Source organism: Paenibacillus phytohabitans (assembly GCF_013141775.1).
GTDB classification, from domain to species: domain Bacteria; phylum Bacillota; class Bacilli; order Paenibacillales; family Paenibacillaceae; genus Paenibacillus_AQ; species Paenibacillus_AQ phytohabitans.
The window spans coordinates 230687-288357 of sequence record NZ_WHOB01000020.1; the positions used below are offsets into that span (position 1 = coordinate 230687).

47 protein-coding genes, 1 pseudogene and 1 riboswitch (1 of these 49 cut by a window edge) are annotated in these 57671 nt (G+C 52.8%); of the genes and pseudogenes, 8 read left to right on the forward strand and 40 right to left on the reverse strand.

All coding sequences use genetic code 11. From position 1 onward, the window contains the following. Positions 1–336, reverse strand: partial view of a large conductance mechanosensitive channel protein MscL gene (gene mscL / locus GC101_RS07395; RefSeq protein ID WP_042141359.1) — the 5' portion only. Its footprint begins 66 nt before the window's first position; the window shows 336 of its 402 coding nt (coding positions 1–336); it begins with the start codon at positions 334–336; the stop codon falls past the left edge of the window. Positions 337–514: 178 nt separating this feature from the next. Beyond that, entirely contained in the window at positions 515–4015 is a 3501-nt protein-coding gene (locus GC101_RS07400) for a collagen binding domain-containing protein (RefSeq protein ID WP_171716712.1), read from the reverse strand. 275 nt (positions 4016–4290) lie between these two features. Between GC101_RS07400 and GC101_RS07405 the strand changes: the two genes are divergently transcribed. Continuing rightward, positions 4291–5052 carry a YwaF family protein gene (locus GC101_RS07405; protein WP_343049620.1) on the forward strand — a complete coding sequence of 254 codons (762 nt, stop codon included), beginning with the start codon at positions 4291–4293 and terminating at the stop codon, positions 5050–5052. Positions 5053–5416: 364 nt separating this feature from the next. Here GC101_RS07405 and GC101_RS07410 read toward each other — a convergent pair whose 3' ends face one another. The 5 genes and pseudogenes from GC101_RS07410 to GC101_RS07430 all read right to left on the reverse strand — a co-directional run bounded on the left by GC101_RS07410 (position 5417) and on the right by GC101_RS07430 (position 11514). Next, positions 5417–5848 (reverse strand): peptidylprolyl isomerase, encoded by a 432-nt coding sequence (locus tag GC101_RS07410; RefSeq protein WP_039301672.1) that lies wholly within the window; start codon positions 5846–5848, stop codon positions 5417–5419. A 141-nt stretch (positions 5849–5989) separates the two neighbouring features. Then, positions 5990–7324, reverse strand: coding sequence for a diaminopimelate decarboxylase (gene lysA, locus GC101_RS07415; RefSeq protein ID WP_171716713.1), 1335 nt, complete (start codon positions 7322–7324; stop codon positions 5990–5992). A 193-nt stretch (positions 7325–7517) separates the two neighbouring features. Beyond that, positions 7518–9047 (reverse strand): annotated as a pseudogene (locus GC101_RS36000) (spore germination protein); the annotation flags it as partial. A 1379-nt stretch (positions 9048–10426) separates the two neighbouring features. Next, complete coding sequence (locus GC101_RS07425) at positions 10427–10852, reverse strand: stage V sporulation protein AB (protein WP_039301666.1); 426 nt, start codon at positions 10850–10852, stop codon at positions 10427–10429. Positions 10853–10854: 2 nt separating this feature from the next. Beyond that, entirely contained in the window at positions 10855–11514 is a 660-nt protein-coding gene (locus GC101_RS07430; protein WP_076243365.1) for a stage V sporulation protein AA, read from the reverse strand. Between the two features lie 186 nt (positions 11515–11700). On the opposite strand from GC101_RS07430, the gene GC101_RS07435 reads away from it, so the two are divergent. Next, on the forward strand, positions 11701–12876 hold the full coding sequence (locus GC101_RS07435; RefSeq protein ID WP_171716714.1) for a hypothetical protein: 1176 nt from the start codon (positions 11701–11703) through the stop codon (positions 12874–12876). Between the two features lie 206 nt (positions 12877–13082). Here GC101_RS07435 and GC101_RS07440 read toward each other — a convergent pair whose 3' ends face one another. Beyond that, a complete protein-coding gene (locus GC101_RS07440) occupies positions 13083–14054 on the reverse strand; it encodes a DMT family transporter (RefSeq protein ID WP_171716835.1) in 972 nt (323 codons plus the stop codon). A 129-nt stretch (positions 14055–14183) separates the two neighbouring features. Then, positions 14184–14332, reverse strand: a riboswitch (FMN riboswitch). 227 nt (positions 14333–14559) lie between these two features. On the opposite strand from GC101_RS07440, the gene GC101_RS07445 reads away from it, so the two are divergent. Continuing rightward, on the forward strand, positions 14560–15738 hold the full coding sequence (locus tag GC101_RS07445) for a PstS family phosphate ABC transporter substrate-binding protein (RefSeq protein WP_343049621.1): 1179 nt from the start codon (positions 14560–14562) through the stop codon (positions 15736–15738). A 375-nt stretch (positions 15739–16113) separates the two neighbouring features. On the opposite strand, the gene GC101_RS07450 is transcribed toward GC101_RS07445, so the two are convergent. The 6 genes from GC101_RS07450 to GC101_RS07475 all read right to left on the reverse strand — a co-directional run bounded on the left by GC101_RS07450 (position 16114) and on the right by GC101_RS07475 (position 21215). Then, the gene (locus tag GC101_RS07450; protein ID WP_171716715.1) at positions 16114–17592 is read right to left on the reverse strand and encodes a carboxylesterase/lipase family protein; all 1479 of its coding nucleotides are present in this window, start codon (positions 17590–17592) and stop codon (positions 16114–16116) included. Positions 17593–17611: 19 nt separating this feature from the next. Continuing rightward, a complete protein-coding gene (locus GC101_RS07455) occupies positions 17612–18769 on the reverse strand; it encodes an AI-2E family transporter (RefSeq protein ID WP_039301649.1) in 1158 nt (385 codons plus the stop codon). Positions 18770–18884: 115 nt separating this feature from the next. Beyond that, positions 18885–19106, reverse strand: coding sequence for a hypothetical protein (locus GC101_RS07460; protein ID WP_171716716.1), 222 nt, complete (start codon positions 19104–19106; stop codon positions 18885–18887). Positions 19107–19156: 50 nt separating this feature from the next. Then, positions 19157–19888, reverse strand: a complete 732-nt coding sequence (locus GC101_RS07465) for an SDR family NAD(P)-dependent oxidoreductase (protein ID WP_171716837.1) — start codon at positions 19886–19888, stop codon at positions 19157–19159. Between the two features lie 45 nt (positions 19889–19933). Continuing rightward, positions 19934–20743 (reverse strand): GNAT family N-acetyltransferase, encoded by an 810-nt coding sequence (locus tag GC101_RS07470; RefSeq protein WP_171716717.1) that lies wholly within the window; start codon positions 20741–20743, stop codon positions 19934–19936. Between the two features lie 112 nt (positions 20744–20855). After that, on the reverse strand, positions 20856–21215 hold the full coding sequence (locus GC101_RS07475; protein ID WP_039301636.1) for a (2Fe-2S) ferredoxin domain-containing protein: 360 nt from the start codon (positions 21213–21215) through the stop codon (positions 20856–20858). Between the two features lie 146 nt (positions 21216–21361). On the opposite strand from GC101_RS07475, the gene GC101_RS07480 reads away from it, so the two are divergent. The 3 genes from GC101_RS07480 (at position 21362) to GC101_RS07490 (ending at position 24433) form a co-directional block, all read left to right on the forward strand. Beyond that, complete coding sequence (locus tag GC101_RS07480) at positions 21362–22951, forward strand: helix-turn-helix domain-containing protein (RefSeq protein WP_171716718.1); 1590 nt, start codon at positions 21362–21364, stop codon at positions 22949–22951. Between the two features lie 102 nt (positions 22952–23053). Further along, positions 23054–24070, forward strand: a complete 1017-nt coding sequence (locus GC101_RS07485) for an ABC transporter substrate-binding protein (RefSeq protein ID WP_246354209.1) — start codon at positions 23054–23056, stop codon at positions 24068–24070. Between the two features lie 147 nt (positions 24071–24217). Further along, entirely contained in the window at positions 24218–24433 is a 216-nt protein-coding gene (locus GC101_RS07490; RefSeq protein WP_171716720.1) for a YczF family membrane protein, read from the forward strand. Between the two features lie 13 nt (positions 24434–24446). On the opposite strand, the gene GC101_RS07495 is transcribed toward GC101_RS07490, so the two are convergent. From GC101_RS07495 to GC101_RS07540, 10 genes are all read right to left on the reverse strand, one after another. Further along, positions 24447–25544 (reverse strand): GerAB/ArcD/ProY family transporter, encoded by a 1098-nt coding sequence (locus tag GC101_RS07495; RefSeq protein ID WP_171716721.1) that lies wholly within the window; start codon positions 25542–25544, stop codon positions 24447–24449. A 35-nt stretch (positions 25545–25579) separates the two neighbouring features. Beyond that, positions 25580–26785, reverse strand: a complete 1206-nt coding sequence (locus tag GC101_RS07500) for a Ger(x)C family spore germination protein (RefSeq protein WP_171716722.1) — start codon at positions 26783–26785, stop codon at positions 25580–25582. Continuing rightward, positions 26775–28358 carry a spore germination protein gene (locus GC101_RS07505; RefSeq protein WP_171716723.1) on the reverse strand — a complete coding sequence of 528 codons (1584 nt, stop codon included), beginning with the start codon at positions 28356–28358 and terminating at the stop codon, positions 26775–26777. The genes GC101_RS07500 and GC101_RS07505 overlap by 11 nt, the downstream gene beginning before the upstream one ends. Before the next feature lie 167 nt (positions 28359–28525). Next, positions 28526–29566 carry an NAD(P)/FAD-dependent oxidoreductase gene (locus GC101_RS07510; RefSeq protein ID WP_171716724.1) on the reverse strand — a complete coding sequence of 347 codons (1041 nt, stop codon included), beginning with the start codon at positions 29564–29566 and terminating at the stop codon, positions 28526–28528. A 27-nt stretch (positions 29567–29593) separates the two neighbouring features. After that, complete coding sequence (locus GC101_RS07515) at positions 29594–30628, reverse strand: FecCD family ABC transporter permease (protein ID WP_042138674.1); 1035 nt, start codon at positions 30626–30628, stop codon at positions 29594–29596. A gap of 2 nt (positions 30629–30630) precedes the next feature. Next, entirely contained in the window at positions 30631–31689 is a 1059-nt protein-coding gene (locus tag GC101_RS07520) for a FecCD family ABC transporter permease (RefSeq protein ID WP_171716725.1), read from the reverse strand. 252 nt (positions 31690–31941) lie between these two features. Next, positions 31942–32253 carry a hypothetical protein gene (locus GC101_RS07525; protein ID WP_039300260.1) on the reverse strand — a complete coding sequence of 104 codons (312 nt, stop codon included), beginning with the start codon at positions 32251–32253 and terminating at the stop codon, positions 31942–31944. 123 nt (positions 32254–32376) lie between these two features. Then, entirely contained in the window at positions 32377–32598 is a 222-nt protein-coding gene (locus GC101_RS07530; RefSeq protein ID WP_039300264.1) for a hypothetical protein, read from the reverse strand. A gap of 150 nt (positions 32599–32748) precedes the next feature. Continuing rightward, positions 32749–34443 carry an oleate hydratase gene (locus GC101_RS07535; RefSeq protein WP_171716726.1) on the reverse strand — a complete coding sequence of 565 codons (1695 nt, stop codon included), beginning with the start codon at positions 34441–34443 and terminating at the stop codon, positions 32749–32751. Positions 34444–34579: 136 nt separating this feature from the next. Continuing rightward, positions 34580–35194, reverse strand: a complete 615-nt coding sequence (locus tag GC101_RS07540) for a TetR/AcrR family transcriptional regulator C-terminal domain-containing protein (protein ID WP_042138676.1) — start codon at positions 35192–35194, stop codon at positions 34580–34582. Between the two features lie 152 nt (positions 35195–35346). Here GC101_RS07540 and GC101_RS07545 point away from each other — a divergent pair, with 152 nt between their 5' ends. Continuing rightward, positions 35347–36282, forward strand: coding sequence for an aldo/keto reductase (locus GC101_RS07545; protein ID WP_171716727.1), 936 nt, complete (start codon positions 35347–35349; stop codon positions 36280–36282). 12 nt (positions 36283–36294) lie between these two features. On the opposite strand, the gene GC101_RS07550 is transcribed toward GC101_RS07545, so the two are convergent. Next, a complete protein-coding gene (locus GC101_RS07550; protein ID WP_343049622.1) occupies positions 36295–37023 on the reverse strand; it encodes a metallophosphoesterase family protein in 729 nt (242 codons plus the stop codon). A gap of 203 nt (positions 37024–37226) precedes the next feature. Further along, entirely contained in the window at positions 37227–38807 is a 1581-nt protein-coding gene (locus GC101_RS07555) for a sigma-70 family RNA polymerase sigma factor (RefSeq protein WP_171716728.1), read from the reverse strand. Between the two features lie 309 nt (positions 38808–39116). Here GC101_RS07555 and GC101_RS07560 point away from each other — a divergent pair, with 309 nt between their 5' ends. Further along, on the forward strand, positions 39117–41294 hold the full coding sequence (locus GC101_RS07560; protein ID WP_171716729.1) for a YDG domain-containing protein: 2178 nt from the start codon (positions 39117–39119) through the stop codon (positions 41292–41294). 330 nt (positions 41295–41624) lie between these two features. On the opposite strand, the gene GC101_RS07565 is transcribed toward GC101_RS07560, so the two are convergent. The 14 genes from GC101_RS07565 to GC101_RS07630 form a co-directional block, all read right to left on the reverse strand. Further along, positions 41625–42176: an RNA 2'-phosphotransferase gene (locus tag GC101_RS07565; RefSeq protein ID WP_171716730.1), complete on the reverse strand. Its 552-nt coding sequence runs from the start codon at positions 42174–42176 to the stop codon at positions 41625–41627. Between the two features lie 393 nt (positions 42177–42569). Continuing rightward, on the reverse strand, positions 42570–43325 hold the full coding sequence (gene sigF, locus GC101_RS07570) for an RNA polymerase sporulation sigma factor SigF (protein WP_039300284.1): 756 nt from the start codon (positions 43323–43325) through the stop codon (positions 42570–42572). Positions 43326–43336: 11 nt separating this feature from the next. Then, a complete protein-coding gene (spoIIAB, locus tag GC101_RS07575) occupies positions 43337–43792 on the reverse strand; it encodes an anti-sigma F factor (protein ID WP_171716731.1) in 456 nt (151 codons plus the stop codon). Next, on the reverse strand, positions 43789–44142 hold the full coding sequence (gene spoIIAA, locus GC101_RS07580) for an anti-sigma F factor antagonist (RefSeq protein WP_042138682.1): 354 nt from the start codon (positions 44140–44142) through the stop codon (positions 43789–43791). Before spoIIAA ends, spoIIAB begins: the two co-directional genes overlap by 4 nt. A 186-nt stretch (positions 44143–44328) precedes the next feature. Then, entirely contained in the window at positions 44329–45561 is a 1233-nt protein-coding gene (locus tag GC101_RS07585) for a D-alanyl-D-alanine carboxypeptidase family protein (RefSeq protein ID WP_216626493.1), read from the reverse strand. Positions 45562–45701: 140 nt separating this feature from the next. Beyond that, entirely contained in the window at positions 45702–46127 is a 426-nt protein-coding gene (locus tag GC101_RS07590; RefSeq protein WP_171716733.1) for a hypothetical protein, read from the reverse strand. 99 nt (positions 46128–46226) lie between these two features. Continuing rightward, positions 46227–47252 carry an acyltransferase family protein gene (locus GC101_RS07595; protein WP_171716734.1) on the reverse strand — a complete coding sequence of 342 codons (1026 nt, stop codon included), beginning with the start codon at positions 47250–47252 and terminating at the stop codon, positions 46227–46229. A 273-nt stretch (positions 47253–47525) separates the two neighbouring features. Continuing rightward, positions 47526–48488: an ABC transporter ATP-binding protein gene (locus GC101_RS07600; protein WP_171716735.1), complete on the reverse strand. Its 963-nt coding sequence runs from the start codon at positions 48486–48488 to the stop codon at positions 47526–47528. Next, positions 48485–49462: an ABC transporter ATP-binding protein gene (locus GC101_RS07605; RefSeq protein WP_042215690.1), complete on the reverse strand. Its 978-nt coding sequence runs from the start codon at positions 49460–49462 to the stop codon at positions 48485–48487. Before GC101_RS07605 ends, GC101_RS07600 begins: the two co-directional genes overlap by 4 nt. 214 nt (positions 49463–49676) lie before the next feature. After that, positions 49677–50960 (reverse strand): M20 family metallopeptidase, encoded by a 1284-nt coding sequence (locus GC101_RS07610; RefSeq protein ID WP_171716736.1) that lies wholly within the window; start codon positions 50958–50960, stop codon positions 49677–49679. Positions 50961–51079: 119 nt separating this feature from the next. After that, complete coding sequence (locus tag GC101_RS07615) at positions 51080–52684, reverse strand: ABC transporter substrate-binding protein (protein WP_171716737.1); 1605 nt, start codon at positions 52682–52684, stop codon at positions 51080–51082. Between the two features lie 146 nt (positions 52685–52830). After that, the gene (locus GC101_RS07620; protein WP_039300310.1) at positions 52831–53730 is read right to left on the reverse strand and encodes an ABC transporter permease; all 900 of its coding nucleotides are present in this window, start codon (positions 53728–53730) and stop codon (positions 52831–52833) included. Positions 53731–53760: 30 nt separating this feature from the next. Further along, positions 53761–54771 carry an ABC transporter permease gene (locus GC101_RS07625; RefSeq protein WP_171716738.1) on the reverse strand — a complete coding sequence of 337 codons (1011 nt, stop codon included), beginning with the start codon at positions 54769–54771 and terminating at the stop codon, positions 53761–53763. 254 nt (positions 54772–55025) lie between these two features. Further along, positions 55026–56552, reverse strand: coding sequence for a PucR family transcriptional regulator (locus tag GC101_RS07630; protein WP_171716839.1), 1527 nt, complete (start codon positions 56550–56552; stop codon positions 55026–55028). Positions 56553–57671 lie beyond the last annotated feature (1119 nt).

Sequence of the window (57671 nt, forward strand, 5' to 3'; positions counted from 1 at the left end):
CTCCGGTGCCGGAGCAGGGGGCTCGACAACTTCGACTTTAACAGTTTCCTTGCGTCTGAATCTGCTGGTCAGCTTCACTACCAGAAAGATAGAGAATGAAATGATGAAGAAGTCCAGTACGGACTGTAAGAACAGGCCGTAATTCACGGCGGCTTCTCCGCTGCCCAGATGAAGCTCCTTCAGATTGGTATCTCCACTTATTAAGCCGATAAGCGGCATGATGATGTCACTAACCAAAGACGTAACAATTTTGCCGAAAGCCGCCCCGATTACAACCGCCACTGCCAGATCAAGCACATTCCCCTTCATGGCGAAGCTTTTGAATTCCTTCCACATGGACATTACTATATCCCTCCGAAACTTTGAATTTTAGTAATTATAGCATTTCCGCCGCAGTTGACCAATCTATTCTAAGCCTTTCTTAAGTCACGGCAAAAAGAGCAGGCAGCTATTTTCTGCCGCCTGCTCTTGGTGAAGGCTGATCCTATGACCAGCTGTGCTGTTTAACTACCGGTTATTCCTGATTCCGGTTCCGTCTGTACACCCGGTGTAACACGAACCCGATCAGGATTAAACCGAGTCCTGCCATATAGATCGGCAGCGGGCTGTTCTCTCCAGTCTGCGGCAGTGTCCCGCCGGAGTCTGTTGCCGTGACCGTCCCTTGCGGGATGTCTTCATCTTCAATATCAACACCGCCGAGCGGAATGTCCTCATCAACCGACACTTCCGGTGCCGGCGTGACTGGTGCAGGTGTAACCACGGCTACCGGCGCAGATGGCTGCGCTGTTGCAGGTAAGCCTGGACCTGCCGGGATTTCCAGATCATCGATAATGATCCCCGGTACCACCGTGCCCGCTGGTGTGGGTACCGGCGTAATATCAGGTGTGACTGGCGGTGCTGTAGGGTTAGGCGTCGCCTCCGGTCCATTCGTTGCCGTTGGAGCAGCCGTTGGCCCAGCTGTCTCTACAGGCGGTACCGTTGGAAGCGGTGTGGCTGTCGGTGCTTCTGTCGGCGCTATGGTGGCCGTCGGTATTGGCGTTGGTGTGGCTGTCGGCTGCTCCGCAGGAGTATTCGCTAAGGTCAGATTCACTGCTGCGGATGAACCGATAGTCACCGCATGCTCACTTGTATCCAACACATAACCTGCCGGTGCTGCAGTTTCAATCAGTACATAGCTGCCCAGCCAGATATTGTTGAATACTGCATTGCCCGCTGCATCCGTAGTCCGTGTATTCACAAGCACACGATCGCTGCCATTCAGGCGGTACAAGTCAAAGGTGGCACCGGCAAGTGCTTTGGTGCTGTCACCTGCATCAATTTTGTGGACATTCAGCGTTCCTCTGACCCCGCTGCCTGTTCCCGAGCCGCTGGATACGCCGACTATAATTTCTTTGCTGGTCTCCTTGGTGACCAGTACGACATTATTACCGCTGAAGTTAACGGTATTGACCAGCTTATCCCCCGTATTCGCTACGATCAGTGATTGATATTCAAGCACATATGCGGAATGGATATCCTGGAGGAAGCTAAGCACAAATGTCTGCTTACCCTCTGCATCAGCACTGATATTCAAGGTATAATCCGTATCCTTTATAAGCTCAGGTCCGCTCTTCGTTACATCACCATTCACGGCAGTAACTGTCCGGTACAGATGGAACGTGTCCGGCAGCAGAATCTGATTGGTACTTGGCACATCTGTAATAACGGCATCCTTCACATGGGACTGTGTCCGGTTAATAGCGATCGTCCACTGCAGCTTATCACCGTTCTGAACGCCGTCTTTGAATACATATTCGTCGCCATGCGGAATATCCACCGAGGCCTTCAGATCTTTGGAGACCTTCTTGGTGCCATCCAGCAGATTGGCTGTGTTAGCAACTGTGGGACCAATCAACTGCCCTGCCAGGCTTGTTTTGAATACAACATAGTAAGGCGAATTGATCGCATTGTCAAAATCCACCTGAAGCTCATTCCCGCTTCCGACAGTGTAGCTATAAGAGCTGGCGGCAAGTTCGGAGCCGAAGCTGTGGGCCCCTCCGGGAGCAATATTCATCCGGTACACTTTCAGTGACCCCGGCAACAGTGACTGTCCCGCGTTCAGTATGTCTGTTACCCGGGGATCAGCAATAGCCTTACCGTTGTAATTAACGCCCACTGTCCAGGTGATCTCTTTGGCAGACGCATCATATACCCCGGATTTGAAACCGTTGTTCTTCACCTCAGGACCCGGAATGAACTGCCCTCTGGCTTCTGTCCATTGAACGTTATTCGCGCTGTCCTTCCAGTCAATCCGCGCTACGTTAATGAAATTATCTGTAGTACCTGTAAGCCAGTCATTACTGAATTCAGTCTGATAACTGATTGTGTATGTGCCGCTGATCGGTGAATTGAATTTCACCTTGAAGCCTGCGTTAGGCTGTGCCGGTGAACCGGCAATCAGTGTATACGCTGAAGCATTAAGCACGGTGCCGGCTTCATTGCGTACGACCAGTGAACCCTCGATAAACTTCTGGCCGCCGTACGGGAAACTATCCGTAACCACTACCTGGCTCATCGGATAATTATCGCCGTTCAGCGTAATCTTCCAATCCGTTACATGGGTGGCGTAGTTGACTCCTGACAAATTCTTATAAATGATAGCCGGCCGGATAAGCTGTGTAGCCTTATCGCTATAAGTACTGTCTGAGACAGTATTGGTAATAGTGGTGTCGCTGAATACGCGGTCTACTGCTTTGGTCTTATATTCGATCAGATATGCAGAGGTCACAGTATCTGCAAACTCCAGTTTGAATCCGGCGTTTGTGCCTTCAACAACCGGCGTTACTGTATAGTCTGCACCTGCGGTTAGAGCCGTCCCTTTCGTAGCTCCTCCTGCAGAATCCAGCGTCACCGGATAAATCCGCAGCGAGTCTGCAACCAGCTGCTGGGATTGATTGAATACATCTGTCAACACCGCATTCTCTGCAGAGATCGTGCGTTTATTGTAGTTGTATTCAATAGCCCAGCTGATAGTCTGCTTCCCCCACTCATAGCTGGCTGCCTTCTTCTTGATGCTTCCTCCGCGTTCAATAACGACTGTAGCCGAGCTGCTTACCGGATCACGTCCATCACCGGTGAAGGTAGCGGTATTCGTGAAGCTGGTCAGACTGTCGCTGACTACCTGGGTTGTATAGGCAATGCGGTACGCACCTGTAATTACAGGGTCCGTGAAGCGGAGAACAAGTTCACCGCCGGAAACGTCAGCGGTATATTTGCCGCTGTCTACAAGCTGGCCTTGAGTCACTGTACCGTCAAGCAGAACATTCAGCTGGTACACTGCAAGGGTTACTGTGCTGTCCAGCGACAACCCGGCAGGAACAGGGTCTGTCACCACCGCATTGCTGACCGGTTCCAGCTTCTTATTGACATCCACCGTCCAGAAGATATGATCAGCATTGAAGCCGCTGGACACGCCCTTCTTCTCAATCGTCGAACCCACGGATGGCTTAAATGCCACACTAATGGTCTGTATTCCGCCGTTTATGGGGAATAGAATCTGCTGAACCGTACTGCCGCTTATCACCTGTTTATCGAATTTGGTATTAATCCGCAGGGTGCCCTGTACATTGTCATGACTCTGGATGTAGTCGTTGAAAGTCATGACGACCTGATGGGTAGACTGGCTGACCGTAAACGTTCCGACATCCCCGTCATCGGATACGAGTCCGCCCTGGATATCATTGAACAGCTCAAACTGCTCAGGAAGCTGGAAGGTGAAGCTGTCGCCCTGGATATAACCGTGCCCGTTTGGAAGCGACCAGGTATAATCCAGCGTAACAGTAGAGTCCACATCATATACGCTTCCGGTTACGGTCTGTCCGTCCGGCCCATACACAGCCATCGATACACTGGTAATAATATCTCTGTCCTGCTCGATTCCCTCCGCTTTAACCTGCTGGGTGAACCCCAGTCCGTAGGCATACTGCACAAACAGCATGATTATTACAATTGCCAGACTTGTTCTTTTTTTCACCATTTCCCAGAAGCCCCCGTTCTTAAGTTTGATATGAAACGAGCATGCAGAAAAGATGGCTGCCGAACGCACCGGTAAAAACACTCCGCCTGATGGGTCGTTATGTATACGGGCATATGCGTCCATCTTATGTAAATAAACCGATACTCCTGTCTTTTCTGTCTAGCCCGAACGATATATACTTATATCACCTAAGAGTAGATCTTTAGAATCAGTTATATTCAAATTATGAACTTTTATTTTCTTTTATTTATTTCTGGATTCAAGGAGAGAGCACAGTGAACCTTAATCTTTTTTGGGACCGCCATCGTAATCATGATTTTGCAATGTTCTCAACCCCGCATCTCATTGCCCTGTCTATCGTCGTCCTATGCTGTCTGCTGCTCTACTTATCACGTTTCGCCCTGCGCACACATTCCGGTCTGAGGCGCAGTGTCCGCCTGCTGCTGGCACTGCTGCTGATCGCTTGCGAGGGCGGGCTGCATGTCTGGTATGTCTCCCAGGATATCTGGAGCCGCAGTTCCTCCCTGCCGCTTGAACTATGCGGTATTACCCTGCTCTTGTCGGTGATCATGCTTCTTACACGCAGCAGGCTGCTGTATTCTTTTCTCTATTTTGCCGGGATCGGCGGTGCATTCATCGCCCTGCTTACGCCTAATCTGGTCTACCCGTTTCCGCATTTCCGCTTCCTGCTGTTCTTCATTGCCCACGGGTCGATTATTCTGGCATCCCTGTACATGACCTGGATTGAAGGCTACAAGCCTGCCTGGCGCTCACTGTTCTTCACCATGCTCTGCCTGAATGTTATCGCCGCATGTGTCTATGCCGCCGATATGCTGCTGGATTCCAACTATATGTTTCTGGCTCACAAGCCCAGCACGTTCTCCGTACTTGATTATTTCGGCCCTTATCCGTATTATCTGCTCGTCGAAGAGGCCTTTGCCTTTGTCATCTTCCTATTGATGTTCCTGATCTTCTTCAAGCTGCCGGAGCTGTATGCCTCCCGGCGCGGCCGCAGAGGCTGGACCAGTATGAGGTAAAGGCTAATATGGGCAAAAAAAGAGGCTGTCCCAAAAGCCATGATATGGCTGCTTGGGACAGCTCTTTATTTTGGAGTAGGATTAACGTGAGCACTTGGGTGGACGTTCCGTCCTCTCCGCTGTTTAAGCGGGAATTGTATCAATCTTTTAAAAAATCAAAAAGAAACCTCTCTTTGACAAAATGGAAGTGCGACCATCCATTGTTAATCAAGGTGAGGTTTTTTTTGTACATTCAGTAGACCATGATGGACCCAGTCTGCGTACTTTCCGGGGTCTCTACAACATATAACTCTTTCATAAAAAAGGGGCTGCCCACGCAGAAGAAATTCTTCTTGTGAGACAGCCCCTTTTGACGATGCTTGTATTATACTTCTACTACTTCAACGGTAGCCATTTTGTCGCGGCCTTTGAAAGCATCGACTTGGTCCATACCCTCAACCACTTTACCGAATACAGTGTGTACTCCGTCAAGGTGAGGCTGTGGAGCATAAGCGATGTAGAACTGGCTTCCGCCTGTGTTCTTACCCGCATGGGCCATAGCCAGGGAGCCGCGCTCATGCTTGTTCGGGTTAATTTCGCAGTTGATGGTATAACCAGGGCCGCCGGAGCCTGTTCCGTTAGGACAGCCGCCTTGAGCTACGAAACCTGGAATTACACGGTGGAACAACAGTCCGTTGTAGAATCCGTCTTTAGCCAGTTTCTCAAAGTTTGCTACAGTATTAGGCGCATCCTGTTCGAACAAGTCGATCAGCACGACACCGCCGTTTTCGAGTGTGATTTTCGCTTGCTTAGCCATATGTAAATGACCCCTTTCGAAATGACAAATATAGAACACTTTTATTAGTTTACTATGAAACGGGGCACAAAGCAAAGCAAGCGGGAACGATTCCCGCCTGCCCTGTTGGACTGCCCCCGCTGCCTGCGCAGCGGTTCAGGTTTATTTCGTAACGGTCTGTTTGGCAATACGTGCCGGCACAATATCATTGGCGACGATATCCTGATGCGTCTCACGGCGGACCACCAGATCGCTCTGGCCGTTCTGTACGAAGACTACCGCCGGACGGCGGATACGGTTATAGTTGCTGGCCATGGAGTAATTGTAGGCACCGGTGCAGGCAACAGCGAGCAGATCGCCGCTCTCTACCTTCGGAAGCTCTACATCCCAGATCAGCATATCCCCGCTCTCGCAGCATTTGCCGGCGATGGATACGGTCTCCTCGTTAGGCTCAGTCGCACGGCTTGCGAGCACGGCTTCGTACTTCGATTCATACAGCGCCGGACGCGGATTGTCCGTCATCCCGCCGTCAACGGCAACATATTTGCGCACACCCGGAATTTCTTTGCTCGTTCCTACGGTGTACAAGGTCGTACCGGCATCGCCTACAATACTGCGGCCCGGCTCAACCCAGATCTGCGGCAGCCCATCGCCGATACCTGCGAAATGCGTCTTCACTGCATCCGTAATGGCTGCAACATACTCGGAAACCTGCAGCGGAGTATCTCCATCCACATAACGGATACCGAATCCGCCGCCAAGATTGACGACCGGGAAGCTGATGGCCAGCTCTTCCTTCACTTTGCGGGTGAACTCGGCGATCCGCTCGATTGCAAGCTGGAAGCCCTCTGTCTCAAAAATCTGCGAACCGATATGGGAATGAACGCCAAGCAGGTTCAGATTGGCTTTGCCGTCTGCCTGTCTTACCGCTTCCTGCGCGGAGCCGTTGCCGATATCGAACCCGAATTTGGAATCCGTCTGTCCGGTCGATGCGTAGGCATGGTGGGCATGCGCTTCTACGCCCGGAGTAACCCGGAGCAGAATATTAACCGTTACTTCCTTGCGGCCAGCAATCGCCTGTAGCAGGCTGAGTTCAACCAGGTTATCGACTACAAAGCAGCCAATGCCTGCATCGATTGCCATTTCAATCTCATCCGGAGTCTTGTTATTACCGTGGAAGTGAATGCGTTCAGCCGGGAAGCCGGCTTGCAGCGCGGTATACAGCTCTCCATCGGAAACAACATCCAGCGACAGTCCTTCCTCATCCGCCAACCGGCACATGGCCATCGTTGAGAAAGCCTTACTGGCGTAGGCAACCTGGAAACCGAGTCCGGAAGCTGTAAAAGCGTCCATGTACTCGCGGCAGCGGCGCCGGACCAATTGCTCGTCCACTATATATAGCGGGGTACCATACTCCGCTTTCAATTCTGTCACATCACATCCGCCGATTTCCAAATGCCCTGCATCGTTAATTCGGCTCGTCCCGTGTAAAAACATTGCGCAGTCCTCCAATTTCTGTGGAATATCTGTTCCACCCTGTCTAGTATATGTTACAGAACCCCGCAGCGTTACACAAAGTATGGCCTCAGGAGAGGAATTCCACTTTCTTGCGGGGCTGTTTAGTGTATTCAGTATAGCAGACAGAGGGAACTCCATAGAATGGACTAATTTGCAGTTGATTTGTATTTTCCTACGATTTGTGTTCCTTCTCCTGCTCAGGCGGCATCCGGGTATTATCCCGTGTTTTGTTGAAGGAAGGCCTTGTTTTGGAGCTGAGCACCGGCTGGCGCAGGAGGATTTCACCCATTGCTTTTGCATTAAACGGTATAAACGGCCACAAATACGAAGAATTGTAGGAACGGTGTGTAGTCAAGAGCACCACCAGCAGCGTTGTCCCGATCATGAAGCCGGGAATCTGGAACGCGGCCACCGCCAGCAGAAGCGCAAGCCTGACAATCCGGTTGGCCAGCCCCAGCTCATAGCTCGGCGTTGCGAACATCCCGATGGAGGCCACTGCCATGTAGAGCACCACCTCGTTGACAAAAAGACCGGTCTGCACGGCGATGTCACCTACCAGTATCGCAGCAATGAGACCCATCGCCGAGCCGAGCGGTGTCGGGGTATGGACGGCGGCCATCCGCAGAAGATCCACCCCTAATTCGACGATTAGGAATTGGGCGATAAGCGGGATTTTCGCCGTCTTTTGCGGACCGATAAATTCCAGCATGGCCGGCTTCAGCTCCGGATGAAGGACCAGCAGCATCCACAGCGGCAGCAGGAACATCGAGGCAAAGATACCGATGAAGCGCACCCAACGCAGGTAGCTTCCCATAAAAGGCGTCTGGCGGTTCTCTTCCGCATGCTGGCAGAGATCAAAGAATGTCGTCGGCAGAACCATGACACTCGGCGAGGTATCCACGAAGACTACCACTCTGCCCTCCAGCAGATGGGAGGCCACAATATCCGGCCGCTCCGAGTACCGCACCAGCGGATACGGGTTCCATCCGCCGCCGACAATGGCCTCCTCGAGCTGTTTGTCAGCAAGGGGAATCCCGTCGATATCGACGCTTTTCAGCTTATCGGTAACGGCCTGCACCTGAGTCTTGTCGACGATATCGTCAATATAGGCCACGCAGACATCGGTCCGGGTCCGGCGTCCGATCTGATGCATCTCGTATTTCAGCCCCGGGTCGCGTATCCGTCTTCTGACCAGAGCCACGTTGCTCAGCAGCGTCTCTGTGAAGCCGTCGCGCGCTCCGCGGACGACCCGCTCAATCGAAGGCTCATCCGGGCTGCGCGAAGGATACGAACGGGTATCCATGATAATAACCTGGCTCTCGCCCTCGATGAAGAACACGCTCATGCCTGACAAGACTTTATTGATGCTCTCGCTGAGCAGCTCGCCCTTCTCTACCTGGACATGGGGAATATATTCGCTCATGAAGCTGGCGAATACATCGGTAGATATATTGTCCGGGGTCAGATAGGTCAGACGCTTCAGAATCTCGTCAATAATGGTATCCTTGGCGAACCCGCTGATGCAGAGCAGCGCGACACGCCGGCCCCCAAAGGACATTTCCCTGAAGACGATATCAAAGGATGAACCCAGGCCCATGACTTCGGTCAGCGTTTTTTTGGTATCCTCCAGGTTGGTCGATACCTTATCATTGCCTTGCCAGTACTTAATAGACTCCTCCAGAGAGTCAGAACGTTCATTGTCGCGTTTCTGCTGCTGCAGATCTTTGGGCTTACTGGCGGAGTCCGCCCCTTGACTGGACTTGGCTTTCTTAGCCTTGCTGCCGGACTGATCCCCGGCCTTCTGAGAGGCTCCAGATTTGTCTGTGTCATTACTTGAGGAACCCCCGCTCTGTGCCTGCCTGGACGATCCCTCTTCCCCCTTATCCGCACCAGAAGCGTTCTGCTCATCTTCCTCAGGCTCTTCATCATCTCCGAATAATCTGGCAAAAAATCCTTTGTGGCTCTTCTCCAGTGTCTCCGCACCCAATTCGTCTGATGTCTCCGTATCCTGTGACTGGCTGCCCGAAGCCGGAGCTGGCGGGTTGTCTCCGCCGGATGCAGAAGCTGTGCCTGCACCATCGTCTGCAGCGGGTCCCCTGGCTTCCTGCTTGTCCTCATCGCCGCCACTTGCTCCCTGGGCGGTAATCTTCTCTGTATCTGGGCTGCCTTGATCAGGTTTGACCGGGCCCTCCTGATCCGGTGTACCGGCTCCATCGGAAGCCTGCAAATCGTGGTCCCCGTAACCGGTTGCTCCGGAATCCACTCCGATATCCGCACCGGACTCCGCTCCGCTATCCGCACCAGTTTCTGCTCCGTTTGCAGCTTTATCTCCTTGTCCAGCTGAGGCGGAATCTCCCTGCGGCTGGCCAAGCTCGTCCGCAGCTTCAGCATCCTGATTCTGTCCGTCACCGGAGTCTGCTCCGGCTCCCTGTCCCGGTCCGGCATCATCTCCAAACAAGCTGCTCAAAAACCCTTTGACGCCGCCCCCGGACTCCTGGCTATCCGAATCGTCTCCGGCTGCGCTGCTGTCCTTCGGGGTGCTGCCGGAAGCTTCGTTATCTGCTGCACCTCCTGTTTCACGGCTGTCCGCCGCTGTGCTGCCTGCAGCCGCGCTATCCGCTGCGTCTCCAGCTTCACGGCCTTCCGCTGCCTTACTACCGGCAGGATCGGCCTCAGAGGGCTTGCCTTCTGCGCCCGGACCCGCATCCATGCCGGAACGGATTTCCGCACCGCCCTCTATCGGCCGGGTAACAGCTCCCAGCTCACCTGAAACCTCCGCCTCCTGCGGTTGTCCCCCGCCTGCATCAGCCTGATGTACAGCTTGTCCTTCCTGCTGCGGCTGGGCTCTATCAGCCCCATTCTGCTGTGCAGCCTGCGCTTCACCCTGCGGTTGACCTTTGTCAGCACCATCCCGCTGTGCAGCTAACCCTTCATCCTGCCGTTGGCCCCCGTCTGCAACACTTTGCTGTGCAGCCTGTCCTTCATGCTGCGGCGGCTTTTGCTGCTCCGGCTTGCCATGCTTTTTATCCGCTTCCACCTGATCACCGCTGTGAATATACCTAACCACCCCGTAGCCTCCTTTTACTGTCGGTATACAAACCAGTCGAACAATGAACCTGCCACTTTGCCGCATACCATAGCCATCAGCAGCCCGAACAACATATGTGTCATATGCAGTCTTTTGGCCAGAATCGGCAGTACGTTCAGTACCTCCGTCAGCGCAGCGGCCAGCATACCGATGAATACTCCGTCGAACAGTCCGACCCCCAGCTCTATCAGCGGGCCTGCGGTTATTTTCCAGTTCCAGAAATCACTCATCGTGCCCAGCAGCGAACCCCCGACCATGGCCCCTTCATACCAGTGCACTTTATCGTAGGAGGAGGTCAGCTGCGCCAGCCGGGGTACCATATCAAGCACTATAAAAAGAGCGATTACCCCGCCGCCGACAGCGATTCCTCCGGCAATGCCGAGCAGCAGGTTAAGTCCGAGCGATATTTGTGCAGTCATGCTCACTCCCCCCTGCGTCCCGATGTATCATCTCCGCGGCGTTTCATTTTGCTGTATTCCTCGTTGACGACATAGTGGTCGATATTTTTCTGATACAGGAACATCTCCACTTCGAGCGGTGTCGGCTCCTCGTTCCATTTCTTTTTGAACAAATGGTTGAAAAAAATCACCATCCCCAGCCCGATGCCCAGCGAATAGGCGATCTGAAATACATACGGATGCTCATCCCTGCGGCCGGTCAGCATCTCGACAATCCGGATCTGCACCTCCTGCATGCTGACATCGGCATGGAAATTCATGATCGTCAGCGCCGAGCCGAAGAACAGCAGCAGCCATACCAGCACAAACAACGCTATGGAAGGTTTATTTGCCGTTGCCGGGCCTTCAATCTGCACAATCGTCCGCCCTTCGCCAATCGGCTGGATATCCGCATGCGGAAGCAGCTCATGAATCCGGGGAATCACCGTCAGCAGATCAATCAGAATCAGATTGCCGTCACTTTGCTCCGGCTGAAGCAGCAGCAGTGAATACAGCGGCTCCCGCCACTCCGGCTCGGTGATCAGAAAAGCTACATCGCGCAGCATCACACCTTTGCCTTTGGGCACGGTTACCCGGTTTTTGAGCTGTATATAAATGGCGGGAGCCGGGTGAGGATTGTCCATTGGCGGTGCCTCCTAAGGTTGTAGTGTGAAGCCGCTGAAGATGCAAGAATAACGGTAGTATGGGAGAAAAGGTTTATTTTTACTCTTTAACCCTGTAATTCATATTTATTGAGCCGGGCATCCGAAACCTTTCGTTACTACGGCCGTCTATATTAACAGTTATTTACATAGAGGGGATGAAAGGTTATGAAAAGAGTGCTGCATCAATCATTACATCTGGCTATAAGCGCATCTATTTTACTGGCATTCGCTGCTCCGCTTACAGCACATGCCGCAGAAGAAATTATTTATTATGATTCGTATATCAGCAAAACCAGCGGCGTCCAGCTCTATTCGGCGGGCCAAGTGGGCGGAAACCAGTTTGTCGATGCCGTCATTGCCAGACAAGCGGACGGAACCTATGCCAAATGGCAGGAGCCTTTTCATTATTTCCGGAATTATGGCGGTGATGACCTGAAGTTAACGGGAACTGATGATCCGGAGCAAAGTTATGTGTACGATACCCGGAGTCAATCCATTCTGCGCAAAACCGCTTATACTCTGTCCCCGGACGGGCTTTGGGGATATCTGGAGCGCTCACGTTACCTCTTGATGCCAAATTCTCCGATGGGCAGCGGGTATGTCGGCAAATACCATGACTATTATCTTAAAAACATGAAGACAGGTGCCGTCTCGGTATATTATTCCACTCAGAGATACTACAGCGCCTATTGGCTGAACCAGCACACGCTGCTGGAGAGCGGGTACAATGAGGCTGCTAAACAGAATGTGATCAGTACTTACGATCCGTCCACCGGGGAACGGCACGAACTGCTGAAGGGCAGCATGTATAACCGGAACTTTAGCAAAGGAATCATCTATTATGTGAAAAATGAGCCGCAGCGCTTGCCCTGGGTATATAACCTGAAGAGCGGAACGTCACGGCTGATCACTGACTATAGCGAACTCGAAACACTGTTTCCCGCTTCCCCCTCCTCCAGACCGGAAGCAGCGCTGCCGCGGGATACCGTGCTGAAAGACCTGCCGGTCATCGAGATTCCTGTCTCCATGACATACGAATACAGTGTCAGCCTTGACGGACAGAACGCCGATGTATCTACCGTATTCTCCAGGGAGGGACAAGACTGGATTCCGGTGAAGCCGCTCGCTGCCGCGTTCGGGTGGAGCATTGAATCTGAGGACCGGGGCCGTTTAAACGATCCCTCTGCCGGTTACAGCTTTGAGATTACAAGCGCCAGCAAGAGTGTAAAGCTTACACCTGCAAACAGCTTCAATTCCGGAAACAGGCTGTACATCTCGCAGGCACAGCTGAAGCAGCTGGGTTATAACACCATCGTAATAACCCCATACCTGCAGCAGTAATAACGGCAGCAGGACGAGAACACCCCTCTGGATGCCGGACAGGGGAGCCGGTCCAAACGGATTCAGTCCGGTTCACTCGCAGATTCGGGTCATCAGCCCTACAAAAAACAAAGAGGATGTCCCGGGCCATTGCGGCTCGCGGGAACATCCTCTTTTGGTGATACCGAAACCCTGGGGTCGTCCCCTCAGGCTGCGGCTATCCGATGTTAATTCTGTTTGGTAAGCTCAGCCTGATGTCCCTGACCGCTCTGCTGGCTCGAAATAAAGAACAGCGCCGTCCAGATCAGTGCGAAGCCGATAATTTGCGGCAGAGTCACTAGCTGATGATATACAATCCAGTTAATCAGAATCCCTGTCATCGGGAAGCTGAGTTCAGCCAGCGTGGCTACAGAAGCCTTGGTTGTGTTCAGGCCCTTGTAATAGAGCAGCATGCTGAGCAATCCGGGCAGCAGAGCCTGCAGCAGGAGATTAATGGCAACAGCGGCCGAACCGCTGATTCCGCCGGTAATCTGCCACGGGGCTCCCTCCATGCTGGTGATCACGAATAAAAGCGGCAAAGCCAGAATAAAGCGCAGGGAAGTTACCGTTTCATATTTCATGGAACCCAGCAGATAGCGGCCCATGACAGTCGACCCGCCCCATAATGCGGCGGCGCCCAGCGCCATAAGACTGCTTACACCCATGAAGCTGTTCACATGGCCGAATGGAATCGTCCAGCCAAAGGTAAGCAGGTAAGTGCCTAATAGTGCAACAATGATAAGCGGTGCGAAATTCTTAGGCAGGCGTTCTTTAAGGATAACAGCGGCCAGACCAATGGCGAAGAGCGGCTGCAGCTTTTGCAGCAGCAGTACAGCATTGAAATCTCCGCTGGACAATGCTTTGGTGAACAGGATTGTAGCTATGGCCGAACCCCCCCATGACACAACCAGCAGGGCCCCGGCTTGACGAAGGCGGATCCCCTTCAGTTCGGCGCGCTGGCGCCACATTACAGGTGCAGCAACCAGGAAGAGCACAACATGCTCCAGCAGGACGATCTGTGAAGAGGTCAGGGATTTCAGCAGGATAATACGGAACAGCGGGTCAACACCCCATAGAGCTGCCCCCAGAACTACCAGCCAGAATCCGCTGCGCAGCGGTGCGGTACGGACTCCTTGAGATGAAGCAGATACATTACTCATCATTCATTCTCCTTGTCGATACAAACCCTCGATAAGAGACCAAAAGCCCCCGCGTCACCTGAAAACAGGGCAAACACCGGGGGCCATTATCAATAAAGACATCAGGGAATACACCCGCTGCCTTTACCTTATGATCCTCTCCCATCCGGACTTTACCGTCGGCTCTGGATTGTCACCAGATCAGTCGCTTCCTCTTGTAAAAGAGTAACGAGTCGCGGGCTTAGTTCACTTGGAACATCACCGCCGGTCAGGAATTTCACCTTACCCCGAGAATCTTGTATTCTGTTATTTTTTTCACAATCTCAGGATAACTCCGTTTCATGAATTCGTCTAGCCTTTTTATGAAAATATACGCATTTTTTTCATCGTACGATCATTTTTATGAGAAAATGCATCATTTCGTAATTACACGAACTGCATAGTTTGGCAGAAACGGAGCCTTGTTATAGAATAAGATACGAATACACTTTTTATCCATATTATAGCAACCCTAACGGAGGACGCTGTGAAAAGATCATTTGAAACCAAGCTGTTATTCTCTATCCTTGCCTTGGCCGTCATCACAATCATAGGCTTCATTGTTTATATCATGGCTACATTTACCGGAGGTATGCTGTTCTATGCACCGCTCGTCCTCGCCGCTTCGGCCGGGCTTGCAGTATTCGCTGTAATCTCTATCTTTGAACTCTTCAGCAAACGGTTCCGCCTGACCGCGCTCGCGGCTTTTGCCGGAATCTGCCTGCTGAGCGTAGCAGGTCATGAGATCAGGCAGGCTTATGTGAACAGTCTAGCCGAAGTAAGGGAGCAGGAGGTCAATCTGTTCCAGTACGCACCTTTTGAAGTAAATACCAAAGCCGCCAGTCTGGATCAAAAGGCAGCCTATCATATTCAGGAACAAATGCCCCGGCTGGACGGCGCAACTGCGCTTTACCCGTTGTATTCCGCCTTTGCCCAAGCCGTGTATCCGCCTGATACGTATAATCCCAGCATTTACGAGGTCGGTAATGATCTCGTGTTATGTACCACCACCTCCGAAGCCTACAAACGGCTGATTAAAGGAGATGCGGATATCATCTTTGCTGCGGCCCCCTCACTTGCCCAGACCAAGCAGGCGAAGCTGGCAGGCCGTGAGCTGAAGCTTACCCCTATAGGACGTGAAGCATTCGTCTTCTTTGTCAACAAGCGCAATCCGGTTAATGGACTGACCACTGAGCAAGTGAAGGATATCTACTCCGGCACACTGACGAATTGGAAGCAGGTCGGCGGCAAGAAGGCGTCCATCCGGGCGTTTCAACGGGACGAGAACAGCGGCAGCCAGACCATGCTTGAGAAAATCATGAAGGACCGGACGCTGATGAGTCCCCCGAAGGAGAATGTTGCAGACGTCATGAGCGGCATTATCAGCCTGACCGCCAGCTACCGCAATTATAATAATGCGCTTGGCTTCAGCTTCCTGTTCTACGCCTCGGAGATGAACGCCAGCGATGAGATTAAGCTGCTGGAGATCGAGGGCGTGCCTCCCGCCAAGGAGAGCATCCGCAGCGGGGCATACCCCTTCGCAGCAGAATTCTACGCAGTAACTGCGGGAAGCACCAACCCCAATATTGAGCCATTTCTGGAGTGGATTCTGTCCCCGGAAGGACAGGAGCTGGTCGAGAAGACGGGTTATACCCCGGTGAACTAATGATTTCGGACCGCATGTTCCTGATTCGGTGGCGTGCACCGAGTATAACTTAAAAAGCAGCAGCCCTCTTGCCGGAGAATTAGACTCTCCGGTAAGGGCTGCTGCTTTTTTCATCATCAATATAGTACTTATCTTTACCGTAGTTGGGCCAATTCTGCGGAACGAGGGGCACTTCTGCACCTCATTTCCGCTTCCCGCCCAATCTCGGCGAATTCAGGGGCACTTCTGCCCCTCATTCCCGCTTCTTGCCCACTTCCGGCGAATTCAGGGGCACTTCTGCCCCTCATTTCCGCTTCACGCACACTTTCGGCGAATTCAGGGGCACTTCTGCCCCTCATTCCGGTTATCGCGCCTTCTTGAAATCAAATGCCGCGTTCACCCTGCGTAATGCTCAAAAATCCGTCTGCGCTTCTCTCCGTCCGGATCGTTCACTACACGCGAGACTTGATCGAACAGCAGCGTAGCACGCTGCTCCGGTGTGTACTGCGGCCACGCAAGTTCCGGTGCAGACGGATCACCGTAGTGGGCAAAGGCTGTCCAGGCACCCTGCATCGCTTCGGCCACCCCTGCCATCTCAGGGGTTACCGTCAGGCCGTATTGCTTCAGCAGCGGCAGGTTGTTGAACACGTAGAGAATCTCCGCTCCGTGAATGGCCTTCTCCAGCAGCGGATGGCCGGTGACGGTCCAGTCGAACCGGTACATCCAGACCGGAGCGTGATTCAGCTGCTTCTCCGCGAACGAAATGGAGCTGGCCCAGAAGAACAGATCGGTCAGCACCTCAGCCTGCCCTTCCCAGGTTTTGCTGTAATCGGAGGTCAGCTCTGAGAGGTCTTCGATGCCCATCAGCAGCTCCAGCGACTTGAGTGAACGGTCGAAGCTTTCGCCTGCCTGCCCTTCACGGAAGAACAGATTGCCTTCGTGGAGATTCGTCCCGATCAGCAGCGGGATGCCGCTTGCCTCTCCTTCGCGTACCGCCTGCGCCGGTTCCACCGGCAAGGTCAGCGGCTCAATAACCGGCTGGAAATACATGCTCAGCGAATTACCGGACAGCTTGTACGCCATCCGTCCGGCCGCTTCCATGATCTGCTGCGCGGGCAGTGTATGCAGCAGCTGCGTGTCACCGCCGGGTTGAAGACCGAGCTCCGCCAGGAAGGCCGCTGCAATCTGTTCCCCCTGCTGACCGCTCAGGCTCTGCCCTGCACCGCTCTCCATAATCGCACGCGAGAACAGCCCCTTGGCCGCCGGCATCGCCAGCAGCGCGGCAATGCTCATGCTGCCCGCCGATTCCCCGAACACCGTAACATTCCCGGGATCACCGCCAAATGCGGCGATATTCTCCTGTACCCATTCCAGTGCGGCAATCTGGTCCAGCAGTCCGAGATTGGAGCCAAGCCCCGCGCCCAGCGGGGACAGATGCATGAATCCTAGCGGACCGAGCCGGTAATTCACCGTAACAAGCACAACCCGGCCGCTTGCCGCCATGTGGGCACCGTCAAACATCGGCTGGCTGCCCGCACCGGTTACAAAGGTGCCCCCATGAATCCAGACCATGACCGGCAGGGCATCCTCCTGCGCTGCTGCCGGTGACCAGACATTCAGGTACAGGCAATCTTCAGAGTACACCGGATTGCTGCCGCCAAAGCGCGTACCGCTGGTACTTACCGGCTGAAGGCTGACCGGGCCGAATTCCTTCGCCTCCCTTACAGCATTCCAGGTTTCCGGCGGCTGCGGTGCACGAAAGCGCAGCTCTCCGACAGGAGGGGCAGCAAACGGGATTCCGCGCCAGACATTCACTCCGCCGCTCTCTTCTCCCTGCAGTTGCCCATAGGCTGTAGTCACTAGTTGTCCTGTCATTACACTCATCCTTTTCGCTTTATTCCTCAGCTTTTTCTTCAATCACTTTATAGAGTCCGGAGCGGAAACGGAACCACTGAAAGATATGGGTAACCACTACTTTGAGTACGGCGTAACCCGGTACCGCGAGAATGATGCCCAGTACCCCGAACATTTTGCCGGCAAAAATAATTACAAAAATAATCGTGATCGGATGAATCTTCAGCGTTTTACCCATGATCTGCGGAGAGATAAACTTCCCTTCGATCAGCTGGACCGCAGTCCAGACAATCACCATCTTGAGCAGCATAAACGGCGAGGTTACCATGGCTACCACCAGTGCTGGCGTAATTGCGATCGCCGGTCCCAGATAAGGGACTACCGCAGTACAAGCGGCAACAATAGCAAGTACCAGGGAATACTCCAGCCCGATGATCAGATAACCAATATAGAGCAATGCACCGATACAGCAGCTGACAATAATCTGCCCGCGGATGTAGGATGCCACCTGACTGTTCATTTCCTGCATGACCATCCGGGACTGCGGCTGCAGTGCAGTAGGAATGAACCGCATCAGGTAGTCGGGCAGTCTTTTGCCATCGCGCAGCAGATAGAACAGAATGAACGGCGTAGTCACCACTGCCAGGACAATCTCTGTCAAAGTGCCTACAAAGCTGCCTACGCCACTGGCGGCATTATTGATGAACGAGGTGCCCCAGGTAGTCACCTTGCCGGTGATATCACTGAGATCCGTACCCACACTTTCCTGAATCTTTCCGAAAAATTCACTGCCTGTCAGATGTAGGAATTCCTCCTGAATCTGCGCGCTGTATATCGGGAAATTGTCGATCAGCCCCATCAGCTGGGTACGGATAATCGGAATAACCATCAGCAGGATCAGTGTAATAATTCCGGCTATTACGAGGTACATCGTAACAATTCCGTAAGCGCGCTTCACCTTGCTTCTCCGCTCCAGGCGGTCAACCAGCGGATTCAGCAGATAATAGGCAACTCCCGAGAGAAGCAGCGGCGCTGCCACTGTATGCAGAAGCACTGACAACGGTTTGAATATAAACGGAATCTTGGAGAATACGAGCACAGTAACACCAATCAGCAACGCAATTAAAAGCCCCACCACAAACTTGTTATTCAGAAAAAACTTTTTGAATTTATCCGGCCAGACCTGACGTCTATCCATATACTGCCGCCCCCCTGCTGCAACACTTACGATATAAGTGTGATTAATTGCACTTTGTATTAGCATAGTCAACACGGAGGCTGCAAGTCAAATTTTCTGCCCCGCCAAAAAAGCTCTAGGGCAGTGAAGACTGCAGGCCAACCAGCAGACATTCCACCAAAGCCAGGGAGTTCAGCGAAACCGTCTCAACATTGCTCTCAAAAGCTTCTACGCTATCCTCATCTGCATGGTCTGAAATTGATCGGATTACAACAAAGGGATCCGGTTCACTCTCTGTCAGGATCGCTGCAGGCAGGTCGTGATGCACCACCTGAGCCGACAGATAATATCCCCGCAATTCAGGTGGTCATCCAGCCCTCCCGCAGCTCCGGTAAGAAGGCCAGCGGTTCAGCGCAAGTAACAGCCATTATTAATATCAAAAGTCGCCCCCGTGTATGCTCTCGCTTTGCGGCTTAGCATGAAAACCACCGTATCGGCAATATCCTCCGCCTGCAGCGGCTCCGGAATTAGCTGATGCTCCTGATATTCCTGCTGTCTCCAGGCGGGAATATGATCCATCATCGGAGTGCTAGTCATCGTCGGGGCAACTGCATTCACCCGGATATGAGGGGCAAAGTTCATGGCGCAGCTTTTGGTCAAACCAAGTATAGCTGCCTTGGTCAAGCCATAGATGGCATCCGAGCTTCCTTCCTGACCGGATACGGAGGACATGTTCACGATGGCCCCCTGACGCTTCCGGTTCAGCAGCAGGCGCCCGAAGCCCTGCGAGAAATAGACATATCCCTTGATGTTGATATCCATTACCCTACTTATATCTTCGGGGGTATACTCCAGCAGACTGCGCCCCAGATATATGCCTGCATTATTGACCAGACCGTTAACCTCAGCATGTTCTTGCTGTATGTATGCGAAGAATTGCTCCACCTCGCTGTATTTGCTCACATTCACCCGGAAGGAGAAGAGTTTATCCGAAGCCGCATCGGCCTTCAGTTCCTCAAGCCCCCGGCCATCCAGATCACAGGCAATCACTTCAGCCCCTTCCTGCAGAATAAGCTTGACGATCGCTTTACCGATTCCCGAAGCGGCCCCGGTCACAATTATTTTCATTCCCTGCAGCATCCCTTGACACTCCTTCATCCTATATTCGCCTAAGGCAGAATCCGCCTACTGAAACCGCAAATCAACAATACTGCCGGTCCGCTCAAAACCGATCGACTGATAGACTTTGTTGGAATCCGGGTTTGCGGCATCGGCATAGAGCATAGGCGTGATGCCCTTGCCCAGCAGCTCAGCGCACAGCTCTGCTACAGCAGCACTGGCATAGCCCTGCTTACGGCAGTCCTGCGGAGTGAACACTTCATTAATCCGGGCATGCCTGGAGGACAGATGGGCCAGATTCGCCATGGACACAGGCCTATCCTGTACCATCCACAGGCGGAGCTTGCCGGATTCGGTAATATCCCTGGCATAGCCGAGGAAATTCTCCGGTGCATTCTCGGTGCCGAACGCATCCTTCACAAAGCTGGCCAAATAGTCTGCAATGACCGGGATATAGCCAGCATCTGCCTGCAGCAGCTTACCGCTGACATTAGCGGGCTTCTTCACCTGCGGGCAATGATAGGCTTCCATGATCATATGGACATGATACAGCTTGCCTGTATTCTCACAATAAGCCTCTGCAAACAGCTTGCCTGTCTCCTTAGTCCCGTTAACCCCTGACAATCCGCGGCCCTTCAGCCGCTCCACAAGCTGGCGAACCAGGGCTCTGCGCTGATCTGCACCTACCTCCGGTGCAATCCATAACCAGGGGTTATACCCCTCCGTATGCGCAAAGATCAGATGATCTTCGGCTGTCTTAATCCGGAGCGATTCCGGGTTTCCGGTGATAAGGTGAAGGAGATTATACTCCACCTCTTCCTGCAAGAACGCTTCGCTGTCCAGCACACGGTCATCCGGCTCGAAATCCACAAACATCCCGCTTCCCCCTTACTCAATCTTTCTATCCATCATAATCCTCCGTCTGACAAAAATAAACAATCCTCCACCGAAAATTTTCCAGTGGAGGACTGCATTGTTCTTTCATGTTTTATTTCTTCTTTTTACCCTTTGCCCCTTTTTCAATTGCGGCTTTCAGGCCTTCATCATAAGTGTAGAGTACATTCTCTTCCAGCCGTTCACCTTTCAGCACCTTGCGTACCAGGCTTTTGGCTGATTTGGGGGTGATATCCCTGTACCATACGCCTTCCGGATATGAGATGACTACACACGCATCCGAACATCTTCCGTTACAGCGGGTTACTGTAGTATGAATCAGGCTGTCTGCCCCTTGCTTCCCGATTTCATCCTCTATCGCGTCAGCGACCTCTTCACCCTTATGCTTCTTGCAGTCGCTTCCGTTACAGATCAGCAGATGGCTGACCGTCCCTTGCAGATTCCAGGTCGTCATGGAATTCCCGCCCCCTCTAGTACAACAATACCCTGTTTGTCTGTCTCCCTAAACTCTACTTACCAATCAGAGGATCGTCAATAGGGGGAAAGACTGTTATACTGTATTGAGAATGATTATCACCCAAGAAAAGAGTGACTCTGAACATGCATAAACCACCTACCGGCAGTTCATTGCCTTATCCTCATAGTTTTCATGTCCCGGTGCGGATTGCTGCACTGGACAAGGCCGTTTCTAACCGGGAAATCTCCAGCCCGCCCTTCTCTTCCCTGCTGATTATAGTTACAGGAGGCAGCGGAACGATGGAGTGGGACGGTGCGCTTACCCGTGTATCCAGCGGCAGTACCTTATGCTGTGACAGCTCTGCACACCTCACCCTGCAGCACAGCCATAACCTGCAGGGGGTGTGGATCGAATATATCACTCTCTCAGGAACCAGCAATCCTTCCAGCCCGCTGAACAACGGTGTACCGCTCCGCAGCTGTGCGCCCCGTGTTTGCGCGATGGCGTCGCGGCTGCTGGGCAGCTGGAGCCAGCCGGAAGAGCATCAGCCTTTTGCAGTGCAGCAGCTGTTCACAGAACTGCTCACTGAGCTGTATCACAGCGCTGCTGAGAACACGGAGCCGCTGCTTCATTGGCTGGACCGTGTATTGCAATATATAGAATCCCATTATAATGAGGATTTAACGAGAGGGCAGGCGGCAGAGCTTGCCGGAGTTACCCCGGAGCACTTCTCCCGCGCTTTCCGCAAATCCACCGGTCAGACCTTTAATGAATATGTAACACTGCTGCGCATCCGCAAAGCCCAGAAGCGCATTCTGACAGGAGCCCCGAATCTGAGCACGCTGGCGCTTGAAGTCGGTTATGGTGAAGGCACCTATTTAAGCCGCAAGTTCAAACAGGTCGTGGGTCTTTCTCCTGCAGCCTATCACCGCAAGAATAAATCTGTGGTATCGCTGAACTTCAATCACACGGCCAGTCTGCAGGCGCTTGAGGTTGTTCCCCGGCTTGGAGTATATTCGGCTTGGATGGAGAGGCTGCAGCCTATTCCGTCCAAGCATAAGCTGCTAAATGAAGGAAGCAGCTCCACAGGTCTATATGAACGCTTGTCTTCTGCCCGGCCGGATGTGATTATCAGCTACTCCCTGCCTGACAAGAATAAGCAGCTGATGTCGTTAGCTCCGGTTATTGAAATCCCCTTTATGCAAATGGACTGGCGGGAACAATTCCGGCTGATTGCGGAGGTCACCGGCCGCAGACCACAGGCGGATGCCTGGCTGAATGTCTATGACGAACAATGCAACGCGGCCAATCAACAGCTCGACCGCCGGATCGGTCCCCGGGGAACCGCAGTCGTCTGGGAGATTGGCAGAGACGCTGCATACTGCTTCAGCAGCAGCTATGGCCACGGATCTCAGATTCTGTATAATGATCTGGGCTTCCGGCCCCCAAGCAGCCTTGTAAGCGAGGGACTCCTCCGCCAAGGTTATCTGGAGGTTGCCTTCAGTGACGTCGCCCGCTACCCCGCGGATCATATATTCATTACCTGCAGCGCCGGAACGGCCGAGATGCGGGAGCCGCTCCGTTCCTTTCTTCATCGTGCAGTACAGCAGAATCAGGCGTCCGCTTCCGGCAGCAGAATCTATTTCCTGAATCAGCCTGCCATGTTCTACGGATTTGATCCGCTCTCTTCCGAAGCCCAGCTCAGGGTGCTCCTGCAGGCGCTGACATCATAAATTTACATAGCCGGACATCACATTCAGCCATAGTGTAAACAGGACAAAATCTGTAAAGTGTTATTGAGAATGATAATCGTTCTACATAAGGAGGCATACATCTTGAAAAAATCGTATTCAAGCCCTAATTCCCGGAAACAATGGATCATCTTCCCGTTGCTGCTGGCACTGACGCTTCTTGCCTCAGCTTGTGGAAACAACACATCCAATAATAGCACCGGTTCTGCTGCTGCTAATGCTACAGAAGCTCCTGCTTCGTCCCCGCAGCCGGAGACTCCGGCCGCAACCGCAGCTCCCGCCTTCAAAACAGTAACAACTGTAAATGGAGATATTGAAGTGCCGACAGCACCGCAGCGGATTGTTGCCGAAGAGTATCTGGGCAGCCTGATTGCTCTGAATACAATCCCCGTGGGTGCTCCCGGACTGACGCTGGAGAATATGTATTTCAAAGAATCACTTACCGGAGTCACCGATACCGGTACTTACGGAAAGATGTCACCGGAGAATATTATCGCCCTGAACCCGGACCTCATCATCTCCGGCAATGCCGACAGCTATGAGACACTGAGCAAGATTGCCCCTACCGTCATTGTGCCGTACGGTGATCTGAAGGACGCCCACGCGGAGCTGACTTATTTCGGCAAGCTGCTGGGCAAAGAACAGGAAGCTGCGGACTGGCTGGCAGATTATGATAAGCGCATCGCCGCAGCCAAGGCCCGTGTGGATGCAGCAATTCCCGCTGATGCCACCTTCAGCATCCTGGAGCATGCCGACAAGTCCACATGGGTATATGGGGACAACTTCGGACGAGGCGGACAGCCGGTCTATCAGGCACTGGGACGGAAGCCGCCAACCGAAGTGGCTGCTGAAATTATGGAGAAGCAGTGGGCAGAATTATCCGCCGAGACACTGGGCAAATATGCGGGTGACTATCTCGTCGTGACCGATAATACACAGACTGTAGAAGACTTCCAGGCAGATCCGATCTGGGGCAGCCTGCCTGCAGTCAAGAACGGACATATCTATGTATGGAAAGAAGAACGTTCCTGGTATTATGATCCGATCGCCGTTCTGGCACAGACAGAAGAGCTTGCGGACTGGCTGACTTCGGGGCAATAAATGAATGATCATGAAGCTGTCTGGGCAGCCTTAACGGGCTCCCGGCAGCTTTTTTGTTGATTACTGATCCCATAAATGGAGATAATACCTGTAGCCCGCCTGCCCGGAACCGGCAAATCAGCTTGCGGAGCCTAAGGAGCATCGCCCATGAAAATTCTCGCTATTTATGTCCTGTTAGCCGTCCTCACCTTGCTAATGCTCACACTGGTTGATGTTTTATCAGGAATCAGCGCGAGTGCATCGTTGCATTCTCTTTCGGTTATCTTTGCCACAACCACACTGCAGGAAGCGATATGTGTGGTGATCTTCCTGGCACTCCCTTTGATTCAGGTTGCCGCCGGCGCCCTCAAACGCAGCCGCTAATCTCCAGCGAAACTTAACGGTACAGGCCGAATTTCTTCCGGACACGGTGAATAAGAAACAGCAGAACCGGTATTACCGCGCAGAAAATCGGCAGGATATTCTCCAGAAAAACCTTGCCTTCACTCATATGCACCGGATAATTCTCCGCACTGACGAAAGAGCTGAACAGCATGACCACCGCCGCCGGAATCACCAGTTTTTTGGAATCGCGGACCTTGAAGAGATCTGCAGTTATGGCCACAGCAGCATAGCAATAAACCGTCATCTTGAAGAACACCCCGATAATGAGTGTAAGCATAACCAGTGCATCCAGACGCTGGATAAAGTTGGCTACATTGACGAGTGTGATGGTGGTAAACATCGGAAAGGTTGTCCGGCTGTAAAGGTTCTCTCCGAGCACTCCCATCTCAATGGCATGGGTGAAGCTAAGCAGACAAGCGCTTAAGGTGATGGCCACGATGCCGGTTTTCTTAATCTTCCTTGATTTGCTGAAGTGCGGAAGTATAGTCGTGAAGCACACGACCTCCCCGAACGGAAAAATCCAAATGTTAGGGTAGGCAGAGCCCAGAGCCTCCCAGAGATCATTGCCATGAATCGGAAACAAATTCTTAAGCTCCACCAGTCCGGCAGCAATGACAATAAAAATACAGATCAATCCCATTACGATGATGATCCAGAAGAAAATCTCCGCCGTTCTGGCGAATACCTCGATCCCCAAGCTCAGGATATACATCACCGCAATAATCATAATGGAATCAATGATAAGAATCGGAGTTTTGTCGTATGAAGCTGAAATTAACAGATCTCCCGCTTCACGCAGATTTCTGGAGCCGTTATAGAGCAGCACCGGAAGAAACAGCAGGCCTACGGTCCAGCCTATCCAGGGACCGAGAATCTTACGCGCATAGCCGCTGATGATCAGATCCGGGAACTGCAGGTACAGATGTGTAAACACCAGATAAAGCAGAATGCCCCCGGGGAGCGCCATCAGGATGGAGAGCCAGACCGCATGCCCGCTCTCCAGGCCCACCGGTACAACCAGCGCTGTTCCAAGCTCGAACAGAACAATCATCGCAAAAAGCTGACTGGGGCCGATCGCTTCTTTTCTCATAAACCTATTCACCTTATTTCTGCATAAAAAGCTGATTATTCGGGCGCGGGGTGATACGGCTTCAGGCTCATTCCGGTACTGCGGATGTACGCTTCCACATGGAGATCCAGCTTCCCTTGAGCGAAGATATGGCCCCATTTCTTATCTAGGGAAGCCCAGCCTTGCGGATCGCTGCGTTTCAGTTCATTGCCGAAGTTAAAAATATCGCTCTCCATCTGCTGTGCCATTTGCAACGCCTGCCTCACATCTTTACCGGTCTGCTCCTGCAGCTCCTGTTCAAGCTTCACAATTTCTTCCCTCTTGCTGAGGTCCACGAACCCATCGGTTTCATTCACAATTCCTTCTTCACTGATACTTACATGAAAGACCGGCAGCCCGTCCTGAATATCAATCTTCACCTTCGTTCTGGAATACACAATATTGACGGCAATCGACTCTTTCTTATCCACAGAATCAATATTGATTATAGTTTCTTCTATCCGGTTGAGCAGCCACTCCGTACCCCGTGCTTCCGAATCCTTCATCCAGTAGATCAGTTTGCCCTCACTAAAAGCACCAAGTCCATCCATAACAGTCCCAGCATGTGACACGGTTTGTTCCAGATTGGATTTCTTCATGCCTTCAGATGCATTCCCTTGAATAGACACTCCATTAATCGTCAGATCTCCTTCGCCCGTTATGCCGTTAATAATGTCGAATACGTCGATCGTCCGGTTCTCTCCCCATACTCTCGAGGTATTCTGCGTCTTTTTGACCAGTCCCAAAGAAGGCAGACTTTCTATTGCAGTTAATATCTTCAGGACGGATGCTGCATCGTTGTTGCGGGCGACAAGTACTGCCGAATTGAGTCTGAGCTCATGCGACCGCTCAAAGATGTCAAATACATCGTTAATTCCGCTCCGGGCCAGTGACTCTCCCAGGACAACAAGCTGGGTATGGGCAAAAAAAAGCTGGCGCGTTGCCCGCTTGGAGGCCTGGCGCAAAGCACCGAAAATTGTACGGTCGGAAGCAGAAACAATTACAATGGAGGGCTCTCCCGCGCTGGCTCCAAAACCTGTAGCTGTTGAGGATGGATTGACCAGCTGAAATGTCACCTTGAATTCATTGGTTTCCGGTACCAGATCAATACCGATACCGCTGACGATAGCCAGATCATTCAATTCTCTGCTGTTCCAGCAGCCGCTCAGCATCAGCACAATGACTCCCACAGAAACCAGGCGCATAACGCCTTTAATGCTCATAGGAATTCCTCTTTGCAGTTTTTTTGCCGGGGGCTGTGGAGCTGTTGCCCTTGTTCAGCAGCCGTTTGCGGATCTTCATAAAAGTCAGAGGAGAGCGGAGAAAGGTGTCCTTCTGATTTTCCGGCACAAACGGACCCAGAGGCGACATATACGGCACTCCGAGAGACCGCAGGCTGCACATGTGGGCAATCAGCATAATTGTAAAGATGGCGATACCGTACAGCCCCATAAAAGCGGCAATGACCATAATAATAAACCGCAGCATCCGGATAGAGAGTGCCATATTGAATGCCGGAGTGGCGAAGCTGGAGATACCTGTAAGCGATACAACAATAACCATAGCCGGAGAAACAATTCCCGCCTGAACCGCTGCAGTCCCTAACACCAGACCTCCGATAATAGAAACCGTCTGACCGATCGGAGACGGCATACGTACACCTGCTTCGCGGATGATCTCAAAGGTAACCTCCATCATGACGGCTTCCACGAAAGCAGGGAAAGGTACCCCTTCCCGCTGCGAGGCCAGATTAATCAGCAATGGTGTCGGAATCATCTCCTGGTGGAAGTTAAGCGCCGCCACGAAGATTGCAGGCCCATATAAAGAGATAAGCAGGCACAGGAACCGCAGCAGCCGGATCAGTGTTGAGATATCGTAACGCTGATAGTAATCCTCCACGGTATGAAAGAACATAAAGAAGGTAGTCGGGGCAATCAGTACAAACGGTGTGCCGTCCACAAAGATAGCAATCCGTCCGTCCAGCAGGTTTCCCGCCACACTATCCGGCCGTTCCGTATTATAGAGTGTCGGAAATGGAGAATACTTGTTATCTTCAATAATCTGCTCAATGTAGCCTGATTCCAGAATTGAATCCACCTTGATTTCCTGAAGCTTTTTTTTGAATACCTTGATCGTCTCTTCATCTGCAATTCCATGGATATACATGATGGTGATATCGGTGTGGGTCACATCGCCAAGCTTCATCGTTTCGGTCCAGAGATCGGGATTCTTGATGATTTTGCGGACCAGGGCGATATTGGTACTGATAGTCTCCGTGAAGCTTTCCTTCGAGCCGCGGATCGCCACTTGAGTCGATGCCTCGGATACCGGTCTGACCTCACCGCCGCAGGTGCTCCCGCTCACCGCTTCACCGAGTCCGTCAACCAGAATAATCGTGTCCCCCGACAGCAGCGCTTCCAGCAGTCCGTTGATATCTTGAACCAGCTTCTCCTTGCCGATGCTTAGCGCATTGTCTTTGATATAGGAATACACTTCAGCTGTTGTTGCTGCGAGCCGTATATCGTCATTCAAAGATTCGAAGGACATCACATGGGAAATGAAATGGTCAACCATTTCTCTGTCCGTAATGCCAATCATATATACCGCAGCTACCCGGGCCGTCCGATTGATGAGTTCATAAGTACGTATGATAAGATCCGGGCTGTTCCCCAGCCTGGCTTTGATTTGAGTAATATTCTCTTCCAGATCAGGGGAGATAGGCGGATTGTGGGGTTTCCCGCCAGCGCTGTCCACTGTTTGTGCGGCTTGGCCGGATTCTTTGGTTGTCTTATCCATAATCAGCACCTCCTGCACTTACTATTCGCCCGCTATCCTTTTTTTATGCAGCTTATGGAATGTGTGAGGAACGCGGGGCTAAGCTACGCCAGAGCTAAGCTTACTCAAAAAAAGGCTGTTCCTTACACGGAATCTCCCGTGTAAGGAACAGCCTATATGTGTTTAGACTAGTGATCATCCACTACGCCAAGCGCCTTATTCTTCTCCTTAAACCGGTCGTTATGCGAGGAGACATAAGCCACCTTATCCGCTTCAGGGTCCATGTACAGCTTCGCGCTGTTGAGGGCAAGCACCGCATCCGTGAACGTTCCGGCAATCAGTCTTACCTTACTGTCATAATCTACGAAATCTCCCGCAGCAAAGATACCCGGCAGATTCGTTTCGAGCTTGCCGCTGACCTTGGCCCACCATTCCCCCATGTCCAATCCCCAATCCTTCAACGGACCGAAATCACTCTTGAGGCCGTGGTTGACAATAACGGCATCCACTTCAAGCTGCTCACTTTCACCGGATTCGATATGGCTGATCGTAACCTGGTCAATCTGCTCGCCATTGCTGCTGTGCAGCTGGTTAACCGCATAGGGTACACGTACATTCACAGAGGATTCCTTCATGCGGACGATATTCTTCTCATGGCCGCCGAACCGCTCCCGGCGGTGCACGATGGTCACGCTGGCGGCAATCCCCTCCAGTTCATTCGCCCAATCTACGGCGGAGTCGCCGCCGCCCGAGATCAGAACCCGCTTGCCGCGGAAGGGCTCCAGCTCCTGCACCGTATAATGCAGGTTCGTCACTTCATAGCGGTCTGCGCCTTCAATCTCCAGCTTCGCCATCTGCAGAATACCGTAACCGATGGTGAGAATAACGGTCTGCGTCCAGTGCTGCTCACCGGTCGCCGAGGTCAGGATATAAGTCCCGTCCTCCTGGCGCGCCTGATGCACAATCTGCTGCCCGAACACAATGGTCGGATCGAAGGTCCGCGCCTGCTCTGCCAGCTGGTCTATCAGCTTACGGCAGAGGGTCGGTGTAACACCTCCGACATCCCAGATCATTTTCTCGGGATAGATCAGCATCCGTCCGCCCAGCTCTTCCTTCGCTTCAATCAGCTTCGTCTTCAAATCTCTCATCCCGCTATAAAAAGCCGTATACATACCTGCGGGGCCACCGCCAATTATCGTTACATCATATAATTCCATGGATTCGTTCATTTGTTTCCCTCCAGCTTCTAGGTGTATTTAAGATTTGGTCCGGGCCAGCAAATACAGAAAGTAAGGAGCGCCGATAACGGCAACAACGATACCGGTAGGTATCTCAGACGGCTGCAGAATCCGGCGGCCGATCGTATCGGCAGTGATGACGAGCAGCGCGCCGAGCAGCGCTGAAGCGGGAAGCATCAGCTGATGCTTCGGTCCCACGAGCCTTCTGGCCAGATGCGGCCCGACCAGTCCGACGAAGCCAATCCCGCCGCTTACCGCTACGCTTGAAGCGGCAAGTCCGACCGCCGCTGCCAACAGGCGGAACTGCTCCCTGGTGACATGGGCACCCAGACCGGTAGCCGTCTGCTCGCCCAGATTCAGCACATTCATGACCCTTGCCTTATAGATGACGTAGGGCAGGAGAATCACAATCCAGGGAAGCAGGGACAATACAAATTTCCAGCTGGTGCCCCAGATGCTGCCCGCAAGCCACGTGGCGACGAATTGATATTTGTCCGGATCGAGGCGAAGCGTCAGCACAATCATCGCTGCACTCATCCCTGCCGCAACTGCGACACCGGTGAGCAGCAGACGGATCGGCGCAATCCCCTGATGGCGCTTATAGGCCAGGCTGTAGATCAGTGCGGCAGTGAATGCCGCCCCGACAAACGCAACTACCGGCAGCAGATAGACAGGTGCCGCAGAGGTCGTCGGATAGAAGGACACCATCAGCATGACCATCAGTCCGGCTCCGGCATTAATGCCGAGGATCCCCGGGTCGGCCAGATCATTGCGGAAGACCCCCTGCATCACCGCTCCGGAAACTGCCAGTGCAGCTCCAATCAGGATGGAAATTACAATACGCGGCAAGCGGAATTGGAACAGAATCAATTCCTGCTTGTCCGTCCCCTTGCCGAACAGCGTATTCAGCAGCTCAAGCGGAGTTAAACGTATGTATCCTGTATTCACACTTATAATGAACATGATAATAATCAGTACAGCCAGCACACTAAGTACAGTCAGACCATGCTTACGCCTTGTTTCTTCGAAGGAAACCACTCTGGTTCTCTGCATCTTTACAGCTCCCTTCTTTCTTTGCGGGCCAGGTACAGGAAGAATGGAACCCCGATCAGCGCTATAATTGCTCCTACTGGCGTTTCATGCGGCGGGTTGATCATCCGGGCAGTGAGATCCGCCCCTACCACGAGCAATGCACCCAGCACGGCGGAGCAGGGAATAATCCATCTGTAATCCACACCTACAAGATAACGTGTCAGATGGGGAATAATCAGCCCGACAAACCCTACCGCTCCTACTACAGCCACCGAAGCGCCAGCCAGAACCAGGACGACTAAGGCCCCGGCCAATTTGACCAGACCGGTCCGCTGTCCCAGTCCTCTGGCGATATCTTCCCCCAGACTGAGCATCGTAATGGAACGGGACAGGATAATCGCCCCGATGAGTGCCGCAATCACCCAGGGAGACATTACCTGAAGCTGAAACCATTTCGTTCCGGCCAAGCCGCCTGCATACCAGAAGGCGAGGTCTTGTCCGATTTTGAAATACAGCGCCACGCCTTCACTGAGTGCCGAGAGCAACGCACTGAAGGCGGCTCCGGCCAGTACCAGCCGGGCCGGGGTAAGTCCGCCTTTGGCCAGTGAACCGATGCCATAGACGATACCGGCGCCGGCTCCGGCCCCGATGAAGGAATATAGAATAAGATACATAAACGATAAATTCGGAAAAAAAGCAAAGCAGATGGCCAGCGCAAAACCCGCCCCCGAGTTAATGCCCATTAGTCCAGAATCCGCAAGCGGATTGCGGGTCATTCCCTGCATGATCGCTCCCGCCACTGCGAAGCTGGCTCCGACCATCACGCCGCCGAGAACCCGCGGAAGCCTGAGCTCGCGGATAATCTGATGCTCTGTAATATCCGGATTGAAGTGAAAAACTGCTGTCCACACGACAGAAAGCTTAATATCTGCTGCCCCAAACGATACTGAAACAGCGATGCCCAGCGCCAGCGCAATCAAACCGCCAATAAGGATCAGCGTTGCCGCCCAAGGGCGCGAACGTAGTTTGAGCGGTTCTGCTCTCTGATCAAGCCCATTCCTGGACACTGCCTGTTGATTCATGACTGTCACCCGTTTTCTATGAAATTGATTCTCATTATCATTGTAATATTGTAAATGAATTTGTCACTGTTTGGCAATGGACAAATATAAACCTGTACATAGAAAGTCTCTAATCATCCATTTCGCGCAGGATATCCGGTATGAAAAAAGACAACCTGTATCCCGATTACATCCCGCATGGGATGTATCTGAAGAGTCAGGTTGCCTTGTTCCATTGCAGCTGAATAGGCGGAAATGTCCGGGGCTTTCGCACTATACATTCTGAAGCGTACCGCCGAATAGTCTGCGGATATATCCCTGCAGCTTGCCGATATGCGGGACGAAGGTGCTTTTGTCATACACATAATTAGACTGGCTGACCAGCTGTGAATAGATCAGAAACAGAATAGCTGCGAGCTCCCGGTCAATCTGCTTCTCATGCTCGATCAGCAGATACGTTTCATCCAGCGCCTCGTATAGCTGAAGCAGGGCAGCTTCATTAATGATTTTGCGGCGCAGCGGTACAATGATATCCGTGGCAATAGCGTCAATCCGCAGAATTAAGGCTGCCAGTCTCTCGTTCACTCGGTTTCCCTCCTGCTGTGACTGTATGGTTAAAGCGCTTGCTTAATACCATCCTATGTCAGCCGGAGCTTGAGCATGCCTTGAGCGGCCGGAACACAATCTGCTTATGCTATGTAATTCTTCTTACCTTGTGTATTCCTCATACTCATCTTTCTGGTTATGCCTCGAATACATGTACTCATCATTCTTCAGCTTATACATCTGCCCCATCCCGCCAAATATGAACAGCAGCACTACAAGCAGTGTGTAGGCATAAGTGAATTGATTGAAGTAGAAGCAAAGCACAACTGCCGCAATAATCAGCAGCAGCAGTCCGAGACCTATACGGCTTAAGATTTTTCTCATAGGGGTTCCTCCGCAGAAATTTTAGTCTTACTGTACCATGTTCTGCGGGAGGAATATGTCGAAAGCTGGCGCTATACAAACAGGGAATGTCCCTGGGAGCCGCTCTCGGCTCCGGAACATCCCCTGATATATGTTATACTTCTTAACCTTTTATAGTAATTTGGAGATCACCGTTCCGGCCAGCAGCTGTCCGAGCGTCTTATCCAGCGGCAGCGGCTTGTTGCCGAGGCAGGTTCTGAGTGCGGTCAGCAGCACCCGGACATCATATTTACTCGGATGGACAGGAATCACTTCTTTTTCCAGCGCCAAAAGATTGTACACTGCCATCATCGCGGAGCGGACCGAATATTCCACGGTAAAGACACAGTCGTCCGGAACTTCGGCAAACTGGCCAAGGAAGGCCAGATTGGTGCTGCCCTGCGGAACCACCTGCGGGCGGTCTCCTGCGACACGCGGCATGAACTGTGAAGTAATATAAGGCATCATACAAGGAATAACATTGGTCGTATGCTCCAGAATCTCCGGAATGCGGTTCTTCAGACCGATATGGTACATCAGCTCCTCCAGAAGCTCGCGTCCGCTGCAGTCACTCATTTTCTTCTTGATATAGTCGCCTTCGGCATCCGGGAATAGTCCGTAGGCCCAGAGCACCTTCACATTCTCCGGCTGGTTAATGAAATGCGGCTGCTTCGGTGCGGTCCAGGACATCATCCAGCTGGAGTCTTTGATGGTCACAACGCCGCCCATACCGGGGTCATCCCCGGTCAGCTCCAGCAGATACGGGAATACAATATCGTCATCGGTAAAGGTCATCGTAAACGACAGCCACTTGGACTTGTCGATGTCCCCGCAGAACACTTCCGGGTGGCCGAAATCCGGAGATTTCGCGGCAAGCTTCTCCCAGAGGCTCCAGCAGCCGCGCTCCGTAACAGAGCGGTTCAAGATCGCCGGATGGTCCAGATCACCCAAGGTAGAATTCTCTGTCATCGAGCCATTGGTGACCATAACCAGATCTCCGCGTGCTGTTGAGAGGGTCTTAGGCTCTCCGTTCACGAGCAACTGAATAGCGGTTACGGTTTTCTCCCCGCCGGTGAAATCAAGCTCCAGATCCGTTACCTGATGGCCTTTGTCGAAATTGACCCCCTGGCTTTCCAGCCATTTCATCAGAGGAAGAATCAGTGAATCGAACTGGTTATATTCGGTATGCAGGATCCCCTTCAGCTGGTTCATCCCGGAGATCAGGTGCATAAAGCGCTCCATGTAGCGCTTCACTTCAACTACACTATGCCAATTCTCGAAGGCGAACATCGAGCGCCAGAAATACCAGAAATTCGTCTCCAGGAAGGTCGGGTCAAAAAACTGCTCAATCGTCACCGCTCCGAGTCTTTCTTCGGTCGCGAGGGTCAGCTTGCCCAATTGCAGCGCATGCGCAGTGGAGAGTCCCAGCGTTGAGAAATCGGCGGGCTGTCCTTCCTTTTCTACCAGACGGCAGTGGGATTCGATCGGTTCTGCCAGGTTCAGCTCACGGAATTCATCCAGCACCGTCCGGTCCGGATTGGTTAATGAGGGAATGAAGCCGAACAGCTCCATGAAGCATTCAAAGTGCTCTTCGATCTCGCGTCCGCCGCGGGCGCTGTAGCCGTCCTTCGCATTCCCCGCCCCGTCCATCGAGCCTCCATAGACCGCTGATTGCTCAAGGATATGAATATTCCGTCCCGGCATATGGCCGTCACGGATCAGGAAAGCGGCTGCCGACAACGAGCCGATCCCCCCTCCTACTAGATATGCCTTACGTGAAGCGATGCCTTCCTGTACCAGCGGATGAATTCTTTGATATGTACCCATTATGTCCTCTTCCTTCCATGATCAGGGGATAAGTGTCTGCTAACAGCCTTCACTATACCCACCGTGAACAATGAATTCTATGGACAGCTTGGCGCAACTGTACAGGGATTACACATCTGCCGGAGATTGTGTCATTTCACTGGACCGGATGGGCGGCGGCAGCCTGGTAGTGCTCCAGGCCCCGGGCGATGCTTCCTTCCATAATCCGGGCTACCTTCTCCACCATTTCGGCCGGGTCGGTATTTGCCCCTGCTTTGAGCCAATGGATTACCTGTTCCAGGATAGCCAATGTGTAGAAATCGGCAATGTCCTCCCTGGCCTGGCTTCTCCCCTGTTCCGGAATCTGCTCTTGTCCTTCACGGGCCCGCTCCTGCCCATCCAGTTCTTCCACCACCCTGATCATGACACCATAAATAACTCCGTACAGAAACTGTTCCAGATGCTCGCGTCCAAGCGAATGAAAGGTGTTCAGACAGATGGTTTTGTTGCTCACGGTGTACCGCAGGACACTTAAGAATCCCTGCTTCCAGCCGGCGCAGCAGCGGTAGGGCTCCAGATCTTCAATCACTTCTGACCTGTAGACCCAGCCGAGCAGCTCGTAAATATCCTGAAAATGATTATAAAATGTATGCCGGGTTACGCCGCAATCCGCTGTAAGCTGCTGGATCGTAATCTTGTTCAGCGGCCTTGCGAGCATGAGTTTTTTGAGTGACCGGGCTAAAGCGTTCTTGGTTAACAGTGAGTTAGACATTACTTCCCCCTTATTGCAGTAGAAACTTAACCGGATTTCTGCATTTACTGCATTGCTTAATAGGCTTCAAGGTTCTACAATACGATGTATATGTTCCAATTATAACCAATTAAGAGCAGGTTTTCATACTAACCTTACGGGAGTGGATACGCTTGAATAGAAGAAGATACGGCAATACGGGAAAGACTGTATCGGAGATTGGCTTCGGTGCCTGGCAGCTTGGGAATAAGCAGGATTGGGAAGCCATGGAGGATCGTGCAGCGGTCTCTCTGGTGCATGAAGCGCTGGAGCGCGGGATGAATTTCTTCGATACTGCCCCGGGTTACGGGGGCGGTGCCAGTGAAACCCTGCTTGGGACCGCCTTATCCGGCAGACGCGCCAGCGCTGTGATCAACACCAAATTCGGCCACGGGGCGGATGGCAGCACCAGCTTTGATGCGGGCCACATCCGTTCCTCCGTCGAAGGCAGCTTACAGCGTCTGCGGACGGATTATGTGGATTCCGTGCTGATTCATAATCCGCCTTTTGAGCTGCTGGACGGGAAATACGGCCAGTACGACGAACTGGACAAGCTAAAAGCCGAAGGAAAGATTCTCTCTTACGGGGTTTCGGTCGATTCCGTGCCGGAAATGCTGGAGGTCATCCGCCATACGGATATCGGCGTTATGGAGGTGATGTTCAATATCTTTTACCAGGAAACGGCGGAAGCTTTCGGGCTGGCCCATGAGAAAAACATAGCGATCATCGTCAAGGTCCCTCTGGACTCGGGCTGGCTCTCCGGCAAATATGACAGCAGCAGCACCTTTGAAGGGGTAAGAAGCCGCTGGTCGCCGGAGGTGATCGCAAAACGCGCCGCCCTGGTGGATCGCATCCGGTTCATAACGGACGAAGAGACGACCATGACTATGGCTGCCCTGCGCTTCATCCTTGCTCATCCGGAGGTCACCACCGTTATTCCCGGAGTACGCAGCAGCGCACAGCTGGCCGAGAATATATCCGCAAGCCGCGAGGTGATGCCACCGGAGCATGTGGTGAAGCTGAAGGAGCTGTGGGACCAGGAGATCCGGGATCAGCAGCTGGGCTGGTAATCGGGGCTGCAGTTATTCCTTTTCGCCAAGCCGGACTGAATAGGTCTTGTACCCGTCTTCATTAATCTCCAGGCAGTTCAGCTGCTCTCCATATACACAGCCGCCGTCGATGCCAATCTTGTCTCCGTGCGGACTGAACCAGACTCCTGCCCCGTCCTGTAAATCTACCGTGGAGGTATGGCCGAATACGACCGTCTTCACGGTAGAGGTTACCGGATGATTGTAGAACGGCTCGCGGATCCAGATGAAATCATACTCCCGCTGGCTTGTCCAGTCGGCAAGGGAAGGATCAATTCCTGCGTGGACGAATACATGAGTGTCCGTTTCATAATAGAAAGGCAGTGTACTCAGGAAATCCAGATGCTCCTGATACTCGCGCCGCATATATTCCTTCATCTGCGCATACTCCTTCCAGCCTGAATCCGGGCGCAGCAGGACAGAATCATTCCCTCCGCAATAGCTCAGCAAGGTAAGAAATCCGCCGTTCGTAATCCAGTGCGTATCGCGTTTGTCATCCTCACCCGCGAGCGCATCACACGCCATCTGATCATGATTGCCCCGCAGCACGACAACACCGTACTCTTCCGCAAGACGTTTCACCTGCTCAACCACCGCCCTGCTGTCCGGCCCCCGGTCCACATAATCACCAAGCAGAATTAACTGGTCTTCGGAGGGGATATAGCTGGCTCTGCGGAGCAGCAGGTTGAATTCCTCCACGCATCCATGAATGTCACTGATCACTAAAGTTCTGATACTCGTTCCCTCCTCTTCTTTTCATAAGATACCTTACACTCAGAATATTAATTATACTGATAAAACCGGATTACCGCACGGACCGGCTGCTGAAAACCAGTTGTAAGCGGTTATGAGGACAGCGGCCTGCAGAAAAAAGAGGTTAGCCCGCTCTGCCGGGAAACCTCTTCATCCGATACTATTGCTCTGTATTACGTTCCGACCTGCACCGGTAATTCAGCAGCGCTGTCCCAGCGCCAAGGCACCTCATACCCCTGCAGATGCAGCCCGCCGTACCATTCATCTACACCTTGCACGCTCACTCTATCCGCTGTTCCGGCCAATACCCGCTCTCCCAGCTCTGATAGTATAACTGTACGCTTCAGGAATTCCGGTACTTCTCTGTAATCTGTCATTTCTGCCGTACCCTCAATAATAAGCAGAGGATGCTCTCCAGCCGTCAGTGTGCGAAGAACCTTCCAGTATTCCACATCTCCCATTCCCAGCCGGTGCAGTGCATCTGTAACTTGACGGAACAGCTTCAGAGGCGTATCTGCCCCGCCAGCCGCAGCCTCAAGCGTTGTCTGTTCGACAATACCAAGACCGTTATAAACTGAAGGCAGACGCGAGAGATGAAGCTTGAAGGCATCATAGGCAAAAGAAAACGCGGATTTGGACAGTTCGGGCTTACTCTCCTCCAGGGTCTGCGCCAGTTGCCGGGGATCTGGAGATGCATATGCCTGCCATAGCCTGCTCCCAAGCTGCAGCTCCTCCGTGCCGATATTCTGCCAGGTTCCGGACAAGGTCTGAAGCTGTTCTGCCGTAAGCTGGCCCAGGCCATGGAACAGCTCAATTCCGGGAAATTCCCCGATGCAGAGCAGACTCAGCTTCGTGCTGCCCAGCTTCCGGTTGCTGAACCAGTGCAGCAGATAGGCCAGCATACTCTGGTCAAACAGATCATGCTCAAACCACAGCACCACTTCATCATACTTGTGGAATCCGCTGAGCATGCGTTCCTGCTCCTCACAGCCCTTCATATATTCTTCTGCTGGAATTCCCAGTGTAGCCTGCAGAACCTCTGCCCGCAGCTGCCGTTTCTGCTCTGACGACGGATCAATGAATATCGGCCCCGCCGTGTAGATTTCTCTCCATATGAGCACATCCCCTTGGACAATCCCCTGCTTCAGCTTATCTCCAACGAAATCACCGTTCACAATATGCAGCATACGCTGTCCTCCCTCTTGTAACAGATTCAATGCGGCCGCAAGATCAGCCACGGGAAAAGCCCCCTTCAGCTTGCGTCTGCCGTCATACAGCCTTTTCTTCAGCGTTCCGGCCGGAATGCCCAAATAAACGGAAATCTCCTGAAGCGAATAGCCATAAAAGTAGAACAGCTGCAGCGGTACCCGCAGGCTGGCGGACAATTGTGCCACCGAGCTATGCAGCACCTGTGCCCATTCTCTGCGTTCGGCAATTTCCTCAACGCCCGGAGAAGACACGGCGACATGCTCTGCAGCCTCTAGAGGCAGCAGTGTTTGGTGCCTGCGCCGCAGCAGCCGGTGGCACTGCCTGACCACAATGGTTCTGAACCAGCCCGGAAACGCCGCCGGCTCCTGCAGACTCCCAAGGTTCATATATGCCTCGATGAGGGCCTCCTGTACCGCGTCTTCCGCCAGCTGAACATCTCCCAGCATATTGTAAGACACTACGTAAGCCATCCCCCGGACATGCTCTGTCAGCTGCCTGAAAGCTCCGGCGTCCCCCTTCTGTGCTTCTTCAATCCACTGCAGCATAGGCCTGCGAACCTCATTTCTGTATTTTCATCTGTTCTAAGGATAAGTGCCATACCGCGGGGAAAAGGTTACAAAATATTGTTCAAGATCCGGGTTAGCCTATCTATGCTACACGCTTATAGTTTATTGACCAGTGTCAGGTTTATATTTTGATAAATTAAATTTATACAAATTAATTTTATTCTAATTAATTTTTAACAATGTGTGATACTATTATTTCATTTAGCAAATCTTGGAGGCCGGGAGGATATTCAAGCGATCACACTCGCCTATTCATTGGAGACAATACAAATTTCAGGAGGCATAACATTGAACCTTAAACCCGGCAGGCTTTTTCTCTCCACACTAATGATAGTTACCGCACTTTATTCTTCTTCGGCTGGAACCGCTTTTGGCGCGGCAGCACCTTCATTAACAGGCATCACAGGCCACTGGGCTCAGAACGAAGTGACGGACTGGGTTGAAAAAGGGTTCATTCAGGGATACGCCGACGGCAGCTTCAAGCCGGATAACAGTCTGAAAAGAACCGAATTCATGGCGCTGATTAATCGAGCGTTTGGATTCACTGAAACGGCGGCTGTCTCTTATACGGATCTGTCTTCAAGCAACTGGGCCTACGCTGAGGTTGCCAAAGCAGTCAAAGCCGGATATATCAACGGGTATTCAGATGGCACAATCGGTACAGGCAAGACCATCAGCAGACAGGAAGCCGCAGTGATTATCAACCGGTTATTGAAGCTGGATGCAGCCCGGACCAGCGCTCTTTTCAGCGATTCCAAGGATATTGCCGCCTGGGCTCTCGGCTCGGTAAATGCAGTAGCCTCTGCAGGAATCATGAAAGGGTATTCCGAAGATAACAGCTTCAAGCCCGGCAGGGATATTACACGCGCGGAAGCAGTAGTGTCCTTAACACGGACCAAGGCCATTGAGACTGCTCCGGCCAGTACACCGGATAATACCGGCACGGTCACCCCTTCGGCAACTGTCTCACCGGCAGCCAGTCCAACCGCTTCACCGACTGCTACACCTTCACCTGTCCGGAACCCCGATATTCCTTCCGTTCCAACAGCCACACCTGAACCTGTCTCCACACCTACAGCAGCGCCAGAACCGGAAGCTACAGTAACACCAGAACCTACAGCGACTCCGGCTGCGACTCCCGATCCGGCAGATACGACAGCCCCGATCCTTACGGGTGTAACTCTTGGAGCGGTTACTGTAGGAGAGAATGTATACGGGACAAGTAACGAAGCGGGTTATTTGTATCTGGTTCCTTCCACTGTAGCAGTGACCCCGGCGGGTCTGGAAGCTTCCGTCCAAGCTGCGCACGGGACCAAGCTGGCGGTAAGCGCCTCTGTCTACTCCTCACTGAACACGCAGGGTCTGCCAGCGGATAATTATGTCGTGTATGCTGTAGATGGCGCCGGCAATATTTCGGTTCCTTCAGGCACTATTGAGGTTAAAGCCATTGAGCTGACTATAGGTCTCCCAGTCTCCCTTACGGAGTCCAAAACCTATGATGGCACCGCCACAGCAGCAGTAACCGCAGGTCCGCTGACCGGCGTGCTAAGCGGTGACGTAGTAGAAGTGCATGCCTCCGCTTCTTACAACAGCGCGGCGCTAGGGGTTAACAAGACTATAACTGTTGTCTATACCATAAGCGGAGCCCAGTCAGCCAGCTATATTGCTCCAGCCCCATACACCGTCCATACGGGAATTATCTCGCTGAATCAATTGACTCTCGGGGCCCCGGATCTGACCTTGGCGAAGTTCAAGGACGGAACAACCACCGCAGCTGTGACCCCTGGTCAGCTCATTGGAGTAATCCCCGGGGATGATGTCAGTGTGAGCGCCGTTGCCAATTATGATACCTCTGCAGTAGGTACGAACAAAACTATAACTGTAGTCTATACACTTAGCGGTGCTGATGCCGGAAATTATATTGCACCTGCGAACTATATCGTGAACACAGGTGAAATTGACCGGGATCAGATTACACGCTCCAGAGTCTATGATGGAACTACTGCGGCGCTAGTGGTTGCTGGTGCTGTGACCGGAATTTTCGACGGGGATGATGTGACCGTGCATGCTTTCGGGACGTACGACAATACCAGCGTAGGTGTAAACAAAATCATCACCATTTCATACACCTTAACAGGTATAGACGCAGGCAACTACTATCCGCCTGTCGACTATACCATAAGCACGGGAATCATCACCGCCTTGCAGTTAGACATTACCCCACCAGTCATCACAGAGTCCAAGCTCTATGACGGAACGCTATCAGCGCAAGTCACTCCAGGCACTCTGATTGGAGTCCTTCCGGGAGATGATGTAACGGTCAGCGCAACGGCTGCCTATAGCGACGCTACTGTGGGCAGCGGCAAAATCATCACCGTAGTCTACACTCTATCTGGGGACGATGCCGCGAACTATTTTGCACCAGGGAATTATATGATTTCCACAGGTGTGATTGTAGCGCCTTAGGCAGAGATATTATGAACACTTGTTAAAAGATAAAAGCGTCCCGCGAGCCGTGAACAGGCTGGCTGGGGCGTTTTTGTTGTTGGGAGTAGTAAATCGCTTGCCCGATGGTTTGCAGTGACCCAATTACGGTATATGCCTGGGAGTTGGGAGTATGGTATATGCTTACTTAATTGCACTCTGTACAACTAAATTGTCTGATTTACAACCGATTCTTCGTTTAGTTGTATTTCGTACAATTAAACTGCCTGTGTAGATTGCTTATCACCTATTCGGGCAGATTTAGTTGTACAGATTACAGTTATTTGATGCAGGTATCCCTTTTCGCTGTTTTTAATTGTACATTCTACAACTATCAATGAATTCAGGCGGAATGTAGTCCGCTAGCCAGATATTATGATTGCCGTGATAAAACTTGATCCCTTCGTCCGCTGCCTTCCCGGCGTCGATTGTTAAGATCACAGGATTGGAATCTTTCCGGCCTCCAACCAGCTTTGCTGTTTCCGTATCCACCGAGAAATGAACATACTGTCTCTTCATTGGTTTAAGCCCATCAGCCAGAATCGTCTCCACCCATTGCCTGGCTGTCCCATGGTACAGAACGGGGGGTGGGGTTTCATTCTGCTTAATTATCTTTTGAGGCACAGAGTGCCCATATAGCGCCCTTATTTTGCCCTCCACAATCTCATGCCGCTGTTTAGCCGAACCCTCTATCATCTTAGCCACATCATCTGCAGTTACTGAATTCCATTGTTGCTCAAGGTGCAATGCATTTAATAGCTGCTCCATCTCTACAAAGCCCTCATCATCTAATTCCAGTTCATACTCCCATGGCGCGTGACGCAGTGCATATGAAACCTCTTTGCTGAGCTTCGAATAATCCATATCAGACCTCCTCACTAAAATGCCGCTTTGGCGTCAAAAACATATATGATTACGAGTTTATCATATGTAACGCTGCCAACATAATACTGCGAAGGTTATATGTGATCCATCATCCGGCGAGAATGACTGGCGGTGGCGGTGGCGGTGGGCAAAGGCGAACGTAGCGGTGGCGGTGCTACAATGGCAACATTAGCGGCGGCGGTTCCATTGTCTTGTTCAGTCCCGTCCGCAGCAAAAAGCCGCCCCTCCCGAGGCGGCCGTCCTGCACCCGTCACTGTACATCCTCATACCTGATTCATGCTCAACTGTACTGCCAGTCCGGCCATCCTGGCGGTTAACGCCAACGGCGGGGCTGTTTGACTGCTGCATCGCTGCTGAACCCTTGAGTCCGGCCTACTGCGCGATCTGCTCGCGGATGTTCGCGAGAATCTTCTTCTCCAGCCTCGACACCTGAACCTGCGAAATGCCGAGGCGGCTGGCGACTTCGGACTGGGTCTGGTCGCGGTAGTAGCGCAGGTAGACAATCAGGCGCTCGCGCTCGGTTAAGGCGCCGATGGCCTCATTCAAGGCAAGCTTGTCGAACCAGCGCTCCTGCGACTCGTCGGCGATCTGGTCGATCAGGGTGATCGGATCGCCGTCGTTCTCGAAGACCGTCTCGTGGATCGAAGTCGGCGGCTTGTTGGCTTCCTGGGCGAAGACGATTTCTTCGGGCGTCACGCCCAGCGCCTCCGCCACTTCGCCGATGGTCGGCAGGCGGTCGAGCGTTTTGGACATTTCATCCTTCATCTTACGCACCTTATTGGCCATTTCCTTGAGTGAACGGCTGACCTTGAGTGTGCCGTCATCGCGGAGGAACCGCTGAATCTCGCCGATAATCATCGGCACCGCATAGGTGGAGAACTTGACCTCATAGCTGAGGTCGAATTTATCAACGGACTTCAGCAGTCCGATACAGCCGATCTGGAACAAATCATCCGGTTCATATCCACGGTTCATAAACCGCTGCACCACCGACCAGACGAGGCGGATATTGCAATTGACCAGCGTGTCGCGGGCCGTATTATCCCCGGCTTGACTGAGCGCGATTAGACGTTTGACCTCCGCATCGTCCAAATAGGTCGGCGGAGCTTTTTTTGACTCTGCATCCATGGCTCCAACCCCTAATTGTATAAAGCTTTTTTCGAGACGATGGTTTTCTTCATTGAAATGGATGTGCCGCGTCCCGGTTCACTGGTAACTTCGAATTCATCCATGAAATTCTCCATAATGGTAAAACCCATGCCCGACCGCTCCAGCTCCGGCTTGGAGGTATACAGCGGCTGCTGGGCCAGCTCCAAATCCTCAATACCTCTACCCTGATCTTCAATCGTCAAATGCACCGTCTCAACATCAATGGAAGCGGAGATGCTGACAAGACCTGCAGGATCACTGTCGTACCCGTGGATAATGCAGTTGGTGACCGCCTCCGACACAACCGTCTTCAGGTCATTCAGCTCCTCCATGGTCGGATCGAGCCTGGAGACAAAAGCCGCCACTACCACACGTGCGAATGATTCATTCTCCGACAGTGCGGCAAACTGGACGCTCATGAAGTTACGGGCTTCACTATTTGTCATAACGCAACCTCCAAATCCGAGAGTGCAGCGCTCTCGTTGTCATATAGGGGCATGATCTTGAACAGGCCCGACATTTCCAGCAGGCGCTTCACGGGTGCAGTGGCATCGCAGACTGCCATCTTGCCGCCCTTGCTGCGGATCAGCTTGTACCTTCCCAGAATGACTCCGAGCCCTGAGCTATCCATGAACTGCAGCTCCTTCAGGCTGAGAATCAGATGCTCCACCTGTCCCCGCATAATCGCTTCATCCATATCCATACGTACATAATCGGCTGCGTGATGATCCAGTTCGCCAGACAAACGGACAATCAGTACACCCCGGTGATGCTCCATCTCCACATGAGAATTCATCCTTGCCACTCTCCTCTTCGTTGCTTGGACAACCGCCCTGTAACTACTTTCTTTCCCCTACAAGGACAAGGTTTTCTACACCGCAATTGAGGATTCCTGCCTCACGACAAAACTAGAAGAAAACCCCTAAGAACTTACATAAAGCATGGGACTAATCTACAAAATACAAGAAATTAATCGCTAGCTCTAATCAATCGTAAAAAGCGACCCCGTTGTACGCTTGAACAGCTTCCACCAGCCTGCCTTGGCTACAGCTTCGCCTGCTTTCAGCTCATATTCCTTCAGCACGTCAGTCCCCTGGTATACGACCAGCTTGCCGACAGTCTGATCTGCGGCCACAGGAGCCTTCAAGTGTTCTTCCAGTACCAGCTCATGCCGGATACCCTCCTGGGTAATTCCTTTTTTGAGTAATACACTGTAAGTTTCCTTCGCCGTCAGCGGCAGCTCCGTCTTCACGCCCTTCTCAATCTTCACTGTGCCGATGGGGTCCCCCGCCTTGTGAATCGTATGCAGCTTATATTGGGAAAAGAGGTAATCGAACATCGCCGACACTTCGCTGTTGCGTGTTTTGGTGTTCGGCTCACCCAGTACAACCGCGACAGCGCGCAGTCCGTCTCTGGCCGCGGTTGCGGACAGGCAGAACTTCGCTTCAGCCGTATACCCCGTCTTCAGGCCGTCAGCGCCTGTATAGAAACGCACCAGCTTGTTCGTATTGACCAGCCAGAACGGCTTGGCCGAATCCTTGCGCAGGTAATCCTGATAGGAGCCGGTGTACTTAATAATCCGCTCATGCTTCAGCAGCTCCTGGCTGATTACGGCGATGTCATGCGCGGATGAATAATGATTCGCAGCCGGCAGTCCATTGCAGTTGGCAAAGTGGGTATCTTTCAGGCCCAAGGCTTCGGCTTTCTGGTTCATCAGATCGACAAAAGCGCTCTCCGAGCCGGCGATTTTCTCCGCCATAGCTACAGAAGCGTCATTGCCGGAAGCCATCGCGATGCCTTTCAGCATTTCATCCACCGTCATTTCCTCACCCGGCTCCAGAAAAATCTGTGAACCGCCCATCGATGCAGCATACTCACTGGTCCGCACTTTGTCGGTCAGCTGCAGCCTGCCTTCATCCAGCGCCTCCACGGTCAGCAGCATGGTCATAATTTTGGTAATACTGGCCGGCGGCAGCTTGTCATGGCTGTTCTTCTCGTAGATGATCGTGCCTGTACTGGCATCCATGAGAATGGCAGAGCGTGCCCCCGGTGCGAGGTCAGCGGCCGCAGTACTTCCGGTATTGCCGGTATTGGCAGTACCTTTGGCTTTTTCTTCGGCAAAAGCGCCGGAAGCCCCTCCCAGAACCGAAACAGCGATGCACAGCGCAAGCGTTACATAACGAATTTTTCTCACAATGGTTCCCCTCCTGAACATTAACCTTCATTTCACAGGTACTGTGTTCCAGTTTCGTCAAAAAGGCAGGAAATTATTCCATTTTACGCACAAAAAAAGAAGCTTCTCCCGGTATCCTCGCAGATACTTGAGAGAAGCCCCTCTTAATTGCCCTATGAAAGTTAGCCTCCGATGGCCATTGCGCTGAAAATGACAGGTCCAACCACAACAGCAGCTGAGTTGGCATCCTGATTCTCCACAATCAGCTGATAGTTCTGGACACCAGCCGGTGCATTGATATCTACCATATGCAGCGAGATAATGCCGTCGTCATTGAAGAAATCCTCGTACTCTGCCCGTGCATAAAAGATTTCGTGGCCTGCACGCCAGATGCGCACCAGGATATTCGGGGTATCCAGCGTAACATTTACACCGATCGTTGCTTTGAGCTCTACTTTGTTCGGGAAATGGGCTGGAACTGCGGGATCAATATATACCGATGTTCCGGCAATCTGCACGCCAGCCGGGGAGATGGGGACCGGAATGGCGACCCCGTTAGTAATAGGTGTAACTACGGATGCATTATAGTCCAAAAGCGTTTTGACCATGCTGTATCACTCCTTTTCATGTTCTATTAAAGTATATGAACATTATGAAAAAGAGCTTGTGCACTTCTATTAGAACCATTGCCTATTTATCCGGCAGATTCACCCGTTACTAGAGACAGATGCTGCCTTGCCTGTCCGCTTAGCCGGAGGAACACCTGCTTTTCCCAGATAGAATCTCGATAATACCGGGTAACGCACAGCCCACTTGGCGGCAAGCAGCGGCACAATGACCCCAATCAAAGTGAAGGGTACCAGCCCGTAATCCGCACCAAGCAGATATTTAAGGCTGTAATTCAAAGGCAGATGCAAATACATAATGGTAATGGTATTCCGTCCAAGGCTGCCCATCCAGCCTAGCGGAAGCAGTCTTGCAAGCTGGTAGACCGCCGCGCAGATCGTCAAAGAAATCAGCAGCGGAACCGCCAGATCCAGCAGCAGCGACTCATACTCTTTGTATTTCATATTCAGACTGTAATGAATGACGCCAGTCCGTTCCAGCAGCAGCACAAGTGCAGACAAAGGCAGCAGTACCAGCAAGGCCGAATAGCGGCTGATTAGCGCAGGTATGGCTTGTTTGCCATTGAACCCGATCGCATAATACGTAACAGCAAGCAGTGCAACATCGATGTTCCAGGGAAGATTGAAGTTTTTAAGCGCGGTCAGGGAGATCAAATGGGAGACCAGGTAGGCGGAGGTGATCAGAAGAAATTGGGTTCGGCGGGAATATCTGACGATGTATCCAAAGAGCAATTGCGTAAACAGCAGGCAGGTGATGAACCAGAACACCCCGTAAGGACCGGTGAGCGACAGTCCACCGTAGAGCAGCCTCGCTATATTTTCGGCAAACCCTCTAATATTGAAGCTGAACAGCAGCAGTACCCCTGCAATCAGGAGGCCGTAGGCAAAATAGGGAGTCATCAGCCCTTTGGTCCGTCTTGCGGCCCAGCCCCGATAACGCCCGGGATCGACCGGTTTAAACACCAGCCCGCTAAGCAGGAAGAACAACGGCATCCGGAACCAGGACAGATAATGATTCGCTGCCGCATCGCCGGAATGGCCCATGACTACAAAAATAATACTGAAGCCCTTGGCCGCATCAATCCATAATTCACGTCGTTTTTCCACGTTTCACTTCCATCTCCTCCCATTTCAGTTGTTATTTAATTATAATTATAGGTTGGTTCATGATTTATTTCAATTTTAAATGAAATATTTCAGTGATTTTCCTGAAAAGAACGGCACTTAACAACGGACGAACAACGCATAAAATAAGGCGCTGCTCCTAGATGACACCCGAATCTGCTTCGGCTTGCAATACTAGGGCTAAAGTCTGACACACACCCGCGCACAGCAAGGGCCACCCGCTGCCGGATGGCCCTTGACTTTACTTTATATGCATTAATACAAATGGCAGGAAACCTGATGGCCCGAGTCCAGCTCGCGCAGGACCGGAGCCTCACTCTTGCAGCGGTCCATGGCGTAAGGACAACGCGGATGGAAGGCGCAGCCGCTCGGGGGTGTCTCCGGATTCGGAACGTCACCGGTCAGGACAATCCGCTGCTTCTTCACTCCCGGATTCGGCACCGGGACTGCCGACATCAGTGCCTGCGTATAGGGATGCAGCGGCTTCGCGAACAGTGACTTGGTCGGTGCCAGCTCAACGATCCGTCCGAGGTACATCACTGCCACACGGTCACTGATAAATTTCACAACGGACAGGTCATGGGAAATGAACATATAGGTAAGGCCGTATTGCTCCTGCAGATCCTGCATCAGATTCAGCACCTGGGCCTGGATGGAGACATCCAGTGCAGATACCGGCTCGTCACAGACAATGAACTTCGGATTCAGCGCAAGCGCCCGGGCAATCCCGATCCGCTGCCGCTGGCCGCCGGAGAATTCATGGGGAAAGCGGTGGGCTTGATAGGGGGACAAGCCCACCACCTCCATCAGCTGCTCTACCCGGCTTTTGAGCTCACTGGCCGGAGCGGACTCGTGTGTACGGAGCGGCTCCTCCAGTATACGCTGGACGGTCCAGCGCGGGTCGAGTGAAGCATAAGGGTCCTGGAACACCATTTGCATATCGGTACGGAACCTGCGCAGCTGTTCGGTATTCAGAGCGCGCACATCGGTACCGTTAAACATAATCTCGCCTTCCGTCGGCTCAATCAGCCGCAGGATGGCCCGGCCGGTGGTCGATTTGCCGCAGCCGGATTCACCGACCACTGCAAGTGTCTCCCCCTGCCGGACGGATAACGTAATGCCGTCTACTGCTTTTACAGCACCGACCTGCTTGGAGAAGAAGCCTTTGCGGATCGGATAATGCTTCTTCAGGTTGCGGACTTCAAGGATTGTGCTCATATGACTCCCTCCTGCTGCAGGATACAGCGGCATGTGTGGCCCGGCTGCACCTCAAGCAGCTCCGGAAGCTTCTCGCTACATCGCTCTACAGCCACCGGACAGCGCGGTGCGAACCGGCACCCGGACGGCAGATTAGCCGGATTCGGCACCTGGCCCGGGATGGAGCTGAGCCGGTCTTCATCACCCGCAAGCTGGGGCAGGGAAGCCAGCAGTCCCCGGGTATACGGATGCAGCGGATTGCTGTACAAGGTAGCGACATCCGTCTCCTCCACGATCTGCCCGGCATACATAATGACGACCCGGTCACACATCTCGGCGACTACGCCAAGATCATGCGTGATCATCAGAATGGACATGCCCTCCTTCTCCTGCAGCTCGCGCATCAGATCAAGAATCTGTGCCTGGATGGTTACGTCCAGTGCCGTTGTAGGCTCATCGGCGATCAGCAGCTGGGGATTGCAGACCATCGCCATCGCGATCATCACCCGCTGGCGCATCCCTCCGGAGAGCTGATGGGCATACTGCTGCGCGATCTTTTCCGGCCGGGGAATCCCAACCTTGCGCAGCATCTCCACCGCCCGCTCCGCCGCCTCCTTCTTGCTCAGCTTCAGATGGTAGCGTGCAGATTCGGAAATCTGGCGGCCGATCTTAAATACCGGATTCAGTGAGGTCATCGGCTCCTGAAAAATCATCGCAATCCGGTTGCCCCGGATGCCCCGCACCTCCTTCATCGACATCTCCAGCATATCCTTGCCTTCAAACCTGATGTGGCCGGAGGCAATCCGGCTAATCCGCTTGGGCAGAAGCTGCATAATTGACAGTGAAGTGATGCTTTTGCCGCAGCCGGATTCGCCGACAATGCCCAGCGTCTCCCCTTTGCGCACTGACAGACTGATGCCGTCCACCGCGCGGATTGTTCCGGCCGCTGTCTGAAATTCGGTGCATAGCCCTGATACTTCCAGCAGTTCTGTCATGATTGCCCCTCCTCTAACTTAAGATTTGAACTTGAAGCATAGTCGTCACTGCGGTGAACATTTGGACTTTCGGCCGCTGTTGTCCCCAGATTTCTTTATCCAATCCGCTGTTCGCGGTGGAAATCCGGTGACAAAGGCGGTCGCTATCGCTCCTACAGTTCCAAATTTCCCCTCCGTTTCTTTTCGCTTTTCGTTGATCTCTTTAGTTTGTAAATCAGTTCTCTGTATCTTCCACACCCAGATATTTAAGTGCCGTCAGGGCATATACTTTCGCACATTGGATGATCTGCCAGACCGGTGCCTTCTCGTTAAAGTTATGAATCGTTGACAGCTCGGCCGGGCCGTATTGCAGTACAGGAATGTTATGCGTCCGGAAATGGCGGGCATCACTGGATGCCCATTGCAGCACTCCGTAAGCTTCTTCCCCGCTGACTTCACAGATGCTCTCTACCAGATCGCTGACTACCGGCTCCTCATTCGAGGTCCAGTTGGCGTTGCCCTGGAAGCCGAAGCCTTTCACCTCAGACTCAATGCCTGCCTCCAGCAGCAGGGAACGGGCACGGTCAAGCACATCGCGGTAGTCTACGCCGAACGGTACACGGGAATCGACCTGGATCGTACAGCGGTCCGCCACCACATTCACCTTGGTTCCGCCCTGGATCGTTCCGATATTCACCGTCACATGATCGAATACCTGATAGGCGATCGAGCCGTCCTGTTCGCGCTCCTTCACATAATCCTGCGAGATGCGGATAATCTCCTTCACTTCATCGGGAATATCGACTTTGATATCCCAGAGACGCTGCAGGGCCTCGATGCCCTTGGCCGCTTTGACAATCGCGCTGTCGCCGACAACCGGCGACAGGCTGCCATGACCCGGCGTGCCTTCGACGGTGAATTCGAACCAGCAGCTGCCCTTTTGCCCGATCGTCGGGTTCAGCGGGCCTGACGGCTCGGCGATAACCGCTGCCGTTCCGCTGATCAAGCCGCGTTCCAGCACCCAAGGCACTCCCAGATGGCCGCCGGTTTCTTCATCCGGCACGATCAGGAGCGATAAGTCGCCTTTGAGCGGAACGCCGAGCTTGGACAGCAGCGCTGTCACATAGATCAGCCCGGCCAGGCCGGCTTTCATATCGGAGGCACCTCTGCCCAGCAGATAGCCGTCAACGATATCGCCGCAGAACGGATCGAAATCCCAGCGCGAGCGGTCTCCGGCAGGAACGACATCGGTATGTCCGCAGAAAATCAGATTTTTGCCGGACGGCTGTTCAGCCCCTGTACCCAGTGTAGACACCAGATTCAGCATCGTATCGGTTGCCGTATGGATACTTGTATCAATGCCGGCCTGCTTCAAATAATCAATGATAAAAGCGCTGATCTCGCGCGAATCTCCCGGCGGATTCTCCGAGGGGAAGCGGATGAGCTGTGAGCACAGCTCCAGCAGCTGATCCTGCTCAGCATCAATCGCCGCCAGCACTTTGCTTTTCCAGTCAGTCATGGTTGTAATTCTCCTTTGCGTTCCCTGCTGCCTGCCTTACGGCTGGCCTGAGGCCCGTGAATTTGTTAAAGAGAGGGACAAAGCCAAAGGCCCGTCCGCTCTCTTTTAGCCAAACCTGCTTATTCTGTAATCGAAAGCGGATAGAAACGGATAACCTCATCCGGGTAGAACGCATAACCGCTAATCTTGTTGCTCATGCCGACAATACGGTTGTACTCGTACAGATAAGCCCAAGGCGCTTCGGTTGTAATGATTTCCTGTGCCTGCTCATAGAGTGCGGTCCGTTTCGCTGCGTCTGTCTCCAGGTTCGCCTCATCCCACAGCTTGTCTACTTCAGCATTTGAATAGTTGATGTAGTTGGAAGAGCCTTTGCCGTACAGCAGGAAGCCGAGGTGGTAGCCTGGATCATTGACGAATGATGTCCATTTGGAGATATAAGAGGTGAGATTATTGGTCTTCTGCTGCTCCAGGAACTGGGCGCGGGCCAGCTTGTTGATGTTCATGGTTACACCGATTTTGGACAGTTCCGCCTGAATCAGGACCGCATCATCCTCCCAGTCATCGAACCCGGAACCGAGCGTGAAGTCGAAGGTAAATCCGTCCGGGTAGCCGGCTTCTGTAAGCAGCTCTTTAGCTTTATCCAGGTTGTGCTCATATACGTAGCCTGCATCGGTGAAGCCCGGCGTGTTGCTCGCCACAGAGCTCTTCATCTGCTTGGCCTGGCCGTACATTACCCCGCTCAGCAGCTCATCATAAGGAATCGCATAGTTGATCGCCTGACGGACTTTTACATTGTCAAAAGGTTTCACCTTGTTGTTCATTGCGAAGAACAGAATCCGGTTGCTCGCATTGGAGGCGACGGTCAGATCCGTGTTGCTCTGCAGGGAGGCAACATCCTTCGGAGGAATCTCGATCGCCATATCTACATCGCCTTTATCCAGCAGCAGTACGCGGTTAGAGGCTTCTTTGGTGAATTTCAGGGTTACTTTGCTGAGGTTAGGCGCACCCTGCCAGTAGCTCTCATTAGCGGTGAAGACAGCTTCGGTCGCCGGGTCCCACTTCTCAAGCGTGAACGGGCCGGAGCCGGCAGCATTCGTCTTAAGGTAGTCTGCACCCTGTGCTTCTACCGTCTTTTGATCCACGATGGAGAAGGTGTACATAGCAAGAATCTGCAGGAAATTATGATTGGCATTAGTCAGTGTAACTTCAACGGTGGAAGCGTCTTTGACCGCAACGGACTTGATATTCGCCATTCCATAGAGGAAGCTGCCGGAGCTTGATTTAGCCACACGGTCAAAAGAGTACGCAACCGCCTCGGCATCCACCGGATTGCCGCTCTGGAAGCTCACGCCGGATTTCAGCTTGAAGGTGTACACCGTGTTGTCGGCGTTCACTTCCCAGCTCTCTGCCAGCATGGGCTGAATGTCTTCGGTGTTGGCAATACTTGCGCCATTTTCGGTTTTGATGCCGTAGGTGACCAGCTGATCATAAGCGGCAAGCACGAGTGTATCGGAGGTCAAATCGTTAGCTTCTGCAGGGTCGAGCGTAGTGCCGCCCTCGGAATAAGCAACCGTCAGATTTGACTTGGCAGCAGGAGCAGCCGTCCCTGTAGTTCCTGAAGCTGCTGTAGTAGCAGCAGGTGTCTGCGGATTGGCGCTGCTGGCGCATCCGGCAAGCATGACTGAAAAAGCGACGAGTGTGGACAATAGTTTAACTCTTTTCATCAGTAGTTCCTCCCTTTTCTATATCCTGCCTGCACTGGTAATACTGGTGCTGCTTGTGATCATCCTGCTGCAACTGCTCCGGCAGGCTCTGATCTATATTTACCGGGATACTGCGGAGCTTCGGGGGAGTGATCCCCTGCTCCGCCTTATTTACCCGAGCGCAACCGCGGATCAAGAACGTCCCGGAAACCGTCTCCGAGCAGGTTAAAGCCTAAGATGGAAGTGGCAATGGACAACCCTGGAAAAGTAACCAGCCACCATTGCCCGGAAATAATGTATTCCCGGCCTTCTGAAATCATCGCTCCCCATTCGGCAATCGGGGGTCTGACGCCAAGTCCGAGGAAGCTGAGACTGGATGCGGTCAGGATCGCGAAGCCCATCCCGAGCGTAGCCTGAACCATCAAGGGAGCCAGGGCGTTCGGCAGGATGTGGCGGTACAGGATGACTGTATTCTTCACGCCGATCGCCCGGCTTGCTTCTATATACTCCTTCTCGCGGAGCGATACGGTCTGCCCGAACATCAGCCGGGCAAATTCCGGGATGCCGACAATCCCGACGGCGATCATCGCACTGCTGAGACCTGCACCAATCGAAGCGGCAATAGCCATTGACAGGACCAGTGACGGGAAGGACAATAGTACATCCATCAGCCGCATGATGATGGTGCCGGTACGGCCGCCATAGTAAGCGGCAATTCCTCCGAGCGGCACACCGATGACAAAGGAAATCGAGACGGCGATCAGGCCGGTCCAGATACTGATCCGCGCACCGTACAGTACCCGGCTGAGGATATCACGCCCGAAGTTGTCGGTTCCGAACCAGTGGCTGCCCGAAGGTGCCTGGAGTTTGTTCGCCATATCCGTTACATAAGGATCATGCGGTGCAAGCCAGGGTGCAATAATGGCTACCACGGTCCAGATCAGAATAAAGGTTAACCCCAGGGCAGCCAGACGGTTATGCAGCAGCAGGGACAACAACGTTTTGGGTTTTGCCGCCGCAGCGGGTTTGGCCGGACTGCCCTGTGCTGAATGTGCTGCAGTGCTCACAAGCAATCTCCTCCTCTCACACAAGCTGTTCTATTCATAGCGGATTCTCGGGTCAATGAAGCCATAGATCAGGTCTACCGCCAGGTTAATTCCGCAGTAGAGCACGGCGCTGACCAGAGTAAAGGCTTGAATCGGCGCATAATCCGCAGCCAGAATGGAGTCAGTGACATAGCCGCCGATTCCCGGCCAGGAGAAAATAGTCTCCGTAATGACCGCTCCGCCCATCAAAAAGCCGAATTGCAGACCGAGAACGGTCAAGGTTGGTATTAGTGCATTGACGAGCGCATGCTTGTAGATGACGGCTGATTCCCGCAGCCCTTTGGCCCGGGCGGTGCGGACGAAGTCCTGATCCACGACCTCCAGCATGCTGGAACGGGTCATCCGGGCGATGATCGCCATCGTGCCGGTACTGAGGCAGATTGCCGGAAGCAGCAGATGCGAGAGGCTGCTTTTGAGTGCAGCGGTATCGCCTGAGAGGATGCTGTCCAGAACATACAGCCCGGTGATATGCACCGGCGGATTCAAGTCTCCGCTGATCCGTCCCATCGGTGCCGGAGCCCAGCCGAGGATGGAATAAAAGACGTAAATGAACATCAGGCCCAGCCAGAAGATCGGCACGCATGCACCTATCAGCGAGAACACCCGTGAAATGTGATCCAGAAACGATTCTTTGCGGGTAGCGGCGACAATCCCGACGGGAATGGCCACCAGGACCGCGATCAGAATGCTGGCCAGGGTCAGCTCAATGGTTGCCGGGAACCGCGAAGCCAAATCACTGGCTACCGTATGTCCGGTGTGATACGCGTAGCCGATATTGCCTTGCAGCAATTGGCCGATGTAAGTGAAGAACTGGATATACAGCGGCTTGTCGAGCCCCATATCCTGACGGATCTTGTCCACAATCTCCTCCGGAGCCTGCTCTCCGGCCAGCATGATCGCCGGGTCACCCGGCAGCACTCTTGAGAGAATGAAGGTGATGACGATAATACCTAGCAAGGCTGGAATCATCTGCACAAGTCTTTTTAATGTGTAAGCAAACAATGAATCAACCCCCTTACGGCTTCTGTGCCATCCATGCTGTGACATTCTTGTTGACGGAAACGCGCTGCCCATGTCAGGTACTATGCGGTTTCTTTGTCCTCTTTAGTAGTTGTGCTAATTCTACATAGAATTTGACCACCACTCTACGTCCCGTTCAGCTAAAAAAAAGCACAACCGTTTGTCGATTGTGCACTATCAACACCTCTATATGTAACCTTTCCTAACATACAATTCCATAAAAGTTCCAGTCCCGCCTATTTTTCCTGCAGGTAGTAGTAAATCAGGCACAAATGGCAGACGAATTGCTCGCGCGGATCGTTCAGATCGAAGCCGGTAATATCGCGGATCCGCTCCAGCCGGTATTTGACCGAGTTGCGGTGGATGTACAGGCTGTTCGCCGTCTCAATCAGGCTGCCCCGGCACTCCAGGTAATGATAGAACGTCAGCATCATATTACTGTCATGCTCCTGGTCGTATTGCAGCAGCTTGCCCAGCTTACGCTCGAACAGCCGCTCGAAGCCCGGACCGCCAAGGCCCTCCAGCAAGTGGTATACTTCCATCTCTTCATAGCGGGTGACACCGCCTGTACCTTGTCCGAGCCTTCTGGAGATAGACAAGGCTTTGCGCGCTTCATTGTAGCTGGTGTGGATGTCCCACAGGTATTCCGAGGTGCCAATTCCGCTTCTGTAGCTGCTGAGGCCTTCGCTTTTGTCCTTCAGCCAGCCCTCCAGCGTCTTCTCCCAGGGCTCCTGTGCATCTCCGCCCGGCGTGAATTTACGGCCCTCCTGCGTGGGCAGGAACAGCACTGCCCGGCTGGAGCGGTATTCTACGTGGGGTGTAACTCCGCGTCTCTTCGCTTCCCGCTCCAGCAGCCGGTTCACCGTTTCCTCACTCGGCGCTGTCTCCCCTTCGATTACAGCAACCTCCCACTTATGCTCGGGATTCATCCCGAGCTGGCGTGCCCGCCGCTCCACCTCATGCCGCGAAGGCAGCGGCGGAGTCAGCAGCTCATCGATGAAGTTGCCGCGCAGCCGGAACTCGGTATCTTCGGCAACCTTGCGGCGCATCAGCTCCAGGGCAAAGACAAGCCGGGCCTGCTCGATGCCCACTTCCTCCATATCGTCCAGCTGCTCCTTGTCCACCAGCAGTCTGGCGACGGTCCGCCGGTCCACATGAATATTCCAGTTCAGCGGCGCCTCTCTCTGTGACCAATCGAAATCAGCCGGCGAAGACACGATAGTCTTCCGCTCGGTGTCGACAAGGGCAACCGGCGCCTTCAGAAAATCAGCAACATTATCGGTGACCGCCTGAATGCCGCTGTTCTCCAGCACCATCGTTGTCAACGTGCGGTAGACCTCCTCCGCACGGCGCAGCAGCATCGCCTGCCGTCCGAGCAGCAGCTCCATCACCGGCTGGGTGATATCCGTATACGGAATCTCCGGCGGGATCTCCACAATCGGCAGACCGCAGGCATTGCTGGCCTCGATCGCCCCTGGGGGGATTTCCTTCAGGAAACGGGCCGGCTTAATTGCCAGCGCCGCTGCACCCAGATTGTCTAGCGTATAGATCAGCTCCGTCAGCAGCGAAGGATCATGGCGAATGGAGTACGCCGTAGTCAGCAGCATGACGCCTTCGCTGATCCAGCCCTTCAGATCCGGAACCTCCATAATATCTACGAACCGGACCACCCGGTCCAGCCCCTGCTGGCCGCTAATAACCTTCGCTTTCCCAAGAACAGAGAGCTCCATCAGCTCCCGTAGCGTAATTCCTCGTGTATTCAACATTCTGCCTCCCTCTACTGTCTTCAGTATTTCATGATTTTTCCTGAAATATGCCACCCTGTATGAACCCGTATGCACCCTCAGCCACTCGTATGCCACCAGCTTACATTCGCATTCCACCAGCTTACATTCGCATTCCCGCTAGTTTATCAGACATTCCCGCCCAGCCACAGGAAAAATATATAAAATTGCAGATATTTTTTCGGATTTATACGAAGGTGTGGGAGGGAAAGCACCGGTTTACAAGGTGATCCGGTGACTGTGAAATAGGACGCAAGTAGTATGCAAATAGGACGCAAATAGGAGACAAGTAGGACGCAACATGTCCTATTGAACAAAGTAACTTATCTGACGGCTACGCCCGCCTCTATGAGGGGTACACGTGAAGCTGGTGAGAAATGGCCGCTAACCCAGGTGGGATCGGTGGTAATAGTGCCACTCATTTCGTGCTGGGGCCACTTTTGGTGAAATCAGTGGGATGTGTGCTTATATTTGGTGCTGCGGGCGATATCAGAGGGATTCGTACCTTTGATTTGGTGCTAACGGGTTCCTTCGGACGAAACCAAGAGCACTTTTGCCCCTCATTTCCACTTCTAGCCTCCTTCGGCTGAAATCAAGGGCACTTTTACCCCTCATTTCCACTTCTAGCCTCCTTCGGCTGAAATCAAGGGCACTTTTGCCCCTCATTTCCACATCTAGCCTCCTCAGGCTGAAATCAAGGGCACTTTCACCCCTCGTTTCCACTTCTAGCCTCCTTCGGCTGAAATCAAGGGCACTTTTACCCCTCGTTACCACTTCTTTCCATCGGGGCGGAACAGAGGGATTTATACCTTTAATTTGGTGCTGTGAGCCACTTTCGATGGATTTAGAGGGATTTATACCTTTAATTTGGTGCTGTGACCCACTTTCGATGGATTTAGAGGGATTTATACCTTTAATTTGGTGCAGTGAGCCACTTTCGATGGAATTAGAGGGATTTATACCTTTAATTTGGTGCTGAGAGCCACTTTCGGCGGAAACAGAGGGATTTATACCTTTAATTTGGTGATGTGAGCCACTTTCAGCGGATTTAGAGGGATTTATACCTTTAATTTGGACTCTGGTGCTGTGAGCCACTTA

What these genes read in the sequence shown, in the direction of transcription:
- GC101_RS07400 (WP_171716712.1), bottom strand. Translation starts at nt 4,015, where the DNA reads ATGGTGAAAAAAAGAACAAGTCTGGCAATTGTAATAATCATGCTGTTT.
- GC101_RS07410 (WP_039301672.1), bottom strand. Translation starts at nt 5,848, where the DNA reads ATGGCTAAGCAAGCGAAAATCACACTCGAAAACGGCGGTGTCGTGCTG.
- lysA (WP_171716713.1), bottom strand. Translation starts at nt 7,324, where the DNA reads ATGTTTTTACACGGGACGAGCCGAATTAACGATGCAGGGCATTTGGAA.
- GC101_RS07425 (WP_039301666.1), bottom strand. Translation starts at nt 10,852, where the DNA reads ATGACTGCACAAATATCGCTCGGACTTAACCTGCTGCTCGGCATTGCC.
- GC101_RS07430 (WP_076243365.1), bottom strand. Translation starts at nt 11,514, where the DNA reads ATGGACAATCCTCACCCGGCTCCCGCCATTTATATACAGCTCAAAAAC.
- GC101_RS07435 (WP_171716714.1), top strand. Translation starts at nt 11,701, where the DNA reads ATGAAAAGAGTGCTGCATCAATCATTACATCTGGCTATAAGCGCATCT.
- GC101_RS07440 (WP_171716835.1), bottom strand. Translation starts at nt 14,054, where the DNA reads ATGAGTAATGTATCTGCTTCATCTCAAGGAGTCCGTACCGCACCGCTG.
- GC101_RS07450 (WP_171716715.1), bottom strand. Translation starts at nt 17,592, where the DNA reads ATGACAGGACAACTAGTGACTACAGCCTATGGGCAACTGCAGGGAGAA.
- GC101_RS07455 (WP_039301649.1), bottom strand. Translation starts at nt 18,769, where the DNA reads ATGGATAGACGTCAGGTCTGGCCGGATAAATTCAAAAAGTTTTTTCTG.
- GC101_RS07465 (WP_171716837.1), bottom strand. Translation starts at nt 19,888, where the DNA reads ATGCTGCAGGGAATGAAAATAATTGTGACCGGGGCCGCTTCGGGAATC.
- GC101_RS07470 (WP_171716717.1), bottom strand. Translation starts at nt 20,743, where the DNA reads ATGTTTGTGGATTTCGAGCCGGATGACCGTGTGCTGGACAGCGAAGCG.
- GC101_RS07475 (WP_039301636.1), bottom strand. Translation starts at nt 21,215, where the DNA reads ATGACGACCTGGAATCTGCAAGGGACGGTCAGCCATCTGCTGATCTGT.
- GC101_RS07480 (WP_171716718.1), top strand. Translation starts at nt 21,362, where the DNA reads ATGCATAAACCACCTACCGGCAGTTCATTGCCTTATCCTCATAGTTTT.
- GC101_RS07490 (WP_171716720.1), top strand. Translation starts at nt 24,218, where the DNA reads ATGAAAATTCTCGCTATTTATGTCCTGTTAGCCGTCCTCACCTTGCTA.
- GC101_RS07495 (WP_171716721.1), bottom strand. Translation starts at nt 25,544, where the DNA reads ATGAGAAAAGAAGCGATCGGCCCCAGTCAGCTTTTTGCGATGATTGTT.
- GC101_RS07500 (WP_171716722.1), bottom strand. Translation starts at nt 26,785, where the DNA reads ATGAGCATTAAAGGCGTTATGCGCCTGGTTTCTGTGGGAGTCATTGTG.
- GC101_RS07505 (WP_171716723.1), bottom strand. Translation starts at nt 28,358, where the DNA reads ATGGATAAGACAACCAAAGAATCCGGCCAAGCCGCACAAACAGTGGAC.
- GC101_RS07510 (WP_171716724.1), bottom strand. Translation starts at nt 29,566, where the DNA reads ATGAACGAATCCATGGAATTATATGATGTAACGATAATTGGCGGTGGC.
- GC101_RS07515 (WP_042138674.1), bottom strand. Translation starts at nt 30,628, where the DNA reads ATGCAGAGAACCAGAGTGGTTTCCTTCGAAGAAACAAGGCGTAAGCAT.
- GC101_RS07520 (WP_171716725.1), bottom strand. Translation starts at nt 31,689, where the DNA reads ATGAATCAACAGGCAGTGTCCAGGAATGGGCTTGATCAGAGAGCAGAA.
- GC101_RS07530 (WP_039300264.1), bottom strand. Translation starts at nt 32,598, where the DNA reads ATGAGAAAAATCTTAAGCCGTATAGGTCTCGGACTGCTGCTGCTGATT.
- GC101_RS07535 (WP_171716726.1), bottom strand. Translation starts at nt 34,443, where the DNA reads ATGGGTACATATCAAAGAATTCATCCGCTGGTACAGGAAGGCATCGCT.
- GC101_RS07540 (WP_042138676.1), bottom strand. Translation starts at nt 35,194, where the DNA reads ATGTCTAACTCACTGTTAACCAAGAACGCTTTAGCCCGGTCACTCAAA.
- GC101_RS07555 (WP_171716728.1), bottom strand. Translation starts at nt 38,807, where the DNA reads ATGCTGCAGTGGATTGAAGAAGCACAGAAGGGGGACGCCGGAGCTTTC.
- GC101_RS07565 (WP_171716730.1), bottom strand. Translation starts at nt 42,176, where the DNA reads ATGGATTATTCGAAGCTCAGCAAAGAGGTTTCATATGCACTGCGTCAC.
- sigF (WP_039300284.1), bottom strand. Translation starts at nt 43,325, where the DNA reads ATGGATGCAGAGTCAAAAAAAGCTCCGCCGACCTATTTGGACGATGCG.
- spoIIAB (WP_171716731.1), bottom strand. Translation starts at nt 43,792, where the DNA reads ATGACAAATAGTGAAGCCCGTAACTTCATGAGCGTCCAGTTTGCCGCA.
- spoIIAA (WP_042138682.1), bottom strand. Translation starts at nt 44,142, where the DNA reads ATGAATTCTCATGTGGAGATGGAGCATCACCGGGGTGTACTGATTGTC.
- GC101_RS07585 (WP_216626493.1), bottom strand. Translation starts at nt 45,561, where the DNA reads ATGTTCAGGAGGGGAACCATTGTGAGAAAAATTCGTTATGTAACGCTT.
- GC101_RS07590 (WP_171716733.1), bottom strand. Translation starts at nt 46,127, where the DNA reads ATGGTCAAAACGCTTTTGGACTATAATGCATCCGTAGTTACACCTATT.
- GC101_RS07600 (WP_171716735.1), bottom strand. Translation starts at nt 48,488, where the DNA reads ATGAGCACAATCCTTGAAGTCCGCAACCTGAAGAAGCATTATCCGATC.
- GC101_RS07605 (WP_042215690.1), bottom strand. Translation starts at nt 49,462, where the DNA reads ATGACAGAACTGCTGGAAGTATCAGGGCTATGCACCGAATTTCAGACA.
- GC101_RS07610 (WP_171716736.1), bottom strand. Translation starts at nt 50,960, where the DNA reads ATGACTGACTGGAAAAGCAAAGTGCTGGCGGCGATTGATGCTGAGCAG.
- GC101_RS07615 (WP_171716737.1), bottom strand. Translation starts at nt 52,684, where the DNA reads ATGAAAAGAGTTAAACTATTGTCCACACTCGTCGCTTTTTCAGTCATG.